This window comes from Roseivivax sp. GX 12232 (genome assembly GCF_021272185.1).
Taxonomy (GTDB): domain Bacteria; phylum Pseudomonadota; class Alphaproteobacteria; order Rhodobacterales; family Rhodobacteraceae; genus Roseivivax.
The window spans coordinates 334419-389762 of the sequence record NZ_JAJSEC010000002.1 but is presented as its reverse complement, the minus strand read 5'-3'; the positions used below and the strand labels follow the sequence as shown (position 1 = coordinate 389762).

General features: G+C 69.2%; 54 protein-coding genes and 1 riboswitch (2 of these 55 running past the window's edge). Of the genes, 24 read left to right on the top strand and 30 right to left on the bottom strand.

All coding sequences use genetic code 11. The features are described from left to right. Both LR948_RS05800 and der read left to right on the top strand, forming a co-directional pair. A protein-coding gene (locus LR948_RS05800) for a PQQ-like beta-propeller repeat protein (protein WP_232753032.1) crosses the window boundary here: on the top strand, positions 1–1092 show its 3' portion. The gene continues 249 nt to the left of window position 1, outside the view; the window shows 1092 of its 1341 coding nt (coding positions 250–1341); its start codon lies off the left edge, out of view; it ends in the stop codon at positions 1090–1092. Positions 1093–1164: 72 nt separating this feature from the next. Further along, positions 1165–2625, top strand: coding sequence for a ribosome biogenesis GTPase Der (gene der, locus LR948_RS05795; protein ID WP_232753031.1), 1461 nt, complete (start codon positions 1165–1167; stop codon positions 2623–2625). Between the two features lie 67 nt (positions 2626–2692). Here the strand turns inward: der and LR948_RS05790 are convergent, their stop codons facing one another. From LR948_RS05790 to guaA, 10 genes are all read right to left on the bottom strand, one after another. Beyond that, positions 2693–3310, bottom strand: coding sequence for a TetR/AcrR family transcriptional regulator (locus LR948_RS05790; RefSeq protein ID WP_232753030.1), 618 nt, complete (start codon positions 3308–3310; stop codon positions 2693–2695). Beyond that, entirely contained in the window at positions 3303–4172 is an 870-nt protein-coding gene (ppk2, locus tag LR948_RS05785) for a polyphosphate kinase 2 (protein ID WP_232753029.1), read from the bottom strand. Before ppk2 ends, LR948_RS05790 begins: the two co-directional genes overlap by 8 nt. A 65-nt stretch (positions 4173–4237) precedes the next feature. Further along, positions 4238–5209, bottom strand: a complete 972-nt coding sequence (locus tag LR948_RS05780; protein WP_232753181.1) for an alpha/beta fold hydrolase — start codon at positions 5207–5209, stop codon at positions 4238–4240. Between the two features lie 7 nt (positions 5210–5216). Further along, complete coding sequence (gene metA, locus LR948_RS05775) at positions 5217–6167, bottom strand: homoserine O-succinyltransferase (RefSeq protein WP_232753028.1); 951 nt, start codon at positions 6165–6167, stop codon at positions 5217–5219. 101 nt (positions 6168–6268) lie between these two features. Then, entirely contained in the window at positions 6269–7147 is an 879-nt protein-coding gene (locus LR948_RS05770) for an ATPase (protein ID WP_232753027.1), read from the bottom strand. 50 nt (positions 7148–7197) lie between these two features. Beyond that, the gene (locus LR948_RS05765; protein WP_232753026.1) at positions 7198–8121 is read right to left on the bottom strand and encodes a DMT family transporter; all 924 of its coding nucleotides are present in this window, start codon (positions 8119–8121) and stop codon (positions 7198–7200) included. A gap of 282 nt (positions 8122–8403) precedes the next feature. Then, entirely contained in the window at positions 8404–9522 is a 1119-nt protein-coding gene (locus tag LR948_RS05760) for an OmpP1/FadL family transporter (protein ID WP_232753025.1), read from the bottom strand. A 105-nt stretch (positions 9523–9627) separates the two neighbouring features. Then, positions 9628–10485 carry a DMT family transporter gene (locus tag LR948_RS05755; protein ID WP_232753180.1) on the bottom strand — a complete coding sequence of 286 codons (858 nt, stop codon included), beginning with the start codon at positions 10483–10485 and terminating at the stop codon, positions 9628–9630. Between the two features lie 58 nt (positions 10486–10543). Further along, entirely contained in the window at positions 10544–11203 is a 660-nt protein-coding gene (locus tag LR948_RS05750; protein ID WP_232753024.1) for a YrbL family protein, read from the bottom strand. A gap of 7 nt (positions 11204–11210) precedes the next feature. Next, positions 11211–12785: a glutamine-hydrolyzing GMP synthase gene (guaA, locus tag LR948_RS05745; protein ID WP_232753023.1), complete on the bottom strand. Its 1575-nt coding sequence runs from the start codon at positions 12783–12785 to the stop codon at positions 11211–11213. A gap of 240 nt (positions 12786–13025) precedes the next feature. On the opposite strand from guaA, the gene LR948_RS05740 reads away from it, so the two are divergent. Further along, on the top strand, positions 13026–14573 hold the full coding sequence (locus LR948_RS05740) for a trimethylamine methyltransferase family protein (RefSeq protein WP_232753022.1): 1548 nt from the start codon (positions 13026–13028) through the stop codon (positions 14571–14573). Here the strand turns inward: LR948_RS05740 and LR948_RS05735 are convergent. Then, positions 14564–14881, bottom strand: a complete 318-nt coding sequence (locus tag LR948_RS05735; RefSeq protein WP_232753021.1) for a DUF6477 family protein — start codon at positions 14879–14881, stop codon at positions 14564–14566. The genes LR948_RS05740 and LR948_RS05735 overlap by 10 nt on opposite strands. Positions 14882–15096: 215 nt before the next feature. Between LR948_RS05735 and LR948_RS05730 the strand changes: the two genes are divergently transcribed. Continuing rightward, a complete protein-coding gene (locus LR948_RS05730) occupies positions 15097–16098 on the top strand; it encodes a DUF6456 domain-containing protein (RefSeq protein WP_232753020.1) in 1002 nt (333 codons plus the stop codon). A 233-nt stretch (positions 16099–16331) separates the two neighbouring features. Then, positions 16332–17282 (top strand): lipoyl synthase, encoded by a 951-nt coding sequence (gene lipA, locus LR948_RS05725; RefSeq protein WP_232753019.1) that lies wholly within the window; start codon positions 16332–16334, stop codon positions 17280–17282. Positions 17283–17352: 70 nt separating this feature from the next. On the opposite strand, the gene LR948_RS05720 is transcribed toward lipA, so the two are convergent. The 6 genes from LR948_RS05720 to LR948_RS05695 all read right to left on the bottom strand — a co-directional run bounded on the left by LR948_RS05720 (position 17353) and on the right by LR948_RS05695 (position 23659). After that, positions 17353–18243: a cytochrome c gene (locus LR948_RS05720; RefSeq protein WP_232753018.1), complete on the bottom strand. Its 891-nt coding sequence runs from the start codon at positions 18241–18243 to the stop codon at positions 17353–17355. Positions 18244–18253: 10 nt separating this feature from the next. Continuing rightward, on the bottom strand, positions 18254–18706 hold the full coding sequence (locus LR948_RS05715) for a cytochrome c (RefSeq protein WP_232753017.1): 453 nt from the start codon (positions 18704–18706) through the stop codon (positions 18254–18256). A 180-nt stretch (positions 18707–18886) separates the two neighbouring features. Then, positions 18887–19765, bottom strand: coding sequence for a 3-hydroxyisobutyrate dehydrogenase (gene mmsB, locus LR948_RS05710; protein WP_232753016.1), 879 nt, complete (start codon positions 19763–19765; stop codon positions 18887–18889). Next, positions 19762–20820 carry an enoyl-CoA hydratase/isomerase family protein gene (locus LR948_RS05705; RefSeq protein WP_232753015.1) on the bottom strand — a complete coding sequence of 353 codons (1059 nt, stop codon included), beginning with the start codon at positions 20818–20820 and terminating at the stop codon, positions 19762–19764. Before LR948_RS05705 ends, mmsB begins: the two co-directional genes overlap by 4 nt. Further along, positions 20817–21962, bottom strand: a complete 1146-nt coding sequence (locus LR948_RS05700) for an acyl-CoA dehydrogenase family protein (RefSeq protein ID WP_232753014.1) — start codon at positions 21960–21962, stop codon at positions 20817–20819. Before LR948_RS05700 ends, LR948_RS05705 begins: the two co-directional genes overlap by 4 nt. Before the next feature lie 194 nt (positions 21963–22156). Next, positions 22157–23659, bottom strand: coding sequence for a CoA-acylating methylmalonate-semialdehyde dehydrogenase (locus tag LR948_RS05695; RefSeq protein WP_232753013.1), 1503 nt, complete (start codon positions 23657–23659; stop codon positions 22157–22159). 123 nt (positions 23660–23782) lie between these two features. Here LR948_RS05695 and LR948_RS05690 point away from each other — a divergent pair, with 123 nt between their 5' ends. From LR948_RS05690 to coaD, 3 genes are all read left to right on the top strand, one after another. Then, a complete protein-coding gene (locus tag LR948_RS05690) occupies positions 23783–24676 on the top strand; it encodes a LysR family transcriptional regulator (RefSeq protein ID WP_232753012.1) in 894 nt (297 codons plus the stop codon). 60 nt (positions 24677–24736) lie between these two features. Beyond that, positions 24737–25171: a CBS domain-containing protein gene (locus LR948_RS05685; protein WP_232753011.1), complete on the top strand. Its 435-nt coding sequence runs from the start codon at positions 24737–24739 to the stop codon at positions 25169–25171. Positions 25172–25263: 92 nt separating this feature from the next. Then, positions 25264–25758, top strand: a complete 495-nt coding sequence (gene coaD, locus LR948_RS05680) for a pantetheine-phosphate adenylyltransferase (protein WP_232753179.1) — start codon at positions 25264–25266, stop codon at positions 25756–25758. Here the strand turns inward: coaD and LR948_RS05675 are convergent. The 4 genes from LR948_RS05675 to gap (LR948_RS05660) all read right to left on the bottom strand — a co-directional run bounded on the left by LR948_RS05675 (position 25755) and on the right by gap (LR948_RS05660) (position 29347). Continuing rightward, positions 25755–25910: a hypothetical protein gene (locus LR948_RS05675; RefSeq protein WP_232753010.1), complete on the bottom strand. Its 156-nt coding sequence runs from the start codon at positions 25908–25910 to the stop codon at positions 25755–25757. The two genes, coaD and LR948_RS05675, sit on opposite strands and share 4 nt — an antisense overlap. Before the next feature lie 840 nt (positions 25911–26750). Next, positions 26751–27755, bottom strand: coding sequence for a type I glyceraldehyde-3-phosphate dehydrogenase (gene gap / locus LR948_RS05670; protein WP_232753009.1), 1005 nt, complete (start codon positions 27753–27755; stop codon positions 26751–26753). A gap of 122 nt (positions 27756–27877) precedes the next feature. Further along, a complete protein-coding gene (locus LR948_RS05665; RefSeq protein ID WP_232753008.1) occupies positions 27878–28021 on the bottom strand; it encodes a hypothetical protein in 144 nt (47 codons plus the stop codon). A 321-nt stretch (positions 28022–28342) separates the two neighbouring features. Then, on the bottom strand, positions 28343–29347 hold the full coding sequence (gap, locus tag LR948_RS05660) for a type I glyceraldehyde-3-phosphate dehydrogenase (RefSeq protein WP_232753007.1): 1005 nt from the start codon (positions 29345–29347) through the stop codon (positions 28343–28345). Positions 29348–29521: 174 nt separating this feature from the next. Here gap (LR948_RS05660) and LR948_RS05655 point away from each other — a divergent pair, with 174 nt between their 5' ends. Both LR948_RS05655 and LR948_RS05650 read left to right on the top strand, forming a co-directional pair. Next, on the top strand, positions 29522–29896 hold the full coding sequence (locus LR948_RS05655; protein WP_232753006.1) for a DoxX family protein: 375 nt from the start codon (positions 29522–29524) through the stop codon (positions 29894–29896). Positions 29897–29942: 46 nt separating this feature from the next. Further along, positions 29943–30920 (top strand): DUF808 domain-containing protein, encoded by a 978-nt coding sequence (locus LR948_RS05650; RefSeq protein WP_232753005.1) that lies wholly within the window; start codon positions 29943–29945, stop codon positions 30918–30920. A 52-nt stretch (positions 30921–30972) separates the two neighbouring features. Here LR948_RS05650 and LR948_RS05645 read toward each other — a convergent pair whose 3' ends face one another. Both LR948_RS05645 and tkt read right to left on the bottom strand, forming a co-directional pair. Next, positions 30973–32181 (bottom strand): PQQ-dependent sugar dehydrogenase, encoded by a 1209-nt coding sequence (locus LR948_RS05645; protein WP_232753004.1) that lies wholly within the window; start codon positions 32179–32181, stop codon positions 30973–30975. A gap of 874 nt (positions 32182–33055) precedes the next feature. Beyond that, positions 33056–35071 (bottom strand): transketolase, encoded by a 2016-nt coding sequence (gene tkt, locus LR948_RS05640; RefSeq protein WP_232753003.1) that lies wholly within the window; start codon positions 35069–35071, stop codon positions 33056–33058. 201 nt (positions 35072–35272) lie between these two features. Here tkt and LR948_RS05635 point away from each other — a divergent pair, with 201 nt between their 5' ends. Together LR948_RS05635 and LR948_RS05630 are read left to right on the top strand one after the other, a co-directional pair. After that, entirely contained in the window at positions 35273–35800 is a 528-nt protein-coding gene (locus LR948_RS05635) for a hypothetical protein (RefSeq protein ID WP_232753002.1), read from the top strand. After that, complete coding sequence (locus tag LR948_RS05630; RefSeq protein ID WP_232753001.1) at positions 35800–36195, top strand: cell division protein ZapA; 396 nt, start codon at positions 35800–35802, stop codon at positions 36193–36195. Before LR948_RS05635 ends, LR948_RS05630 begins: the two co-directional genes overlap by 1 nt. A 213-nt stretch (positions 36196–36408) precedes the next feature. Here the strand turns inward: LR948_RS05630 and grxD are convergent, their stop codons facing one another. From grxD to LR948_RS05610, 4 genes are all read right to left on the bottom strand, one after another. Then, positions 36409–36777, bottom strand: coding sequence for a Grx4 family monothiol glutaredoxin (gene grxD / locus LR948_RS05625; RefSeq protein ID WP_232753000.1), 369 nt, complete (start codon positions 36775–36777; stop codon positions 36409–36411). A gap of 52 nt (positions 36778–36829) precedes the next feature. Beyond that, positions 36830–37072 (bottom strand): BolA/IbaG family iron-sulfur metabolism protein, encoded by a 243-nt coding sequence (locus tag LR948_RS05620; RefSeq protein ID WP_232752999.1) that lies wholly within the window; start codon positions 37070–37072, stop codon positions 36830–36832. 67 nt (positions 37073–37139) lie between these two features. Further along, positions 37140–37922: an exodeoxyribonuclease III gene (gene xth, locus LR948_RS05615; RefSeq protein WP_232752998.1), complete on the bottom strand. Its 783-nt coding sequence runs from the start codon at positions 37920–37922 to the stop codon at positions 37140–37142. A gap of 707 nt (positions 37923–38629) precedes the next feature. Next, on the bottom strand, positions 38630–38953 hold the full coding sequence (locus tag LR948_RS05610) for an iron-sulfur cluster assembly accessory protein (RefSeq protein WP_232752997.1): 324 nt from the start codon (positions 38951–38953) through the stop codon (positions 38630–38632). 106 nt (positions 38954–39059) lie between these two features. Between LR948_RS05610 and LR948_RS05605 the strand changes: the two genes are divergently transcribed. The 7 genes from LR948_RS05605 (at position 39060) to scpB (ending at position 47833) form a co-directional block, all read left to right on the top strand. Further along, on the top strand, positions 39060–40220 hold the full coding sequence (locus LR948_RS05605) for a deoxyguanosinetriphosphate triphosphohydrolase (protein WP_232752996.1): 1161 nt from the start codon (positions 39060–39062) through the stop codon (positions 40218–40220). 185 nt (positions 40221–40405) lie between these two features. Next, positions 40406–42223, top strand: coding sequence for a sodium:proton antiporter (locus tag LR948_RS05600; protein WP_232752995.1), 1818 nt, complete (start codon positions 40406–40408; stop codon positions 42221–42223). Positions 42224–42340: 117 nt separating this feature from the next. Further along, positions 42341–44086 (top strand): arginine--tRNA ligase, encoded by a 1746-nt coding sequence (gene argS / locus LR948_RS05595; protein ID WP_232752994.1) that lies wholly within the window; start codon positions 42341–42343, stop codon positions 44084–44086. Positions 44087–44155: 69 nt separating this feature from the next. After that, positions 44156–45133, top strand: a complete 978-nt coding sequence (locus tag LR948_RS05590) for an SPOR domain-containing protein (protein WP_232752993.1) — start codon at positions 44156–44158, stop codon at positions 45131–45133. Then, a complete protein-coding gene (locus tag LR948_RS05585) occupies positions 45130–46137 on the top strand; it encodes a glycoside hydrolase family 3 N-terminal domain-containing protein (RefSeq protein ID WP_232752992.1) in 1008 nt (335 codons plus the stop codon). The genes LR948_RS05590 and LR948_RS05585 overlap by 4 nt, the downstream gene beginning before the upstream one ends. Then, positions 46134–46934 carry a ScpA family protein gene (locus LR948_RS05580; RefSeq protein ID WP_232752991.1) on the top strand — a complete coding sequence of 267 codons (801 nt, stop codon included), beginning with the start codon at positions 46134–46136 and terminating at the stop codon, positions 46932–46934. Before LR948_RS05585 ends, LR948_RS05580 begins: the two co-directional genes overlap by 4 nt. A 305-nt stretch (positions 46935–47239) precedes the next feature. Then, positions 47240–47833 carry an SMC-Scp complex subunit ScpB gene (gene scpB / locus LR948_RS05575; protein WP_232753178.1) on the top strand — a complete coding sequence of 198 codons (594 nt, stop codon included), beginning with the start codon at positions 47240–47242 and terminating at the stop codon, positions 47831–47833. 188 nt (positions 47834–48021) lie between these two features. On the opposite strand, the gene LR948_RS05570 is transcribed toward scpB, so the two are convergent. The 3 genes from LR948_RS05570 to LR948_RS05560 all read right to left on the bottom strand — a co-directional run bounded on the left by LR948_RS05570 (position 48022) and on the right by LR948_RS05560 (position 51110). Then, a complete protein-coding gene (locus LR948_RS05570) occupies positions 48022–49560 on the bottom strand; it encodes a tripartite tricarboxylate transporter permease (RefSeq protein WP_232752990.1) in 1539 nt (512 codons plus the stop codon). Between the two features lie 9 nt (positions 49561–49569). Beyond that, positions 49570–50001, bottom strand: a complete 432-nt coding sequence (locus LR948_RS05565) for a tripartite tricarboxylate transporter TctB family protein (protein ID WP_232752989.1) — start codon at positions 49999–50001, stop codon at positions 49570–49572. 119 nt (positions 50002–50120) lie between these two features. Continuing rightward, positions 50121–51110: a tripartite tricarboxylate transporter substrate binding protein gene (locus LR948_RS05560; RefSeq protein WP_232752988.1), complete on the bottom strand. Its 990-nt coding sequence runs from the start codon at positions 51108–51110 to the stop codon at positions 50121–50123. A gap of 175 nt (positions 51111–51285) precedes the next feature. Between LR948_RS05560 and LR948_RS05555 the strand changes: the two genes are divergently transcribed. The 5 genes from LR948_RS05555 to LR948_RS05535 form a co-directional block, all read left to right on the top strand. After that, a complete protein-coding gene (locus tag LR948_RS05555) occupies positions 51286–51963 on the top strand; it encodes a response regulator transcription factor (protein WP_232752987.1) in 678 nt (225 codons plus the stop codon). After that, positions 51956–53356: a sensor histidine kinase gene (locus LR948_RS05550; protein WP_232752986.1), complete on the top strand. Its 1401-nt coding sequence runs from the start codon at positions 51956–51958 to the stop codon at positions 53354–53356. The genes LR948_RS05555 and LR948_RS05550 overlap by 8 nt, the downstream gene beginning before the upstream one ends. Beyond that, positions 53353–54399, top strand: a complete 1047-nt coding sequence (locus LR948_RS05545) for an ABC transporter substrate-binding protein (RefSeq protein WP_232752985.1) — start codon at positions 53353–53355, stop codon at positions 54397–54399. The genes LR948_RS05550 and LR948_RS05545 overlap by 4 nt, the downstream gene beginning before the upstream one ends. Positions 54400–54459: 60 nt before the next feature. After that, a riboswitch (cobalamin riboswitch) is annotated at positions 54460–54662 on the top strand. 35 nt (positions 54663–54697) lie between these two features. Beyond that, complete coding sequence (locus LR948_RS05540) at positions 54698–54871, top strand: CbtB domain-containing protein (RefSeq protein WP_232752984.1); 174 nt, start codon at positions 54698–54700, stop codon at positions 54869–54871. Between the two features lie 4 nt (positions 54872–54875). Further along, on the top strand, positions 54876–55344 hold the 5' portion of the coding sequence (locus LR948_RS05535) for a CbtA family protein (RefSeq protein WP_232752983.1). The gene runs 236 nt beyond the window's last position; the window shows 469 of its 705 coding nt (coding positions 1–469); the start codon lies at positions 54876–54878; the stop codon falls past the right edge of the window.

The window sequence follows — 55344 nt, the reverse complement described above, 5'->3', positions numbered from 1 at the left end:
GACCTGTCGCTGCCGGTCGCGCCGCTCTGGTCGGCGAACATCGGCGACGGCGACGGCCGCAAGGTCCGGCTGAACGTCGACCCGGTGACCGATGGCCGGGCGATCTACACGATGTCCTCGGATTTCACCGTCACCGCCACCACGCCCGACGGCGCGCAGGCCTGGAGCCATTCGGTCGTGCCGCCGCGCGACGGCGCGCGCCAGGCGCAGGGCGGCGGGCTCGCGGTGGCCGACGGGGTGCTTTACGTCTCCTCGGGCTTCGGCGTGCTGACCGCGCTTGATGCCTCGAGCGGTGCGCCGATCTGGCGCCAGGAGCTCGACGCCACGGCGACCGGGGCGCCCACCGTCTCGGGCGGGCTGGTCTATGTGACCTCGGGCGACAATATCGCCTGGGCCATCGAGACCGGCAACGGCCGCGTGCGCTGGCAGTTCGACGGGGCCGCGGGCGACGTGAACAACGTCGCGGGCGCGCCGGCCCCGGCGCTTGGCGGCGACCGGGTGATCTTCTCCTTCGGCGCGGGCACCATGCAGTCGACCTTCCAGCAGGGCGGGCTGTCGCTCTGGTCGGCGGATCTCGCCGGGCGGCGCACGGGCCGGGCGCTCTCGACCGTGGACGACATCTCGGGCGATCCGCTGATCGCGGGCGAGACCGTCTACGCGGGCAGCCACTCGGGGCGCTTCGCGGCCTTCGATCTCTATTCCGGCGAACGCCGCTGGACCGTGCCCATGGGCGCCTTCGACATGCCCTGGGCCGCTGGCGGCTCGGTCTATGTGGTCTCCGACCTGCACGAACTGGTGCGCATCGACGCCGAGACCGGCGAGCGCATCTGGGCGGTGGAACTGCCCGGCTGGGTCGAGAGCCGCCGCCCCATGCGGCGCCGCGACCGGGCCTATGCCAACCACGGGCCGATCCTCGTGGGCGGCCACCTGGCGGTGGCCTCCTCGGATGGGCTGATCCGCTTCTTCCGGCCCTCGGACGGGGCGCTGGCGGGCTCGGTGGAGGTGCCGGGCGGGGCGACCACGCGGCCGATCGTGGCCAATGGCACGCTTTACGTGGTCTCCAAGCGGGGCCGGCTGCACGCCTTCCGCTGAGGCCCCTTTTCACGGCAGGACAAATCGATTAGGTCGCGTGGCTCTGACGCGATCCGAAAGGCCGGTGCGCCCATGTCCTTCAAACTAGCCATTGTCGGCCGCCCCAACGTGGGCAAGTCCACGCTGTTCAACCGCCTGGTGGGCAAGCGGCTGGCGCTTGTCGACGACCAGCCGGGCGTGACCCGCGACCTGCGCGAGGGCGAGGCGCGGCTGGGCGACCTGAACTTCACCGTGGTCGATACCGCGGGCCTCGAGGATGCCACCGACGACTCGCTCGAGGGGCGGATGCGGCGGCTGACCGAACGCGCCGTGGACGAGGCCGACGTCTGCCTGTTCATGGTCGACGCGCGGACCGGAATCACCCCCACCGACGAGATCTTCGCCGACATCCTGCGCAAGCGCGCGGGCGAGGTGATCCTGGTCGCCAACAAGGCCGAGGGCCGCGCCGCCGAGGCCGGCGTGATCGAGGCCTGGAACCTCGGGCTCGGCGAGCCGCTGGCGCTGTCCTCGGAACACGGCGAAGGCATGCCGGACCTCTATTCCGCGCTGCTGCCGATCTCGGACCGCTTCGCCGAGGTCGAGGCCGAAGCCGAGGCGGCCATGCCCGAGCTGAGCCTGCCGGTCTCCGAGGAGGCCGACGAGGCCATGCCGGTGCCGACCGAGGACAAGCCCCTGCAGGTCGCCGTGGTGGGCCGCCCGAACGCCGGCAAGTCGACACTGATCAACGCGCTTCTGGGCGAGGACCGGCTGCTCACCGGCCCCGAGGCGGGCATCACCCGCGACGCGATCTCGCTCAGCCTCGACTGGGGTGGCACGCCGACGCGGATCTTCGACACCGCAGGCATGCGCAAGAAGTCCAAGGTGCAGGACAAGCTCGAGCGCATGTCGGTCTCCGACGGGCTGCGCGCGGTCAAGTTCGCCGAGGTCGTGGTGGTCCTGCTCGACGCCGCGATCCCCTTCGAGCAGCAGGACCTGCGCATCGCCGACCTGGCCGAGCGCGAGGGCCGTGCGGTGGTCGTGGCGGTGAACAAATGGGACCTCGAGCCCGAGAAAAACGCCAAGCTGTCCTCGCTGCGCGAGGCCTTCGAGCGGCTCCTGCCGCAGCTCAGGGGCGCGCCCCTGGTGACCGTCTCGGCCAAGACCGGGCGCGGGCTCGACCGGCTGCAGGCAGCGGTGATCCGCGCCCATGAGGTCTGGAACCGCCGGGTGCCGACGGCGCAGCTCAACCGCTGGCTCGGCGCCATGGTCGAGGCGCATCCGCCGCCCGCGCCGCAGGGCCGCCGGATCAAGCTGCGCTACATGACCCAGGCCAAGACCCGGCCGCCGCATTTCGTGGTGATGTGCTCGCATCCCGACCGCATCCCCGACAGCTACACCCGCTACCTGGTGAACGGGCTGCGCGCGGATTTCGACATGCCCGGCACGCCGATCCGGCTCGTGATGCGCGGACAGGGCGACAAGAACCCCTACCGGGCGCGGCGCCAGAAGAACGCCGGCGCGCTGAAGAAGCACCTGAAGAAGAACACCGGCTAGGCGCTTTGCGCCGCGCCGGGAAAGCGCGGCGGAACAAGGGGCTGGCGCGCGTTCCTCGCGTGATGGCTCAATTGTCCGGCGGGATCAGCCCGAGGCCGCGCAGGTAGACGCCGATGCCGGTCTCGAGCAGCTGATCGGCCGGAAAGGGCGACTTGTTGCCCGGCGAGTTCCGCGCGAACAGCTCCACCACCCCGTGGCACATCGCCCAGATATGGGCCGAGAACATCTGCGCCGGCGGGCGCCGGTCCTCGGGGATGTGCTTGGAGAGATCCGCCGCCGCGCGCTCCAGCACCGACCAGGCGCGGTTGGCGACGCTGGCGAGCGCAGGACTGTGGTTCACCGAGACCCCGGATTCGAACATCGCGATGTAATGGCCCGGGTAGCGCCGCGCGAAGGCGAGGTATGCCTCGCCGGTGGCTTCAAAGGCCGCCAGCGCCGAGGGCTGGCGCGACTCGTAGGCGTATTCCATGACGTCGACGAAGATCTCGTAGCCCTGCCGGGCGGCCTCGGCGATCAGCGCTTCGCGGCCGTCGAAATGCCGGTAGATCGCCGCCGGGGTCACGCCCGCGCGCTTGGCTGCCTCGGACAGGGTGAAGCCGGTGGGGCCGCGCTCCTCGATCAGCTCGAGCGCCGCGTCGATCAGCGCCTGCTTGAGGTTGCCGTGATGATAGCCGCGTTTAGACATGCCAGATGTCGCGCCCTCCGCAGATCGCGCCGTCGGGCGTGCCCAGGGCGGCGGGGTCCTTCTGATCGTAGTCGAGCCCGGTCAGCACGTGCCGGATCGCGGCGAGCCGCGCGCGGCGCTTGTCGTCGCTGCGGATCACCGTCCAGGGCGCATGCGGGCTGTCGGAACGCTCCAGCGTCTCGCTGATGGCGGCGCCATAGGCGTCCCATTTCTTCAGCCCTTCGACGTCGATCCAGGACAGCTTCCAGTGTTTCAACGGATCGCCCTCGCGGGCGAGGAAACGGCGCAGCTGCTCGGCCCGGCCGACGTTCAGCCAGAACTTGGTGAGCCGGATGCCGTCGTTGACCAACATCCGTTCGAAATCCGCGACCTGGGCAAAGAAGAGCTCGCGCTCCTCTGGCGTGCAGAAGCCGAAGACATGTTCGACCACGCCGCGATTGTACCAGGAGCGGTCGAAGAAGACGATCTCTCCGGCGGCCGGTAGATGCTGGATGTAGCGCTGGAAATACCACTGCGAGGCCTCGGTGTCCGAGGGTTTGGGCAGGGCCGCCACCCGCGCGCCGCGGGGGTTCAGGTTCTCGCGGAAGCGCTTGATCGTGCCGCCTTTTCCCGCCGCGTCCCGGCCCTCGAAGACCACCACGACCCGCGCGCCCGTTACTTTCACCCAGGCCTGCATCTTGACCAGCTCGATCTGCAGCGCGGCGAGCTGGTCCTCGTAGGTGTCGCGACCCAGTCGGCGGGCGTGCGGATAGTCGGGATCGAGCATGTCCTTGCGGTCGGCCCCGGCGATGGCGCGGCGGATCTCTTCGGGGGCGCCGTCTTGGTAGAAGGCGCTGATGGCGCCGTCGAAGGGCTTGGACATGGCGGGTTCCTCGCGGGCCTCGGGGTCTCGCGAATATGGGATGTGAAAAGGATTAACGCAAACGCTCAGCGCAGCCCGGCGCGCGCCGCGGCGCGGTCGATGGCGGCGCGGACCGCGCCCGGGGCCCAGTGGTGCGGCATGTGTCCGATGCCCTCGACCAGGGTCAGATTGCCGTTGGGAACCAGGGACATGAGCGGTTCGGCATGGACCTGCGGGGGGACCACCTCGTCCTCGGCGCCATGCAGGATCTCGATCGGGACGGTGACCTCGCGGTAGCGCGGCGCCATCTCCGAGACGGCGGCATGCAGGGTGTTCACCTGCCGCGCGTTGGCCCGGATCGCGCCCAGCTCCAGCGTCAGGCCCGGGCCCACGTAGTCGAGGTAGCCCTCGGGGATCGGCTGCGGCTCGAAGATCGCCTCGGTCACGGTCTCGATGCGCCCGCGCGTGGCGAAGGGCCGGGCGATGTAAGGCACGATGGCCCCGCCGACCGCCGAGCCCAGCACCCGGTATTGCGGACCAAGCCCGCCCGACCAGGGGATCGTCGCCCCCGAGACCACCACCAGGGCCGCCGGATCGTGATTGAGCCCCCAGGCCATGGCCACCGCGCCGCCGTAGGAATGGCCCAGCACGACCGGGCGTTCGACCCCGAGCTTGTCGGCGGCTTCCTTCAGCATGGCGGCCTGCTCGAAGGGCGTCTCGGCCTCGGTGGTGAAGGCGCCCGCGACCTCGGGGCTGGCGCGGTCGGTATAGCCCAGCCCGGGCCGGTCGAAGATGATCACGCGGTAGTCGTCCTTCACCTCCTCGAGGAAGGAGAAGGTGAAATCCCGCACGTTGCCGCTGGCGCCGTGGATCAGCACGAGGTCCGGGCCCTCGCCGGTCACGAAGGCATGCACCCGCCGCCCGTCGTCGAGCGTCACGAAGCGCCCGATCGGCGGCCAGGTCTCTTGCGTCTTGGCCGACCGCGCGGTGCCGAGCCCGCCCGCCGCGCAGCCCGCCAGCGCCACCAGCCCAAACGCCAGTGCCAGTTTTCCCATCATCGCCACGTCAGAGACCCTTTTTCCGCAGGTCGGTCGAGGAGCGGCCGATCTCGGCCATGTCATACGGCGTGGTCAGGTAAATCTCGGAGATCCAGTTTCCATAAAGAAGATGCGCGTGGCTGCGCCAGCGGTTCTGCGGCGGCTCGGCCGGGTCGTCGCCGGGGTAGTAATTGGCCGGCACGTTGATCGGCTGGCCCGCGGCGACGTCGCGGTCGTATTCCTCTTTCAGGGTGTGGCTGTCGTATTCCAGGTGGTTGAAGATGTAGACCGCACGGTGATCGATGTCCTCGACGAGGCAGGGGCCGGTCTCGGAGCTGTCGATCAGGATGCGCAGGCCCACGTCCTCGATCTCCTCGCGCTTGAGCTCGGTCCAGCGCGACACCGGGATCACCATGTCGTCGGAGAAGCCGCGCAGGTAGGGCGAGGCCGGCGCGCAGTTGCGGTGCCGGATGCAGCCGAAGGCCTTTTGGTTCAGGAGGTGCTTCGGCACCCCGTGGAAGTGGTTGATCATCGCCATGCCGCCCCAGCAGACGCCGAAGGTCGAGTGCACATGGCTCTGGGTCCAGTCGAAGACGCGCTGCAGCTCGTCCCAATAGGTGACCTCGGGAAACTCCAGGTGCTCGATCGGGGCGCCGGTGATGATCAGCCCGTCGAACTTCTCGCCCGAGGCTTCGACCTCGGCGAAGGGGCGATAGAAGCTCTCCATGTGGTCGGCGGCGGTGTTGCGCGTCTGGTGCTCGGTCATGCGGATCAGCGACAGCTCGATCTGCAGCGGCGTCGCGCCGATCAGCCGGGCAAACTGGTTCTCGGTGGCGATCTTCTTCGGCATCAGGTTCAGAAGCCCGATGCGCAAGGGCCGGATGTCCTGCTGGTCCGCCGCATCCTCGCCCATGACCATGACGCCCTCGCGGTCGAGAACCTCGTAGGCGGGCAGGGTGCGGGGCAGCTTGATCGGCATGGGATCACCTTCAGGGGGGATGCGGGCGAGGGCCAGAGATAGGCCATGGCCGGACCGGTCTCAAGCCGCCCGGGCGGGCGGCTCATGCGACTGTGTTCGCCTCAGCCCGAGGGTGCCGCGCGGTCGAGCGCCGCGGCGATGACCTCGGTGAAGCCCGCCTCGCTGGTGACGCTGGCCATCTCCTCGGCGGTGACGGTGACGCCCCAGTTCCGCGCCATGGCCGCATAGAGCGGCTGGCGGTGCGCCAGGGCGCGGGCATAGGTCCAGCGGATGAAGGCGTCGGGGTTCACCTTGTCGGGCGCGATCTGCATCTCGGCGAGATAGTCGGCCCAGACCGTCTCGAGAAACTCCGGCTGGTAGGCCATGGGCTTCGGCGCCCGGTCGAAGCGGCGGACCAGCTCTTCGGTATGGGCCTCGCTGCCCTCGATCCAGACCATCAGGCAGCGCCGCGACAGCGCCGAGAGGATCGGGTCCTCGGGATCTTCCGGGTCGACCCATTCGCAGATCGATCCGCCGGTATCGCAGAGGAAATGCGGGTAGCCGTAAAGGTCCTGCGCCCGATCGATGAAATAGCCGGTGTCGAGCAGCGCCTGCATCTCGGCGCGGCGGAACTGCTTCTGGCGCTGGCGGTAGGTGGCGATCTCCATGCCGCCCTGCTCGGGATCGCCGGGCTTGCCGAGGTAGGTGGAGACCGGCGCGAGGTTGTCGAAGGTGATGTTCGAGCCGATGTAGATCGAGTCGGACAGCAGCAGGTCGCGCAGGAAGGGGTTCTTCATCGCCTCGCGCTTGGCGTTGTCGGCGATGTATTCGCCCATGTAGCGGGTGCCGATGCGGTAATCGATCGAGTAGTGGAACCAGCCGCCGCCGGCCCGCAGCATGTTGCCCACATGGGTCTTGCCCAGGCCCGACATGGCAAAGAGCAGCACCCGCTTCTCAGGCGCCTGGCGCCAGTCTTCCGCTGTCTCGTAGATCCGTCGCATCTGCCTCGCCCCCTTGCGTTCCGGAGGCCTAGCCAGAGCGCGCATCGGCGTCAAACCCTTGTGACGCCCCGCCGCGCGAGCCGGGCCCAGACGCGACCGTCGAGCACCAGCAGCCCCAGCGCCAGGAGCCCGAAACCGGCCCAGGCGTTGGGCGGCAGCGTCTCGCCACGGACCAGCGCGCCAAGCGCAATGGCAATGGGCGGGATCATCAGCGTGACCAGCATCAGGTTCGAGGCGCCCGCCATGGCGAGGATGCGGTAATAGAGCAGATAGGCAAAGGCCGTGGCGATCACCGCGTAGTAGAGGACCGCCGTCAGGGTGATGGGGGCGAGTTGCAGCGGCGGCAGGCCCTCGACAGCCAGCATCAAGGGCAGGATCAGCGCGCTGGCGCCGGTGAGCATCAAGGCGGCCGCCACCTCGGGGCGCAGGTTCGACAGGTGCCGCCGCCCCCAGACGCCCGCCAGCGCGTAGGAGAGCGTCCCCGCGATCACCGCGAACTGCCCGAGGTTGGCCAGCTCCAACCCGCCAAGCGCCGCTGGCCCGATCGCCATGGCGACGCCTCCGAAGCCCAGGGCGATGCCCAGGGCCCGGCGCGGGGTCAGCCGCTCGTCGGCGAAGGCGAGGCTCGCCACCAGCGCGCCCCAGATCGCCGTGGTGGCGTTCAAGATCGAGGTCAGCCCGGTGGTGATATGCAGCTGCCCCCAGGCCATGAGCGTGAAGGGCAGGACGTTGTTCAGAAGTCCCATGACCAGCCCCGCCCGCCAGAGCGCGGCCCCCTTGGGCAGCGGCAGGCCGCGCAGCCAGATCCAGCCCCAGAGGACCACGGCCGCGATGCCGACGCGGAAGAAGACGACGGTCAGCGGCCCGATCTCGTCAAGCGCGGTGCGGATCGCCAGGAAGGAGGCGCCCCAGATGATCGCGAGCAGCGTGAGCTCGATCCAGGCGCGGGCGGAGATGCTGGTTTGCGGTGCCATGGCACAGGCTTAGCCGAGGGCGCGGGGGCGCGCGATCCGAATCCTGCGGGTTGGTGGGGGTGGGCGTGGTGAGGGTGGCGGCTTGTGGGCGGGCCCTGGGGCTGCGGAGCCGTTGTGGCTGGCTTCCGGGGGTGTGGCCGAAGCTGCGAAGAAACGCGGTCGCGCTCCGCCCACCTCAGGCAGAGCCCCTCGGTCCGCTCTACCCCGCGCAAAACCAAAGAAAACGGCCCGGTCACCACCAAGGCAACCGGGCCGTCTAAATCTCGCAAGACCCGCGTCGGATCAGAAGGTCACGCCGACCTTCACACCCACGCCAAGGGCGTTGTTGTCCTCGAACTCGGCGGCGGGGTTCGCCACGGCGTTCTGGGTCTCGGCGTCGCCGATCCAGACGTAGCGCATGCCGGCCGAGATCTCGACGCCCTCGTAGGTATAGGCGCCGCCCAGGCCGAGCGACCAGTAACCGTCGGTCGGGCCGAGGTTGGAGGCGATGCCGCCCTGCTGCTCTTCGTAGCCAACCGAGATGGACCCGGCCCAGGCTTCCGAGAAGCGGCGGCCGACGCCCAGCGTGTAGCTGTAGGTGTCGTCGTCATAGGAGACGAGCGAGGCACCGGTCGCGTTCTGGTAGCCGATGGGCGTGATGTCGAACTCGCTCCAGTCGACCCAGCGCACACCGCCGAAGACCAGCGTGTCCTTGGCCACGCCCGACTGGAAGGTCAGGTTGACCGACTGCGGGGTGGTGATCTCGGTCGAGGAGCTCACCGCCGCGCCGTTCACGTTCTCCGGCGACTCGTGGTCGGTGGTGATCTCGGAGTTGTAGGTCAGCGCCAGGCGCAGGGCGATGTCGGGGATCTCGTAGGCCGCGCCCACCGAGTAGCCGAAGGCCCCGTCCTTCTCGAGGTCGCCCTCGTAGTTCAGGACCTGTGCCGGGCCGACGAAGTTGTCGATCTCGACCTTGCCCGCGAGCGTCTGGTAGCGCACGCCGCCGTGCACGCTGAAGTTCTCGTTCAGCATGTAGCGGCCGATCAGCGACATCGCGTGCGAGTTCAGCTCGGCGTTCGAGCCGGCGGCGTAGTAGCCGGTGCCGGTCGGGTAATCGACGTCCGCGCCGAAGGGCTGGTCGTAGATCAGGCTGAGCGAGAAATCCTCGGTGATCTGGCGCTTGTAGGCCAGGCCGAGCTGGAGATAGCCGGTGGCCATGTCGTCCGAGCCGGAGCCGCCCTGGCCGAGGCCAGGCAGTTCCGAACCCGAAACGCTCGGGTTCACCGAGCCGAAGCTCAGTTCGACGTAGTTTCCGTCTTCGAAGATCGGATCGAGGCTTTGGCCCGAGCGATCAACACCGCCGGCCTGCGCCGATGCGGCGGCCATGGCGAGAGCCGAGGCGCCGAGTAGTGCGTATTTCATGGTGTCCCTCTTCCCTGGGTAACTCCTCCTGGCGCCTCAATACCGCCAGGGGGTGCGTCGCAGCAATTTTGACCCGGCGTCAGCTACCGGGGGAGGGTCGTAACGTCACTTTTCTGTCACAGCTTTTGCGCGAGCGCCGCCGCGGGTCTCGGACCAGATGTTGAAGTAATTGGCCGCGAAGATCACCGCCGCCCCCAGAAGCACGAAGGGATCGAGCGGTTCGGCGTAAAGCAGCATGCCGACCACGGCGATCAGCGGCAGGCGGGTGAAATCGATCGGCATGACCACGGTCGCGGGCGCGAGGCTGAGCGCGGTCGTCAGGCAGAAATGCGCCACGAGTCCCGCGAAAGCGATCAATGCCACCCAGGGCCAGCTCGCCGCCGAGGGCAGCGCGATGTCGAGGTCGGCGCCCGCGCAGATCAGCCCGAGGCCCGCCTGCATGACCGTCAGCCAGAACAGGATCGAGACGATGCTCTCGCTGCGCGTCAGCCGCCGGGTGAAGACCGCCGAGCCCGCGAAGCCCAGAGCCGCCAGCGCCGCGGCGATCAACCCAAAGTGGAACGTCTCGGGCGAGGGGCGGGTCACTACCAGCACCCCGATGAAGCCCGCGAAGGCCGCGATGCCGCGCGTCTTGGTGAGCCTTTCGCCCAGGATCAGCGGCGAGAGCAGCATCACCCAGATCGGCGAGGTGAACTCCAGCGCGAAGACCTGCGCGAGCGGGATCACCGTGATCGCGTAGAACCAGAAGTTCTGGCCCGCGAAATGGCTGATGTTGCGCACCAGGTGCAGCCCCATGCGGGCCCGGCGGATCTCGTGGGCGCGGCCGAAGAGACCCGCCAGAGCCCAGACGATGAAAATGCCGATCAGGCTGCGGAAAAGCATGATCTCGAAGGTGTCGAGCTCGATGCTGACCGCGCGTCCGGCGATCGCCATGGAGATGAAGGACACGATCGCCCCGATCATCCAGATCGCCGCGCGGATCGTGTCGCTCCGGGGCTGGGCGGGCAGGGGGCGGCTCTGGTCAGTCACGCGCGAAGGCCCGCTTCTCGCGCATCCAGGTCAGCCCAGACTTCTCGCCCATCTCCTTGAAGGCGCGGTCGAGGCGGCGGTTGTTCAGGCGCCGGTTCCAGGATTTGAGCGGCAGGAGTGCGCGGTCGCCGAAGCCGTCGACCAGCACGTAACGCGCCTGCGGGCCGTTCCAGACGATGTTCTTGGGGCTGAGGTCATGGGCCACGACGTGCCAGTCGTAGAGCTGCGCCACGAAGGTATTGAGCGCTCCGATCTGCGCCTCGGTCACCCTGCCGTCCTGCAGCTGGTCGTGCAGGCTCGGGGCGACGCCGCCGTTTTCGTCTGCGATCATCTCGACAATCTGGCCCAGGCCCTTTTCGGTCAGGATGTAGCCGCGGAACCCCATGACCGGCGGCATCTCCTCGCGGATGGCGGCGCGCAGCATCACGTCGCCCAGCGCCTTCTGCTCGCGCCGGAAAAGCGCATAGGCGCGGCGCACCTTCAGCCAGCCCAGCAGCGTCCGGTCGTCGGCCATGCGCAGGCTGCGCAGGTATTTCGACCGCATGACCTTGACCACCACGTCGGTCCGCCCCTCGATGCGGAAGACGTGGCGCTCCGACCCGCCGGCCAGGCGCTGGGTGTCCCTGAGATTGAGCAAAAGCGCGTGCGGCATGGCGCCCTCACTCCCACTCGATGGTGCCCGGAGGTTTCGAGGTCACGTCGTAGGTGACGCGGTTGATGCCCTTCACCTCGTTGATGATCCGCGTGGCGGTCTCGCCCAGGAAATCGTGGCTGAAGGGGTAGTAATCCGCCGTCATACCGTCGACCGAGGTCACCGCGCGCAGGGCGCAGGCGTAGTCGTAGGTCCGGCCGTCGCCCATGACGCCCACGGTGCGCACCGGCAGGATCGCCACGAAGGCCTGCCAGATCTCGTCATAAAGGCCGTGCTTGCGGATCTGGTCGATATAGACCGCGTCGGCCTTGCGCAGGATCTCGAGCTTGTCGGTGCTGATCTCGCCGGGGCAGCGGATCGCGAGGCCGGGCCCGGGGAAGGGATGGCGGCCGATGAAGCTGTCGGGCAGGCCCAGCTCGCGGCCGAGCGCGCGGACCTCGTCCTTGAAGAGCTCGCGCAGCGGCTCCACCAGCTTCAGGCCCATCTTCTCGGGCAGGCCGCCGACGTTGTGGTGCGACTTGATCGTGACCGAGGGGCCGCCCGAGAAGCTGACGCTTTCGATCACGTCGGGATAAAGCGTGCCCTGGGCCAGGAACTCGGCGCCGCCGACCTCGCCCGCGTGCTTCTGGAAGACGTCGATGAAGAGCCGCCCGATGGTCTTGCGCTTCTCCTCGGGGTCGCTGACGCCTTCGAGCTCGCCCAGGAACAGGTCGCTCTCGTCGGCGTGGATCAGCGGGATGTTGTAGTGGTCGCGGAACATCGAGACCACCTCGTCGGCCTCGTTCAGGCGCAGCAGCCCGTGGTCGACGAAGACACAGGTCAGCTGGTCGCCGATGGCCTCGTGGATGAGGATCGCCGCGACCGAACTGTCGACCCCGCCCGAGAGCCCGCAGATCACCTTGGCGTCGCCGACCTGTTCGCGGATCTTGCGGATCGCCTCTTCGCGGTAGGCGCCCATGGTCCAGTCGCCCGAGAAGCCCGCGTCGCGCACGAAGTTCTCGTAGAGCGTCCGGCCGTTCGGGGTGTGGTGCACCTCGGGGTGGAACTGCACCGCGTAGAAGCGCCGCTCGAGGTCGGCGGTCACCGCGAAGGGCGCGCCGGGCGAGGTGCCGTAAGGCTTGAAGCCGGGCGCGATGGCCGCGACGTGGTCGCCGTGGCTCATCCAGACCTGCTCGCGGTGTGAGCCGTCGAGGAACCAGCCGTTCAGAAGGTCGATGCGCTCTTCGGTGGGCTCCACGAAGGCGCGCCCGAACTCCGAAGTGCCCTCGCCGCCTTTTACCGCGCCGCCGAGGTCCTGCATCATCACCTGCTGGCCGTAGCAGATGCCAAGGATCGGCACGCCGAGGTCGTAGACCCGGGCCGGCGGGCGCGGAGAGCCCTCGCGGGTCACCGAGTCGGGCCCGCCCGAGAAGATCACCGCCTTGGGCGCGAAGTCCTCGAGAAAGGCATCGGTCACCTTCTGGTAGGGGTGGATCTCGCAATAGACCTTCAGCTCGCGCAGGCGGCGCGCGATGAGCTGCGTGACCTGGCTGCCGAAGTCGACGATGAGCAGGCGCTCGTGGTGGCGGGCATGTTCTTCCATGTCTGTCGCTTAAGCCCGACAATCCCGCTCCGCAAGGGCCGCTCTGTGCCGCGGTGCGCTGCTGTGGCCCTTCCCGGGGCGGCGCGGCGCGATCCGATCCCTTAAGGCGGCCCGGGACGCTGAATGTCGCTTTTCCACCTGGAGCGGCGCAATCGGGACAGGGCAGGGCGCTCCGGCTGGGCTAGACAGCAGCAAAACGGGCGGGACGACCGCCCCGGGACAGATCGGAGAGCTGGGGTCATGAGCGAAGCAGCGGCACGCAGGCGCGGACGGGGAGGCGGCGGTGGCGCGGCGCGCCGGGCGGAACGGACCGCCACCACCATCGAGACCGCCCGCTACATCGAGCGCAACATCCCCAATTTCGAGGTGCTGAACGAAGAAGCCCTCGCCGTCATCGAGGAGAACGCCGAAACGGTCCTGCAGGAGATCGGCGTCAACTTCGTGAACAACCCCGCCGCGCTGGAGCGTTGGCGCGCCGCGGGCGCCGATGTCACAGGTGAACGGGTGCGCATCCCGCGCGGGCTGGCGCGCCAGCTTTGCGCCACAGCACCCAGCCAGTTCACCCAGCACGCCCGCAACCCCGAGAAGAACGTCGAGATCGGCGGCCGCAACCTGGTGCTGGCCCCGGTCTACGGCCCGCCCTTCGTGCATGACCTCGAAGGCGGGCGGCGCTACGCCACCATCGAGGATTTCCGCAACTTCGTGAAGCTCGGCCATATGTCGAAATGGCTGCACCATTCCGGCGGCACGGTCTGCGAGCCGACCGACGTGCCGGTGAACAAGCGCCACCTCGACATGCTGCACGCCCACATGACGCTGACCGACAAGCCCTTCATGGGCTCGGTCACCGACCCCGGTCGCGCCGCCGACTCGGTCGAGATGTGCAAGCTGCTCTTCGGGGCGGATTTCATCGCCGAGAACACGGTGATGACCAGCCTGATCAACATCAACTCGCCCCTGACCTTCGACGACGTGATGATGGGCGCGCTCGAGACCTATGCCGCGGCGAACCAGGCGGCGATCATCTCGCCCTTCATCGTCGGCGGGGCCATGGCGCCGGTCTCGGTCGCAGGCACGCTGACCCAGGTGCTGGCCGAGGTGCTGGCGGGCGTCGCCTATTCGCAGCTCGTGCGCCCCGGCGCGCCGGTGATCATGGGCGCCTTCGTGACCTCGATCGACATGAACTCCGGGGCGCCGACCTTCGGCACGCCCGAGGCCGCGCATATCACCTATGGTGCGGGGCAGCTCGCCCGGCGGCTGGGGCTGCCCTACCGCTCCTCGGGCAGTTTCTGCGGCTCGAAGATCCCCGACGCCCAGGCCGCCTATGAGACGGCGAATTCGCTCAACATGGGGCTCTTGTCGGGGGTGAACTTCATGCTGCACGCCTGCGGCTGGCTCGAGGGCGGGCTGGTGTCCTCCTACGAGAAATTCGTGCTCGACGCCGATCAGCTGGGCGCGCTGCACCAGCTCGCCAAGGGCGTGATGATCGACGAGGAGCACCAGGCGATGGACGCCATCCGCGAGGTCGGGCCCGGCGGGCACTACCTGGGCTGCGCGCATACCCAGCGCAACTTCAAGACCGCCTTCTGGCGCTCCGAGGTGCTGGACTACAAACCCTTCGAGACCTGGTCCGAGGAAGGCGCCCGCGACAGCGCGAGCCTGGCGCAGATCAAGGTGCGCCAGAAGCTCGACGCCTATGTGACGCCGACGCTCGATCCCGGCATCGCAGAGGCGCTGTCGGACTTCGTCGCGCGCCGCAAATCCGAGATGTCCGACGCCTATTCCTGACCCCCGGGCGCGCGGGGCGCCTCCTGCGCCGCGCGCCGCATCTCGCCGAGAAGCGCGCCCAGAAGTGCGACGTGCCGGGTGGCGCGGTAGCCCGCCGCGCCGGCGCGGCGGCTGGTCTCCTCGGCCTCTTCGAGCGCGCGCAGGACGCCCAGCGGGGCGGTATCCTCGGCGCTCTCTCCGCCCAGAAGCCCGCGCAGGTGCCGCTCGCGCCGGTAGCGCGCGGCGCTGATCCGCGCCGTCTCTACCAGGAGCCGCGGGCGCTTCAGCCCTGTGCCTTCCGCCGTGCCCGGCCCCATGTCCTGTCCCATCTTCACCTCCCGATCCGCCGCTGCATCCCGGAAAGTCTAGTCAACCCAAGCGGGTGTTGCGTTGCGCGCATCCCGCAGCGCGCGGTTGGTTAAGAATTGTTTACGATCAGGAAACAAACACTTTTTCGAATGTGGCATCCTTGCCGCGTGGGTGGAGAAACGCGCCTGGGTTGAGCGGCTTTCGCGGTCCGGGCCTTTTGAGCGAGGGGAATTGGATGCCGGTCACAGAACAGACGCGCGGGACGCGCTTTCCGGGCGGGGTGCCCGCGGCGGCGCTGCACTACCTGGAACACACCGAGGGCGGGATCTCGCTCCGGGCCCTGGCGCGGCGCTCGGGCGTGCATGCCTCGACGATCCTGCGGCAGATCCGGCGGCTCGAGATGCGCCGCGACGACCCGCTGGTCGATGCCGCGCTGACCCGGCTCGGAGAGATGCCGGCGCTCGAGACGAAAAGCGCGGGCGGCGGCGGTGAGGCGGCGGAACAGGCCATGATCGGCGCGCTGGCGCGGCTGGCCGAACCGGGCGCGGTCCTGGCCGTGGCGCGCGACATGGACAAGGCGGTGGTGGTCCGCGACGAGGCGGGCGGCGGTAGCGCGCGGCTCGCGGTCCTGCGCGCCGAGGAGGCCGAGGCCATGGCGCTGCGCGACTGGATCGCCTGCGCGAGCCCCGGGCGGATCTCGCGCTACCGGATCACCGCCGCGGGCCGGCAGGCGCTGGCGCGGCAGGTGCCGGAGGCGCCGGGCGCGCCCTGTCGACCTTGTGCGCAGGACGACCCCGCGCCGGGCCCGCGGTTCTGCGCCGCCGAGGCGCCGCTGACGCTTCTGGCGCGGCGGCGCAGCCCGGACGGGCGGCCGTTCCTGCAGGAACGCCATGTCACGGCCGGGCGGCTCCTGCGCGAGGATTTCGAGCTTTCGGGCGTGCCGCCGCGCGCGGCCCTGGCGATCCTGCGCGGCACCCCGGCCGAGCGCGCGCTGGCCCAGGCCGGGCCCGGCCACGGCCCGGCGCGGGCGCGGTTCCTCGCGGTGCTGGAGCGGCTCGGCCCGGGGCTCGGCGACGTGGCGCTGCGCTGCTGCTGCCTGCTCGAGGGGATCGAGACCATCGAGAAGCGGCTCGGCTGGTCGGCGCGCTCGGGCAAGGTGGTGCTGCGCATCGCGCTGGAGCGGCTGGCGCAGTTCTACCGGTCGGACGAAGGGCAGGCGGCGGAGATGATCGGCTGAGCCGGGGCAGGGCGCGCGGCCCGCCCGGCGGCGCGCGGCGCGGAAGTGACGCAGGGGCCGTCCAGAGCCGCGCGAGGCCCGCAAGCGCCGCGAAACCGCCTGAGGCGCGAGCCGAACTCGTCACGGCGCTCGGGTGCGTCGCATGTCCGTTATGCGGCCGGCAGCACTGGCAAATCGGCCCGCTGGGCTTTATGTTGCGCCACAACCATTAAGAAATTGCGTGGACCCTCAAGATGCGCGACCTCAAGATCCCCGGAGAGCGTCACCCGGAAAAGGCCCATCGCCCCGACAATCCCCAGCCGAAGAAACCGGACTGGATCCGCGTGCGCGCGCCCGGCGGCAAGGGCTATGCCGACACCCGCAAGATCATGCGCGACAACAACCTCACCACGGTCTGCGAAGAGGCGGGCTGCCCCAACGTGGGCGAATGCTGGTCGGCGGGCCATGCCACCATGATGATCATGGGCGAGGTCTGCACCCGCGGCTGCACCTTCTGCAACGTCGCCACCGGCCGGCCCGATGCGCTCGATGTCTTCGAGCCGGGCCGGGTCGCCGACGCGGTGCAGAAGCTGGGGCTGAACCACGTGGTCATCACCTCGGTCGACCGCGACGACCTCGACGACGGCGGGGCCGAGCATTTCGCCCAGACCATCCGCGCCGTGCGCCACCGCGCGCCGGGCACCACCATCGAGATCCTGACCCCGGACTTCCTGAAATGCGGCCCCGAGGCGCTGGAAGTGGTGGTCCGTGCCAAGCCGGATGTCTTCAACCACAACCTCGAGACGGTGCCGGCGCTTTATCCCTCAGTGCGTCCGGGCGCGCGCTATTTCCACTCGCTGCGGCTTCTGCAGCGGGTGAAGGAAATCGACCCTTCGGTCTTCACCAAGTCGGGCATCATGGCGGGCCTCGGCGAGGGCCGCGCCGAGGTGCACCAGGTCATGGACGACATGCGTTCGGCCAATGTCGATTTCCTGACCATCGGCCAATACCTGCAGCCGACCCGCAAGCACCACGCGGTCGACCGCTTCGTGACCCCGGAAGAGTTCCAGAGCTACGAAAAGGCGGCCTGGGGCAAGGGCTTCCTGATGGTCTCCGCGACGCCGCTGACGCGGTCGTCCTACCACGCGGGCGAGGATTTCGCCCGGCTGCGCGCCGCCCGGGAGGCGCAGCTGGCCCGCGCCTGAGCGCGCCTGTCCGAGAGTAACGCGAAAACGCCCGGGGCCGCTTGGTCCCGGGCGTTTTTCGTCTCGGCCTTTACGATCCGTCCGGCAGCGCCTTGAGATAGGCCGCCACCGCCTCGCGGTCCGAAGCGGGCAGCTTGGCGAAGTTTTCGATCACCGCGACCATATGACCCCCGGCGCTGTCGTAATCCGGCGTGAAGCCGGTCTCGAGGTAATAGGCGATGTCGGTCGCGGACCAGTCCAGCGTGCCGGGCGTGATCCCCGGGATCCGCCCCTCGCCCGAGGGGTTCGGCGCGCCGGTCAGCCAGGCCGAAAGATCGAGCCCGCCCAGGGCGTTTCTTGGCGTGTGGCATTCGCCGCAATGGGCCAGCGCCTCGACCAGGTAACGCCCGCGCGTCTCGGCCCCCTCGGCGAGGTCGGTGACCACCCAGTCGTCCGAGAGATAAAGCATCTTCCAGCCGCCGAGGCTCGCCCGGATCGAGAAGGGAAAGCCCAGATCGTGCGGCGCGGAGGTTTCCGCGCTTTCCGGCAGCTCCTGCATGTAGGCCCAGAGGTCGGCCACGTCCTGGGGCGCCATCCGCGCATAGGCGGCATAGGGGAAGGCGGGATAATAATGGCTGCCCCCGGGCGTGGTGCCCCGGGTCACGGCGCCGGCGAAGTCCTCGAGCGTCCAGGCGCCGATCCCCGCCTCGGGATGCGGCGAGATATTGGGCGCGCGGAAGGTGCCGAACTCGGTCTCGAAGCTCTGCCCGCCGGCCAGGACCAGCTTGTCCGCGCCCTCGGCCTTGGGCGCATGGTGGCAGGAGGCGCAGCCGGCGGCGGTGAAGACCGCCTCTCCGGCCGTGGCATCCGGGGTCAGATCGGCGTAGCGCGCGGGCTCCACCGCGCGCGGCTGGGTGACCCAGAGGCCCACCCCGGCCAGCACGATGAGCGTCGCGCCCGCGGCCAGCGCCTTGCGCAGCATCGCCGGCCGATCAGTTGGGCGAGGCGCGGTAGCTGTCGTGGCAGGCCTTGCAGGCGCCGCCCAGCTCGCGGAGCCCCGCGCCCACCGCCTCGCGGCCATCGCCGGCGCTGGCCTGAAGCGCCGTGGCCTGTTCGCCGAGCGCCGCCCATTTGGAGGTGAAATCGTCGAAATCGCCCCAGATCTCGGCCTTGGCGCGGGTGCCGTCGCGGGAATCCGCGCCCGAGCCCTCGGGCCAGAGCGGCGGCTGGTTCACCATGGAGATCGCCTGGATCGAATCCGCCGCGTCCTGGGCGGCCTCGGCGCTGTAGTCGACCTCGCCCTTGGCCATGTCGCCGAGGATGCCGAGGTTGATCGCGAGGATCCGGAACTGGCCCTGGCGCGCCTTGAGCTGCGCGTCGAAGTCCTGGGCGACGGCGGGCATAGCCAGCCCGGCGATCGCGGCGGCAAGAACAAAGGTCTTCATGGAAAATCTCCCGAAAGCGGCAAGCGGTGCGGGAAGCCTAGGGCGGAGCTTCCGTTTCAGGAAAGCAACGCTTTCGTGATGACGCCGGGTCAGGCGGGGGCGCGCCACGCGCCCGGGCCACTGCGGGACAAGTGGCCCGGCCCGGCACCGCGCGTAGCGGTCCCGGGCCGAGGCAGTGGGTCAGCCCTTGTCGTGCCCGCGCTTCTCGAAGCGCGGCAGCATGGCCGAGAAGTCCCGGCCCGCGCCGTCCTCACCCTCGACGAAGGTGGCGTAAAGCGCCATGGCGGCGGCCCCGAGCGGCGTGTCCGCATCGGCGGAGCTGGCCGCGTCCTGGGCGAGCCGCAGGTCCTTCAGCATGAGGTCGGCGGCGAAGCCCGGCTTGTAGTCGTTGTCGGCGGGGGACTTGGGCCCCACGCCGGGCGCCGGGCAATAGGTGTTCATCGACCAGCTCGAGCCGCTCGAGGTCGAGACCACGTCGAACATCGCCTGCCGGTCGAGGCCCAGCTTGTCGGCCAGCGCGAAGGCCTCGCAGGTGCCGATCATGGTGATCCCGAGGATCATGTTGTTGCAGATCTTCGCCGCCTGGCCGTTGCCCGAGGCGCCGCAATGCACCGCCTTCTGGCCCATGATGTCGAAAAGCGGCTTGGCCTTCTCGAAGCCCTGCTCATCGCCGCCGACCATGAAGGTCAGCGTGCCGCCCTGGGCGCCGCCGACCCCGCCCGAGACCGGCGCGTCGAGCGGCAGGAGCCCCGCGGCGCTGGCCTTCTCGGCCACGGCCCGGGCGCTGTCCACGTCGACGGTGGAGCAGTCGAGGAAGACCGCGCCCGCGGCCATGGCCGGGATCGCCTCGTCGGCGACGCGGCGCAGAATGTCGCCGTTGGGCAGCATGGTGATGACCACCTCGGCGCCCGCGACCGCCTCGGTGGCGCTGGTCGCGGTGGTGATCCCCTGGAGCGAGACCGTGGCGGTGTCGAAGCCGGTCACCTCGTGGCCCGCGCGGGCCAGGTTCTGGGCCATCGGCCCGCCCATGTTGCCGAGCCCGATGAATGCGATCTTCATGTTCCTGCCTCCTCAGTGAGCGCGTGAAAGTCGAGCGCCACCCCCGGCACCGGCGCCAGCATGGCGCGGGCCTCCTCGAACGGCAGCGCCGCGAGGTCGTGCTGCCAGTTCGGGCTGCGGTCCTTGTCGATGACCTGGGCGCGGACGCCCTCGAGGAAATCGCCCTGGTCCATGGCCCGATGCGTGGCGCGGTATTCCAGCGCCAGAGCGGCGCGGATGTCCTGCGCCTCGGCGCGGTGGCGGCGGATCAGCTCGAGCGTGACGGCCAGCGACAGGGGCGAGCCCCGCGACAGGCCCTTGAGCGCCTTGGCCGAGGTCTCCGAGCCATCGGCGCGCAGGGTCTCGAGGATGCCCGCCAGATCGCCCGATCCGAAGAGCGTGTCGAGCCGGTCCTGCTCGGCGGCCAGCGGGCTCTCGGGCGCGGGCGCCGTCGCGGCCTCGAGCGCGGCCAGGTCGCCGGTCTCGGACAGCGAGGTCTTCAGCGCCTCCCAGCGGGCCTCGGGCACGAAACGGTCGGCAAAGCCGCAATGGATCGCGTCGCCCGCGCCCATGCGCGCGCCGGTCAGCCCGAGGTATTCCCCCAGCCGCCCCGGCGCCCGGGACAGGAGCAGCGAGCCGCCCACGTCGGGCACCAGCCCGATGCCGCATTCCGGCATGGCGACCTGGGTGCTTTCGCCGACGATCCGGTGCGAGACATGGCCGCCCAGGCCCACGCCGCCGCCCATGACGAAGCCCTGCGCGAAGGAGAGGATCGGCTTGGGATATTCCGCCAGAAGCGCGTTCATCCGGTATTCGTCGCGCCAAAAGGCGCGGGCGGCGTCGTAATTGCCCTTGATGCCCTCGTGATACATCGCGGCGATGTCACCACCGGCGCAGAAGGCCTTTTCGCCCGCCGCATCCAGGATCACCAGGGACACCGCCTCGTCGGCGAGCCAGTCCAGAAGCGCCGCCTCGATCTGCAGGCACATCTTGTGGCTCAGCGCGTTCAGCGACTTCTCGCGGGTCAGCGTGATGCGGCCCGCGCGGCCTTCCTTGCGGATCGAAACCTCGCTCATCCCCGAGCCTCCAGCATCTTGCGCGCCACGATCAGGCGCATGATTTCGTTGGTGCCTTCCAGGATCTGGTGCACCCGCAGGTCGCGGACGATCTTCTCGATCCCGTAATCGGCCAGGTAGCCGTAGCCGCCGTGCAGCTGCAGGCATTGGTCGGCGATGCGCGAGCCCGCTTCGGTGACGAATTTCTTCGCCATGGCGCAGCGCTTGGTCGCCTCGGGGTGCTTCTGGTCGAGCGACCAGGCGGCCTGGCGCAGGAAGACCCGCGCGGCCTCGAGCTCGATCTCCATATCGGCGAGGCGGAACTGCAGCGCCTGGAACTGGTCGATGGTCTGCCCGAAGGCCTTGCGCTCGCCCATGTAGGAGAGCGTCGCGTCCAGCGCCGCCTGCGCGGCCCCCAGCGAACAGGCGGCGATGTTGAGCCGCCCGCCGTCGAGCCCGGCCATGGCGTATTTGAAGCCCTGGCCCTCTTCGCCCAGAAGGTTCTCGGCACCAATCTTGCAGCCGTCCATCTGCACCTGGCGGGTGGGCTGCGAGCGCCAGCCCATCTTGTCCTCGAGCGCGCCGAAGCTCAGCCCCTCGGTGCCGTCCTCGACCAGGAAGGCCGAGACGCCGCGCGGGCCGTCCTCGCCCGAGCGCGCCATGACGATATAGGCGTCGGAATAGCCGCCGCCCGAGATGAAGGCCTTGGTGCCGGTCAGGCTGTAGCCTTCATTTGTGCGCTCGGCCTTGGACTTCATCGCCGCCGCGTCCGAGCCCGAGCCCGGTTCGGTCAGGCAGTAGGAGAGCACGGTCTTCATCGCCACCGCGTCGGGCAGGACGCGGGCCTTCATCTCGTCCGAGCCGTAGCGGTCGATCATCGCCGCGCACATGTTGTGGATCGACAGGAAGGCCGCGACCGAGGCGCAGGACTGGCTCAGCGCCTCGAAGACCAGCGTGGCGTCGAGCCGCGAGAGCCCCGCGCCGCCGGCCTCCTCGGAGACATAGAGCCCGCCCAGGCCCAGCTCGCCCAGTTCGGGCCAGAGCTCCTTGGGGATGGTGCCGTCCTTCTCCCAGGCCAGGGCATTGGGGGCGATGCGGTCGGCGCCGAAGCTCTGGGCCATGTCGAAGATGGCCTGCGCTTCCTCGGAGAGCGTGAAGTCCATTATCGGCCTCCCTTCCGGTAAATGAACAAGTGTTTAATTGTTGTGGCAGCCCGCCCCGAAGGGCGCAAGCGGCATTCTGGGCCGCCGCCGGACCACGGCTGGGCCGCCACCCGGCCCTCCGGGCGCGGCGGGTGCTCCGCGCCCGGGCGGCCGAGAGACGACGCCCGGACAAGCCGGGCGCCGCACCCTCAGGCTCAGTCCATGGCCTTGAAGTTGAACTCGCCGCCTTCCTTGATGCCCGAGAACCACCGCGAGGTGACGGTCTTGGTCTTGGTGTAGAAGCGGAAGGCGTCGGGGCCGTACTGGTTGAGGTCGCCGAAGGCCGATTTCTTCCAGCCGCCGAAGGTGTGGTAGCTCAGCGGCACCGGGATCGGGAAGTTGATGCCGACCATGCCGACGTTGACCCGGTGCGCGAAGTCGCGCGCGGTGTCGCCGTCGGCGGTGAAGATCGCGCAGCCGTTGCCATAGGGGTTGTCCATGGTGATCTTCAGCGCCTCCTCGTAGGAGCCGGCGCGGACCTGGCTCAGGACCGGGCCGAAGATCTCTTCCTTGTAAATCTCCATCTCCGGGGTGACGTGGTCGAAGTAGGAGGGGCCGACGAAGAAGCCGTCCTCGTAGCCCTGCAGCTTGAAGCCGCGCCCGTCGACCACAAGGTCGGCGCCCGCGTCCACGCCCGAGCCGATCAGCTTCTCGATGCGCTCCTTGGCGGCGGCGGTGATCACCGGGCCGTAGTCGACCTCGTCCTCGGAGGTATAGGGGCCGACGCGCAGCTTCTCGATGCGCGGCACCAGCCGCTCGCGCAGCGCCTCGGCGGTCTCCTCGCCGACCGGGACGGCGACCGAGATCGCCATGCAGCGTTCGCCCGCCGCGCCGAAGCCCGCGCCGACCAGCGCGTCGGCGGCCTTGTCCATGTCGGCATCCGGCATGACGATCATGTGGTTCTTGGCGCCGCCGAAGCACTGGGCGCGCTTGCCGTTGTTCGCGGCGCGGCCGTAGATGTACTGCGCGATCGGGGTCGAGCCGACGAAGCCCACCGCCTGCACGGTCTCGTTGTCGAGGATGGCGTCGACCACCTCCTTGTCGCCGTTGACCACCTGCAAGACGCCGTCGGGCAGGCCCGCTTCCTTCAGCAGCTCGGCCAGACGCAGCGAGGTCGAGGGGCAGCGCTCGGAGGGCTTGAGGATCATCGCGTTGCCCGCGACCAGCGCCGGGGCCATCTTCCAGAGCGGGATCATCGCCGGGAAGTTGAAGGGCGTGATGCCGGCCACGACGCCCAGCGGCTGGCGCATGGAATAAAGGTCGATGCCGGGGCCGCCGTCGTTGGTGTATTCACCCTTGAGCATATGCGGCGCGCCCATGCAGACCTCGACCACTTCGAGCCCGCGCTGCACGTCGCCGCGCCCGTCGGGCAGGGTCTTGCCGTGTTCCTTGGAGACCAGCTCGGCCAGCTCGTCCATATGCTCGTTGATGAGCTGGGCGAACTTCATCATCACCCGCGCGCGGCGCTGCGGGTTGGTGGCACCCCAGCCCTTCTGGGCCTCGGCGGCGCGGGCCACGGCGTCGTCCAGCTCGGCCTTGGTGGCCAGCGGCGTGCGGCCCGAGACCTCGCCGGTGGCGGGGTTCATCACGTCCGAGAAGCGGCCCGAGCCGCCTTTGACATGCGCGCCGTCGATGTAATGGGTCAGTTCTGCGCTCATCTTCCGTCCTCCGGGATTCGTTTGGCGGGAGATTAGCCTTGCAAATTTGCGGGCAGAAGGGGCATCTCATCAAAAAGGATTTGCGAAAATGCAGGGGCGGGCGCCCCGGCGCGCGGAGGCACGATGTTCAGCTGGGACGACATGCGGATATTCCTCGCCACCGCGCGGGGCGAGAGCCTCTCGGCCGCCGGGCGCAGCCTGCGCATGGACCCCGCGACCGTCGGGCGGCGGATCGGCCGGCTCGAGGAAGACCTGGGCGCGCCGCTGTTTGCCAAGAGCCCGCAGGGCTACGCGCTGACCGAGGCGGGCACCCGGCTTCTGGCCCATGCCGAGGAGGCCGAACAGGCCATGCAGGCCGCCGTCGAGACCGTCGCGGGCCGCTCCGAGGGCATGTCGGGCCAGATCCGCATCGGCGCGCCGGACGGCTGCGCGAACTACCTCCTGCCGCAGGTCTGCGCGCGCATCGTCGAGGAGAATCCCGACCTCGAGGTGCAGATCGTGGCGCTGCCGCGGGTGGTGAACCTCTCCAAGCGCGAGGCCGACATGGCGATCACCGTCTCGGCCCCCTCGGCGGGGCGGCTGACGGTGCAGAAGATCTGCGACTACCGCCTGCACCTCGCGGCGACGCGGGGCTACCTGGCCGAGGCGCCTGCCATCGCGGCGCTCTCGGACCTGCGCGGGCATCGGGTGGTCGGCTATATCCCCGACATGATCTTCGACAAGGAGCTGGACTACCTCGGCGCGCTCGGGGTCGAGCAGGTGGCGCTGGCCTCGAACTCGGCCTCGGTGCAGTTCCAATGGGTGGCGCAGGGCGCGGGCCTGGGCATCGTGCACGACTTCGCCATGCCCACGGCGCCGGGGATGACGCGCATCCTGCCCGAGACGCTGAGCCTCACGCGGTCCTTCTACCTGGTGCGCCACGCCGACGACCGGCGGCTGGAACGGCTGAACCGCTTCGCCCGGATCCTCAGCGAGGGGATTCGCGCCGAGGTCGCCCGGTTGGAAAGTCTGACTTGACAGCCGGGGGGCGCCGCGTGGACGCTCAAGGTCCAACTTACCCGGAGAGGGAGGTCTCCCATGCAGGTCCAGCAGATCCTCAAACTCAAGGCCGATGACGGCGTCGTCACCCTCGGGCCCGATCGCCCGGTGCAGGACGTGGCGAAGATCCTGTCCGAGCGGCGCATCGGCACGGTGGTCATCTCGGAGGACGGCGAGACCGCGCTCGGCATCCTGTCCGAGCGCGACATCGTCCGCGAGCTGGGCGTTCAGGGCCCCGGCTGCATGGAGGAGCCGGTGGAGCGTTACATGACCCGCAAGCTCGAGACCTGCAGCCGCGGCGACAGCGCCCGCGAGGTGCTGGGCCGGATGACCGAGGGCCGCTTCCGCCACATGCCGGTGATCGAGAACGGCAAGATGGTCGGGCTGATCACCCTCGGCGACGTGGTCAAGGCGCTGCTCTCCGAGCTGGAAATGGAGAAAAACGCCCTCGAGGGCATGATCATGGGCTACTGAAAGGGGCGCCCGGGCGCGACCTGCTTGCAATGCGCGGCGCAATATTGTTGCGTGCGCGGAACAACTGACAGGCGCGAGGGAATGCCATGGCCATGCGGACGGCGCTCTATCCCGGGACTTTCGATCCGATCACGCTCGGGCATATCGACATCATCCGCCGCGCGGCGCGGCTCTGCGACAAGCTGGTGATCGGCGTGGCGATCAACCGCGACAAGGGCCCGCTCTTCGATCTCGAGGAGCGGGTCGCGATGATCCACGCCGAATGCGGCCCGCTGTCGGAGGAGACCGGCACCGAGATCGTCGTGCATCCCTTCGAAAACCTGCTGATCGACTGCGCCAACGACGTGGGCGCGGGGATCATCGTGCGCGGTCTGCGCGCGGTGGCGGATTTCGAATACGAATATCAGATGGTGGGGATGAACCGGGCGCTCGATTCGAGCGTCGAGACCGTGTTCCTCATGGCCGAGGCCCGGCACCAGGCCATCGCCTCGAAGCTGGTGAAGGAAATCGCGCGTCTCGGGGGCGACGTCACCAAGTTCGTCACCCCCGAGGTCCGAACCGCCCTGGTGGGCAAGTTCGGCGCTTAGCCGTAGACGGCGCTGCGCGCGACGTCGCGTTCGCGACCGTTGATGTTGAGGTCAACGCGGGTCTCCAGCGGCAGGCCCTCCAGCTCGTGGCGGGTGCGGCGGAAAGCGGCGCGCTTGCGCAGGCGGTCGTTCAGCGTTTCGAAAAATGCCATCTCGCATCTCCTTCGAAGTCTTCGTCTCTGTTGGCGCTAACTTATGCGTGCTGCGTCGCAGCACAACTTCGCTGAGGCGGAAGCCGCCATGCAAAAAGTGCATGGCGGGGAAAGGGCGTAGGGTGTTGGTTTTGTTGGGTTAATTTATGCGGGCTGGTGGGGCGGGAGGGATTTGGGCGGTGCTCCGGGGCCTTGAAAGGCGGGATTGGCTGACAGTGAGCCGCGACCTGCCCCCGGCTTCGGGGTTAACTTGAATCGCCTTGGCCCCGGCCTGACTCGCCCAGCCAAAGCCCCCCCGCAGCCACCGACGCACCACTCTCAAACCCCGCTCACCTTGCGCCCGAATAGCATCGAAGATGCCGGGCGCGCGCCGGACCGGCCCCTTGGGCCGGCGCTCCTGTGGGCGAAGCGCGTAAATCGCCGCTAGCCCTGACATTGCTGGGATAAAGCGCCCCGCTCGGAGGTCGGCAGCGCCGGCCCCCGGTCCGGCGCGCGCCCTCTGTTGCGAGGGCTGTGAGGGGGGCAGACGCCTTTGGTGAGGGGTTGCCCGGAGCGTCAGGCGTGGGGCTTTTTGCGCGGGCGCAGCAGCGGCGTGGTGCCTGGTGCTGTTCTGGGCTTGAGGGCCTTTGCGGCTTCTCAGGCTTTCAGGGGTCACGCGCTCGGTGCACCCGAGCCTAGGCCTGAGCCTGAGCCTGAGCCTGAGCCTGAGCCTGAGCCTGAGAAAGCCCAGCAAACCCAGCCCACCAAACCACCACCCCACACACAAAAAAACGCCGGACCGATCCCTCGGCCCGGCGTCCCGGCGCGCACCCTCAAAGGCACGCCCCAAATCAAACCACCTCAGACGAACTTGCCCAGTTCCACCGCGGTGTCGACCATGCGGCTCGAGAAGCCCCATTCGTTGTCATACCAGCTCAGCACCCGCACGAAGTTGCCGTCCATGACCTTGGTCTGGTCGGTCGCGAAGATCGAGGAATGCGAGTCGTGGTTGAAGTCCTGGCTCACCAGCTTGTGGTCGGTCACGCCGAGGATGCCCTCCAAGGGACCGCTGGCGGCGGCCTTGCGGATCGCCTCGTTGACCTCCTCGGCGGTGGTGTCGCGGCCGGCCTCGAAGGTCAGGTCGACAACCGAGACGTTGGGCGTCGGCACCCGGATCGCCACGCCGTCGAGCTTGCCGGCGAGGTCGGGCAGCACCAGGCCCACGGCCTTGGCCGCACCGGTCGAGGTCGGAATCATGTTCAGCGCCGCGGCGCGGGCGCGGTAGAGATCCTTGTGCATCGTGTCCAGCGTCGGCTGGTCGCCGGTGTAGGAGTGGATGGTGGTCATGAAGCCGCGGGTGATGCCCATGGTGTCGTTCAGCACCTTGGCCACCGGCGACAGGCAGTTGGTGGTGCAGGAGGCGTTGGAGACCACCAGGTCGTCGGCGGTCAGCGTCTCGTGGTTCACGCCGTAGACGATGGTCTTATGCGCCTCGGAGCAGGGCGCCGAGACCAGCACGCGCTTGGAGCCGTTCTCGAGGTGCAGCGCGGCCTTCTCGCGGCTGGTGAAGATGCCGGTGCATTCCAGCACCACGTCCACGTCCGACCAGGGCAGCTCCTTGGGGTCGCGGATCGCGGTCACGCGGATCTTGCCGCGGCCCACGTCGATCCAGTCGTCTCCAGTGGTGACCGCGACCGGGAAGCGGCCGTGCACGCTGTCGTACTGCAGAAGATGCGCGTTGGTCTCGACCGGGCCGAGATCGTTGATCGCGACGACCTCGATGTCGGTGCGGTTCTGCTCGATGATCGCGCGCAGCACGTTGCGGCCGATCCGTCCGAAGCCATTGATCGCGACTTTGGTGGTCATGGAGGTTCTCCTTTGCGCCTGGGGCGGAGTGGTCTGGATCCAATTCGTTACCGCTAACAAGCAAAGCGGCCCGCGCCTGTCAAGGTGACGGAGCCCGCGGTCGGGTCAAGAGCGAAGAGAGATCAGCGCCAGAAGGCCAGCCATTCCAGGAGTTCGAAGAACTTCTGCCCGAGGAAGACCAGGTGCTCAGGGCCGAAGAGCGCGAGGTCCAGGACCACGGCGCCCAGGATCAGGAGGCCGAGGGACAGCGCGACAGAATTGGTCATGGTGTGCGCTCCTGGGGGTGAATGCGCGGCGGGCGCGCGGCATCGGGCGGGCCCAGCCTAGCAGGCTGCGGGGCGGGGATCACGCCCGCGCCGCGTCGCGGAGGTCATGGCGGGGCGGGGCTGTGGCTTTCCGATCCTCGGTGGGCGCGGGGCAGGGGCCCAGGGGCCAAAAGGCCGCCGGATGCCGCTCCGCGGCAACGATCGCTGCTTAGACAGAAAAAAATGCCCGGACCGCACGATCCGGGCGTTTCTACTCTCTGCCTGCAGGACGCCTCAGCGCGCGCAGAAAGGCTCCGCCAAGCTCCCGGCCAGCGCCACCCCTCAGTGCAGCATCCGCCCCATGGCGGCGGCCACATCGGCCATGCGCGCCGAGAAGCCCCATTCGTTGTCATACCAGGCCAGCACCCGCACCAGCCGCTTGCCGGTCACCTTGGTCTGGTCCGGCGCGAAGATCGAGCTTTGCGTGGTGTGGTTGAAATCCACCGAGACCTTGGGCTCGGGGTCATAGGCCAGGACCGAGCCCATGCGGCCCGCGGCGGCCTCGGAGACCACCTCGTTCACATCCGCGACCGTCACGTCGCGGCCCGCCACGAAGGTCAGGTCCACCGCCGAGACATTGGGCGTCGGCACCCGGATCGCCGAGCCGTCGAGCTTGCCGCGCAGGTTCGGCAACACCTCGCCCAGGGCCTTGGCCGCGCCGGTCGAGGTCGGGATCATCGCCATGGCCGCCGCGCGGGCGCGGTAAAGGTCGTCGTGCCGCCGGTCGAGCGTCGGCTGGTCGCCGGTGTAGGAATGGATTGTGGTCATGATGCCCGACTCGATGCCGATGGCCTCGTCCAGCACCTTGGCGAGGGGCGCGAGGCAATTCGTCGTGCAGGAGCCGTTCGAGATCAGCGTCTCGCCTTCGGCCAGGTCGCGGTGGTTCACCCCGTAGACCACGGTGCGCTCGACGTTCTTGGCGGGCGCCGAGATCAGCACCGACTTGGCGCCGCGCGCCTTGTGGACCTGCGCCTTCAGCCCGTCGTTGTATTTGCCGGTGCACTCCAGGACGACGTCGCAGCCCTCCCAGTCAAGCTCCTCGGGGTCATAGGTCGAGAACATCTTCATCGGCCCGCGCCCGAGGTCCATGGTGTCCCCCGAGACCCGGACCTCGCCGGGGTAGCGGCCGTGCACGCTGTCGTAGCGCAGAAGATGCGCCGAGGTCTCGATCGGGCCGGTGGCGTTGATCTTGACCACCTGCACATCGTTGCGCGCGCTTTCCGCGATATGGGCGAGCGTCGACCGCCCGATCCGTCCGAACCCGTTGATCCCGACCGTCACCGTCATGAAATGCCTCCGTCACAGCGTTTGTGAACCTTCGTATACGGAGGGGAGCGGGGGCGCCGCAATCCGGAAAACCGTGTTTTTCCAATATGTTGGCGTTAACATCTGGTCGCGGACCCATGGTTGCGCTAACCCTTCTGGCATGGTCGCGCTAACACAATGGGCCGGGGGCTCCAGATGATCCTTTCCGATCTTGCCGCGCTTGTCGGGCGGCTGCTGATCGCGGCGCTCTTCGCCGCGGGCACCGTGCAGAAACTGGCCGATCCGGGGCCCGCCATGGCGCTGCTGACCGATCGCGGCTGGCCCGAATTGCTGATCTGGCCCGCGACGCTCTTCAACGGGGCGGCGGCGCTGGCGCTGATCCTGGGGCTCTGGACCCGGCCCGTGGCGGCGGCGCTCGCGGCCTATTGCATGGTCACCAGCTACTTCCACTTCCTGCCCGAGGACCCCTGGCAGATGTCGATCTTCGTGAAGAACTGGGCCGTGGCCGGCGGCTGCCTGGTGCTTTCCGCCCATGGTCCCGGCCGTTTCGCGCTTGCGCCCTTGCGTTGAGGGCACGCGGGCTTACCTTGGCGCTCGGTTCAGGCAGAGGTGAGACATGAGCGGTCTTCTGGCGCTTCTCGACGACGTGGCGGGCATCGCCAAGGTGGCGGCGGCCTCGGTCGACGACATCGCGGGGCAGGCGGCCAAGGCCGGCTCCAAGGCCGCGGGGGCGGTGATCGACGACGCGGCGGTGACCCCGAAATACGTGCAGGGCTTCGAGCCCGCCCGCGAGCTGCCGATCATCTGGAAGATCGCGCGGGGCTCTTTGTTCAACAAGCTGGTGTTCCTGTTGCCGGCGGGGCTCTTGCTGTCGGCCTTCGCGCCCTGGGCCATCGCGCCGCTCCTGATGCTGGGCGGGGGCTACCTCTGTTTCGAGGGCGCCGAGAAGATCGCCCATGCGCTGGGGCATCATGACGTCCAGGAAGAGGCCGGCCGCACCAAGGTCATCGACGACCCCCAGCACCTCGAAGAGGAAAAGGTCGAAGGCGCGATCAAGACCGATTTCATCCTTTCCGCCGAGATCATGACCATCGCGCTGGCGGCGATTCCGGCCAGCACCTTCTGGATGGAGGCCGCGACGCTGGCAACCGTGGCGGTGATGATCACGCTCGCGGTCTATGGCTCGGTGGCGCTGATCGTGAAGATGGACGACATCGGGCTCTGGATGACCCAGACCGCGCGGACCGGGCTTGGCCGGGGGCTCGGGCGCGGCATCGTGAAGTTCATGCCGTTCCTGATGAAGGCCCTGGCGGTGATCGGCACCGGCGCGATGCTCTGGGTCGGCGGCTCGATCATCGTGCACGGGCTGGGCCAGATGGGCTGGCACGGGCCGGAAGAGGTGATCCACGCGGTGGCGGTCGCCGTGGCGGGCGTGACGCCCGAGGGGCTGCACGGCGCGGTGGAATGGATCGTCACGGCGGGGATCGACGGCGTTTTGGGCCTGGCGCTTGGTCTGGCGCTGATCCCGGTGGGGCAGCGCTTCATCACGCCGCTCTGGCGGGCGACCTTCGGGGCCAAGAAAAAGGCCGCCTGAGCGGGCAGGCGGCCTTTCGCGGTTCTTTCGGGCTTTAGGGCGCCCCCGCGCTTCAGCTCGAGCCCTGCGGGGTAATCCGCACGATCCGCCCGTTGTCCGCATCGGTGATCGCCAGCAGGCTGCCGTCGGCATCCACGGTCACGTCGCGCACCCGGCCGAGCTGCATCAGCATCCGCTCTTCCTCGCCGACCCGGTCGCCCTCGAGCCCCAGCCGCACGATGCCGCCGGGATTGAGCGAGCCGATGAACATGTCGCCCTGCCACTCGGGGAAGAGATCGCCTTCGTAGATCGTCAGGTCGCCCGGCGCGATCACCGGGTCCCAGAAATAGACCGGCTGCTCCATGCCCTCGGCCTGGGCTTCGCCCGAGCCGATCGGGCTGCCGCCGTAGGTCTCGCCGTAGGAGATCACCGGCCAGCCGTAGTTCTTGCCGGGTTCCGGCAGGTTCAGCTCGTCGCCGCCCCGGGGCCCGTGTTCGATGGTCCAGAGCTGGCCGTCGCGGACGTGCGCGCCCTGCACGTTGCGGTGGCCGTAAGACCAGATCGAGGGCACCGCCTCGGGGTCGTCCACGAAGGGATTGTCCTCGGGCACGGCACCGTCCTCGGTGAAGCGCACGATCTTTCCGTAGGTCTTGTCGAGGTCCTGGGCAAAGACGCGCTCTTCCTCGGTAGAATGCTCGCCGGTGGTGACGAAGACATGGCCCGCGCCGTCGAAGACCACCCGGCTGCCGAAATGCGCGGGCGAGAAGGAGGAAGGCTCCTGCACGAAGAACTCGGTCACATCCTCGAGGCGCGAGAGGTCGTCGGAGAGCCTGCCATAGGCCGCCGCCGTGGCGTTCTTCCGCAGCCCGATGGGTTTTGCATAGGTCAGGTAGACCCGCCGGCTTTCGGCGAAATCGGGCGCGAGCGCCACGTCGAGAAGCCCGCCCTGGCCCTGGGCGCGGACCTTGGGCACGTTGCCGATGGGCTCGGAGATCGCCCCCTCGGGATCGACGAAGCGGAGCGCCCCGGGCCGTTCGCTCACCAGGTAGCCCGCGCCCTCGGGCAGGACCGCGATGCCCCAGGGATGGGTGAGCCCCTCGGCGAGGGTTTCGGTGGCGAGCGTGACCTCGCTTTGCACGAGCGGCGCGCGGAACTGGTCCTCTCGGGCGGGCGGGAAATCGGTGTTGCGCGGGCCGCGCTCGAAGCCCTGGCCGAAGGCCGGGGCGGCGAGGGTCAGCGCGAGGGCCGAGAGGCCGAGCGCGCGGAGCGGGGTCTGGGTCATGGAGCTCTCCCTTTGGACGGTTGTTCGGGATGCTACGCGCAGGGGTGGGGAAAGTTGCATCACAGGGGCGTGGGGGGAGGTGGTTGGGTGAGGTGAGTGGGGCAGAAAGGCAGAGAGGCGGGGCAGCGGGGACGACAGCGGGCGTTGGCAGGCTGGTTTGCCGAGCTTGGGGCAGGGACTGGTGACACCCGAAGAACGCTTGGAGTTCTGCGCAAATCGTTCGAACCTCGACGAACCACGCCACCAACGGGCCCGCCAAGCCCAGCAAACCGCACCACGCCCCCCTTAAGGCCCCTGCAACATCACACCCCAAACCCACCCCAGCGGGCAGAGGGCGCGCGCCGGACCGGGGGCCGGCGCTGCTGTGCTCTGAGCGAGGCACTTTATCCCAACAAGGTCAGGGCTAGCGATGATCTAAGCACGCCACCCACAAGAGCGCCGGCCCAAGGGGCCGGTCCGGCGCGCGCCCGGCGCCTGCGGCGCTATTCGGGCGCAAGGAGGGCGCGGGGTCGAACGGGCGGCGCTGGTGCAAAGGTGGATTTGGGAGGTGGATTGTGGGCTTGGGCAGGGAGGGCTTGCCCTTGCGGCCCGGGATCTGCCGAGCCTTTACATGAGAACCGGCCCAAGGGAGCCGAGCCGGTCCTTTCCTTCATGGAAAATCCCTCATGCAAAACCACATCCGCACAGGCCCGTAGAAACCGACACCCGCACAAGCTGGGCGCCTCCCGGAACCCGCACAGGCCGGGCGCAACCCGGACCCGGCTCCATCCGGGCGCGCCACCACCCGGTCGCGCCATCGGGTATCGCCCCCCCAAACAAAAAAGCGCCCCGCGTCACCAGCGGAGCGCCTTCTCTCAAATCAAACCCGCAAGCCTTACAGCAGCGACTTCACCTTCTCGACCACGGCCTCGGCGGTGATGCCGAAGTGCTCGTAAAGCTCGCCCGCCGGCGCCGAGGCGCCGAAGCCGGACATCCCCACGAAGCCGGCCTTCTTCTCGCGGCCGCGCTCGCCGATCAGCCAGCGGTCCCAGCCCAGCTCGACCGCCGCCTCGACGCCGACCCGCACCGGGCCCGCGGGCAGCACGCGCTTGCGGTAGCTCTCGTCCTGCTCGGCAAACAGCTCCCAGGACGGCATGGAGACCACCCGGGTGCCGATGCCCTCGGCCTGCAGCGCCTCGCGCGCGGCCATGGCCACCGAGACCTCCGAGCCGGTCGCCAGCAGGATCGCCTGGCGCTTGCCCTCGGCCTCGGCCAGCACATAGGCGCCCTGCGAGACGAGGTTCTTGGTCTTCACCTCCTTGCGCACCGCCGGCAGGCCCTGGCGCGACAGCACCATGACCGAGGGGCGGTCGCTCTGGGTCAGCGCCAGTTCCCAGGCCTCGGCGGTCTCCACCGTGTCGGCGGGCCGGAAGGTCAGGGTGTTGGGCGTGGCCCGGCAGATCGCCAGGTGCTCGACCGGCTGGTGCGTCGGGCCGTCCTCGCCGAGACCGATGCTGTCATGGGTCATCACGAAGACCGTCGGCACCTTCTGCAGCGCCGCGAGCCGCATCGCGGGGCGGGCGTAATCGGTGAAGCAGAAGAAGGTCCCGCCGTAGGGCCGCACGCCGCCGTGTAGCGCCATGCCGTTCATCGCCGCGGCCATGCCGTGCTCGCGGATACCGTAGTAGACGTAGCGGCCCTCGCGGCTCTCGACGTCGAAGACGCCCAGATCGGCGGTCTTGGTGTTGTTCGAACCGGTCAGGTCCGCCGACCCGCCGAGCGTCTCGGGCATGATCGGGTTCACCACCTCGAGCACCATCTCGGAGGATTTCCGCGTGGCGACCTTGGGCTGGGTCTCGACCAGCTGCTTCTTCAGCGCCTTGATAGTGGCCGAGAGCTTCTTCGGCGCCTCGCCGGCGAGCGTGCGGTCGAACTCGCGGCGCTTGGCGGCGGAGAGCTTCTCGGCGCGGGCCTCCCAGGCCTCGCGGTCAGCACCGCCGCGGCGGCCGGCCTCTTCCCACCAGCTCTTGATCTCGGCGGGAATGTCGAAGGGCGCGGCCTCCCAGCCCCAGACCGCGCGGGCGGCGGTGTTCTGGTCTGCATCGGTCAGCGCACCATGGCCCTTGGCGGTGTCCTGCGCGGCATGGCCCAGCGCGATATGCGTCTTGCAGGCGATCATCGAGGGCCGCTTGTCGGCCTTGGCGGCGCGGATCGCGGCGTCGATGGCCTCGGGGTCGTGGCCGTCGATCTCCTGGACGTGCCAGCCGGAGGCGGCGAAGCGCTGCGGCTGGTCGGTCTTGTCGGCGATCGAGACCGCGCCGTCGATGGTGATGGCGTTGTTGTCCCAGAAGACGACCAGGTGGCCCAGCTCCTGCCGGCCGGCCAGCGCGATGGCCTCCTGGCTGACGCCCTCCATCAGGCAGCCGTCACCGGCGATGACATAGGTGTGGTGGTCGATCAGCTTCTTGCCGAAGCGCGCGCGCAGCGATTCCTCGGCGATGGCGAAGCCCACGGACATGGCGATGCCCTGGCCGAGCGGGCCGGTGGTGGTCTCGATGGCGCTGGCCAGGAAGTTCTCGGGGTGGCCCGCGGTCCGGGCGCCGAGCTGGCGGAAGTTGCGCAGCTGGTCGAGCGTGATCTCGCTGTCGCCGGCAAGGTAGAGCAGCGCATAAAGCAGCATCGAGCCGTGACCGGCGGAAAGGATGAAGCGGTCGCGGTCGGCCCAGTTCGGGGCGCTGGCGTCATATTTCAGGTGCTGGCCCCAGAGCACGGTGGCAACATCCGCCATGCCGATCGGCATGCCCGAATGCCCGGAGTTCGCTCCCGCCACGGCGTCGAGTGCCAGGGCGCGGATCGCCGCCGCCCGCTGCCAGTGTTCGGGGTGTTTCGCCTTGAGCGCGTCGATGTCCACGGGTCACTGTCCTGTCTGAGCAAAAAGGGATCAACCTGCGTCTAATCAGCGCCTGCGGCAAGATCAAGCTCGGGCGCCAAGGCCTTGACATCAAACGGGGGGCGCTTTCCCCTTTGACTTGTTAAATTCATCTGACACGACGCCAAAGACACGATTCGGGCCGCCCGCGGCCCGTGGCGGACCGGGCAAGAGGCAGACAGAATGAGCGATCTATCGGAGCTTGAGCGGCGCATCGCCGCCGCATTGGACCGCATCTCGCGCGGGGTCGAAGGGCTGGGCCATGAGGCGCCCGCGGCCGGGGACGACGCCGAGGCGGGCGCGGCCCGCGCCGAGATCGCCCGGCTCGAGGCCGCGCTCGAGGACGAGCGCACCGCCAATGCCCAGCTCGAGGCGCGGGTGCGCGCCATCCGCGACAAGCAGGACGGCGAGGTCTCGGGCCTGCGCGGCGAGGCCGAGACCACCCGCCAGGCGCTGGCCGATCTCGACGCCGAGCTGCAGCGCCTGCGCCACGCCAACGACATGCTGACCCGCACCAATGCCGAGATGCGCGAGGCGCTGCAGGACAACCTCGGCGAGCCGCATCTGATCAACCAGGCCATGCTGGCCGAGCTCGAGGCCCTGCGCGCCGCGCGCAGCGCCGAGGGCGCCGAGAGCCGCGCGGTCCTCTCCGCGCTCACCCCGCTTCTGGCCGAGGCCGAGGCGCGCGCCAGCGAAGAGGAGGTCTCCTGATGCCCGAGATCGACATTTCCATCGGCAACCGCTCTTTCGCCGTCGCCTGCCAGGACGGCGAGGAGCAGTTCCTGATCACCGCCGCCGAGATGCTCGACCAGGAGGCGCAATCGCTGGTCAGCCAGATCGGGCGGCTGCCCGAGACGCGGATGCTGCTGATGGCCGGGCTGATGCTGGCCGACAAGACCGCGGGTCTCGAGGACAAGCTGGCGGTGGCCGAGGCCCGGGTGGCCGAGCTCGAGACGCGGATCAAGCAGGAGGCGCAGCGGCCCCAGCCCAGCCCGCAGAAGGTCGAGGTGCCGGTGCTGCCCGAGGGCGTGCTGGAAAGCATGGCCGAGCTGGCCGCCCGCGCCGAGGCGGTGGCCGAGGAGGTCGAGGAGAAGGCCGAGGGGTGATCTAAGCCGTCCAGGCCAGTCAGTGCTGAGCAAAAAGGCCGGCGCCCACCTGGGGCACCGGCCTTTTCTGTGTGATGCGGCCCGCGCGCGCTCTGGTGTCGCGGCGCGCCTGCCAATCAGTCCAACAGCGCCTGTGACGGTCAGCTTGCGTGGCAGGTCCAGCGACTTGCCGCTTGGACCCGCCGCTGGCTCACCTCACCGGCGCGCCCGGCCTCAGCCGTTGGCTTCGCGGATCTTCTCGGCGGCGTCCTTGTCGTAGCTCACGCCGTTGTCGGAGAAGAGCTGGTCCAGCTCGCCCGAGAGGGTCATCTCGGTGATGATGTCGCAGCCGCCGACGAACTCGCCCTTCACGTAGAGCTGCGGGATGGTCGGCCAGTCGGAGTAATCCTTGATGCCCTGGCGGATCGCCTCGTCGGAGAGGACGTTCACGTCGGTGTAGTCCACGCCCATGTAGTTCAGGACGCCGGCCACGCGGCTCGAGAAGCCGCATTGGGGCATCGACTTGGTGCCCTTCATGTACAGGACCACGTCGTGGGATTTGACCGTCTCGTCGATCTGGGTCTGCGCGTCGGTGGTGCTCATGTCCGTTCCCTTCGGAAGTTCGTGTTTGCCGGAGGTGCCCGCCTTGGGGCCGTCAGTCCGGCACCTTGGTGGTCAGCGCCAGGGCGTGCAGCTCGCCCTGGCTGCCGTCCATCTTGCCTTTCAGCGCCGAGTAGACCGCGCGTTGCTGCTGCACGCGGTTCTTGCCCCGGAAGCTCTCGTCGATGACCTCGGCGGCATAGTGGTTCCCGTCGCCAGCCAGATCGGTGATCGTGACCTTGGCGTCGGGAAACTCTGCGCGGATCAGCGCTTCGATTTCGTGGGCCTGCATAGCCATGAATAGGGGCTCCGATGTGTCGTATTGGTCCAGATGTAAGGGGGGCTTGCGGGCCACGCAAGCGGGCTCAGGCCGCGATCTCGGCCCAGACCGGCACGTGGTCCGAAGGTTTTTCGCGTCCGCGCTGCTCCCGGTCGATGCCCGCTTCGACCAGGAGGTCGGCGCAGGCGGGGGTCAGGAGCAGGTGGTCGATGCGGATGCCGTTGTTCCGGTTCCAGGCCCCGGCCTGGTAGTCCCAGAAGGAGTAGTGCCCGGGCCCGGGGTGGCGGGCGCGGAAGGCCTCTGTGAAGCCCAGGTTCAGGATCCGCCGGAAGGCCGCGCGGCTCTCAGGCAGGAAAAGCGCGTCCTCGCGCCAGCTCTCTGGCTTGGCGGCGTCCTCGGCCTGGGGGATGATGTTGTAATCGCCCGCCATGAGCGCGGGTTCCTCGCTCGCGATGAGTTCCTCGGCGCGGGCCTTGAGGCGCTCCATCCAGGCCAGCTTGTAGTCGTATTTCGGCCCCGGCGCGGGGTTGCCGTTGGGCAGATAGAGCCCGCAGATCCGCAAGGGCAGGCTGTCGCCCATGACCGTGGCCTCGATCCAGCGCGCCTGTTCGTCGCTGTCGTCCCCGGGCAGGCCTCGGCGCACGTCCTCGAGCGGGCGCTTGGAGAGGATCGCAACCCCGTTGAAGCTTTTCTGGCCGTGGGTCTCGACGTTGTAGCCCATGTCCTCGAAGTGCTCGCGGGGGAAGTTCTCGTCGACCGACTTGATCTCCTGGAGCAGCGCGACGTCGGGCTGGGCCTCGGAGAGCCAGGCCGAGAGCGCCTCGAACCGGGCCTTGATGCCGTTGATGTTGAAGGTCGCGATCTTCATGGGGCAGGGGCCTCCGGTGGCGTTGCGCTGCGCCGTTTCTGGGCGAGGCCGCGACGCATTGCAAGCGGTGGGGGGGTGAGGTGCGGCTGGAGACGGATTGTGGGGCTGGAGGGTGGCTCGGGCACAAGGCGTGGAAGTCGTATTGGGCCATCCACTGCACTTACAGCAATCACAGGCCAGCCAGCCCGCGTCCGAGCCCCTGCTTGATCTACCGACCACACCCAACACTCAGCGCAGCCCCTTTGCGCCCGGACCGCGCCGCAGGCGCAGGGCGCGCGCCGGACCGGCCCCTTGGGCCGGCGCTTCTTGGGATGGTGCGCCTGGTTCGTCGTTCGTCCTGACCTTGTTGGGATAAAGTGCACCGCTCAAAGGTAAGAAGCGCCGGCCCCCGGTCCGGCGCGCGCCCTTTGCCCGCTGGGGTGTGCTGGGTGGTGAGGGGGGGGAGACGCGGGAGTGCCGAGAGGTGGTTCGTGGTTAATCTCACGGTGTATCCACGGAGACCTTGCCGGGCGTCTAGCCGTCGAGCCTTGTGAAACGATCCGCCTGCCAAGCCAAATAGCGGTCCAGCCGAGCCAAACACCTGCGCGGCCGACCACACGACTATCCCCCCCCTCAACCAAACCAAAAACGCCCGCGTCATCCGACACGGGCGCTCTCCATACGAACAACACCGGCGCCCACCAATCAGGCCACCCGGCGCACCACAATCACATCGCGAAACTCGTCCCGCAGCCGCAGGAGCTCGCCACATTCGGGTTCTCGATCACGAATCGCGCGCCGATCAGCTCGTCGGAAAAGTCGATCACGGCGTTCTCAAGGAACTGCAGCGACACCTGGTCGACCACCACCTTCTGGCCCTGGCCCTCGAGCACCAGGTCCTCGTCCTCGGGCGCATCGAGCTTGATGTCGTATTGGAACCCCGAGCAGCCGCCGCCCTCGACGGCCACGCGCAGGGCCTGTCCCTGGTCGCCCGCGCCGATCTCGGCCAGGCGGGCAAAGGCGCGCTCGGTCACTTTCGGGGGCAGTTGCATCGATAATCCTCGCAAAACAGGGGGGTTGAGCTGTCTCTGGGCGTTTTCATCCCGCGCAGACCCCAATATATGAAGGTCCGGGACAGCCGACAAGGACAGGACCGGAATGACTGCCGCCTATGCATGCTCGCCCGCCTTCGCGCGCGGGCGGCTCCACCCCGAGGAGGAAAGCGCCTTCCGCTCCTGCTTCCAGCGGGACCGGGACCGCATCATCCATGCCTCGGCCTTTCGCCGCCTGAAGCACAAGACCCAGGTCTTCGTGGAACACGAGGGCGATTTCTACCGCACCAGGCTCACCCATTCGATCGAGGTGGCGCAGGTGGCGCGGACGATCTCCAACGCCATCGGGCTCGACATCGACCTGACCGAGGCGGTGGCGCTGGCCCATGACCTCGGCCACACGCCCTTCGGCCATACCGGCGAGGATGCGCTCGACGCGCTGATGCAGCCCTACGGCGGCTTCGACCACAACGCCCAGACCCTGCGCATCGTGACCACGCTGGAACGCCATTACGCCGAGTTCGACGGGCTGAACCTGACCTGGGACACGCTCGAGGGCATCGCCAAGCACAACGGCCCGGTGACCGGCGAATTGCCTCACGCGCTGGCCGAATACGACGCGGTGCAGGACCTCGAGCTGCACACCCATGCCAGCGCCGAGGCGCAGGTGGCGGCACTCTCGGACGACATCGCCTACAACAACCACGACCTGCACGACGGGCTCCGGGCGGGGCTCTTCACCGAGGCGGACATCGCCGAGCTGCCGCTGGTGCGCGAGGCCTATGCCGAGGTCGACTGCGCCTATCCCGCGACCGACGCCACGCGGCGGCGGCACGAGGCGCTGCGGCGGGTCTTCGGCTACATGGTGGGCGACCTGATCGACACCTCGCGGGCGGCGCTGCTGGCCTCGGGGGCAAACCACCCGCAGGAGATCCGCGAGCTCGGCCGGCCGGTCATCTCCTTCTCCGACGGGCTCTGGGCCGACCTGAAAGAGATCCGCGCCTTCCTCTTCACGCGGATGTATCGCGCGCCCTCGGTCATGGCGCAGCGCGCCAAGGTCACCCGCGCGGTGCACGAGCTGTTTCCGATCTACCTCGGCGATCCGGCGCTGCTGCCGCGCCGCTGGCAGGGCGACATCGAGAGCGCCGCCGACGAGGCCGCGCTGGCGCGGCTGGTGGCCGATTACATCGCGGGCATGACCGACCGCTTCGCGCTGCAGGAACACGCGCGGCTGACCGGCGAACACGTGCTGGCCGACCAGACCTGAGCGTGGCAGGGGGCTTGACCGCGCCGGGCTGACCGTGGCGCGACACCCCTTTTGCCCGGTTTCGAGGCAGCCCCAGCGGCGCCTGCGCATCTGTGCCGCAAGCCTCTGCGCAGACAGCGCGAATTTCCCTCGAAACCCCGCGTGACCCCGCTACACTCGGGCGGGTCACGGGCAGAGAGGGCAGCATGGCGACAGCAGAGACCGCGGGGCTCGCCCCGGTCATGGCCTTCGCGCTGGTGGGCGCGCTTGGCGTGGGCTCGCAATGGATCGCCTGGCGGCTGAGGATGCCGGCCATCGTGCTGATGCTGGTCGCGGGCCTCGCCGTGGGGCCGGGGCTGGGCATTCTCGATCCCGGGCGCGATTTCGGTGCGCTTCTCCAGCCCATGGTGGCCATCGCCGTGGCGATCATCCTTTTCGAGGGCGGGCTGACGCTGAACCTCGGGGGGCTGCGCGACGCGGCGACCGGGGTGAAGCGGCTGGTGGTGCTGGGCGCGCCGCTGGGATGGATCGCCTCGGCGGCGGCGCTGCACTACGTGGCGGGGCTGAGCTGGGCGACCTCGGCGGTCTTCGGCGGCATCATGATCGTCACCGGTCCGACGGTGATCGCGCCGCTCCTGCGGCAGGCGCGGCTCAGGCGGCGGCCCGCCGCACTCCTACAATGGGAAGCCATCGTCAACGATCCCGTCGGCGCGCTGGCGGCGGTCCTCGCCTTCGAAGTGGTGGTCGTCACCCAAAGCGCGGGCAGCGCCGGCCATGCGGCGCTCGACGTGGCAAGCGGCATCGCGCTCGCGGCCTTCCTGGGGCTTTCCGCGGGCTGGGGCATGGCGCGGGCCTTCGCACGCGGCATGGTGCCGGAATACATGAAGGTGCCCGTCCTGTTCGTGCTCGTCCTCGGCGTCTTCGGCGTCTCGGACTGGGTGCTGCACGAGGCGGGGCTCCTGGCGGTGACGCTCATGGGGCTGGTGATCGCCAATGTCGAGCTGCCCTCCTACACCGAGTTGCGGCGCTTCAAGGAACAGGCGACCGTCATGCTGGTCTCGGGCGTCTTCATCCTGCTGGCCGCCAATATGGACCGCGCGACGCTGGCGGCGCTCGACATCCGCGCGCTTCTCTTCGTGCTGGCGGTGATCCTGCTGGCGCGCCCCGCGGCGGTGCTTCTGTCGCTGGCGTTTTCGGATGTGCCATGGGCCGAGCGGCTCCTGATCGCGCTGACCGGCCCGCGCGGGGTGGTGCTGGTCGCGGTGGCGGGGCTTTTCGGCGAACGGCTCGCGGGGATCGGCATCGAGGACGGTGCGCAGATCGCGCCCCTGGCCTTCGCGCTGGTGGCCGCGACGGTGGTGCTGCACGGCTTCACCCTCTCGCCGCTGGCGCGGCTCCTGGGGCTGACCGCGGCGGAGAGGCCGGGGGTGATGATCGTCGGCGGCTCGCCCTGGTCGGTGGCGCTGGCGCGCGCGCTCAAGGGGCTGGACCTGCCGGTCATCGTGGTCGATCCGAACTACATGCGGCTGCGCGGTGCGCGCGAGGCCGAGATTGAGACCTATTTCGGGGATCTTCTCTCCGAGGACGCCGAGCATAGGCTCGACCTCGTGCGCTATGAACATGTCATCGCGGCCACCGATAACGATGCCTACAACACGCTTGTGACCACCGACCTCGGGCCGGAGTTCGGCCGCGAGAAGGTCTTCCAGCTCAAGCGCTCGCGCGAGACCTCGGCGCGGCACACGCTGCCCGCGACGCTGGGCGGGCGGCCCGTGGCCCCGAACGAGACCTACCTCGAGGCCAACCGCCGCATCTCCGAGGGCTGGGAGTTCCGCACCACGCGCCTGACCGAGGAGTTCGACCTCGAGGATTGGCGCAGCCGCAACCCCGAGGCGGTTCTGGTGGCCGATCTCGACGCGGCAGGCACGCTGCGCTTCCTCGGTCCCGAGGAGAGCCCGCGCGAGCAGCCCGGCACCTGCATCCTGGTGCTGGCGCCGAAGCGGGCCGAGCGCAAGGAGGCCTGAGCGCGGGGAGGGCCAAGCGTAAGGCGGCCCAAGCGTAAGAAGACGCGGGCCCGGCGGCTGCATTGACGCCCCTTGCCGGCATGGTAGACGGAGCCCCGAAGTCAGGAGCACGCCGTCATGAACCTCTTTTCCGAGATCGGAACCCTTGTCACCGACGCCATCGGCAAGCTGCAGACCGAAGGCCGCCTGCCGGGCGAGCTGAACCTCGGCCCGGTCACCGTCGAGCCGCCGCGCGACCCCGCGCATGGCGACATGGCGACCAATGCGGCCATGGTTCTGGCCAAGCCCGCCGGGCAGAAGCCGCGCGACATCGCCGAGGCGCTGGTGCCGCATCTCTCCGCCGATCCGCGCGTGGCCGAGGCCAGCGTGGCGGGCCCGGGCTTCATCAACCTGCGGCTCTCGGGCGCCGTCTGGCAGGCGCTGCCCGCCGCCGTCCTGAAGGCCGGCGAGGCCTATGGCCGCTCGGCCATGGGGCAGGGCCAGCGGGTCAACGTGGAATATGTCTCGGCCAATCCCACCGGCCCGCTGCACGTCGGCCACACCCGCGGCGCGGTCTTCGGCGACGCGCTGGCGGCGCTTCTGGATTATGCGGGCTACGAGGTCACGCGGGAATATTACATCAACGACGGCGGCGCCCAGGTCGACGTGCTCGCACGGTCGGTCTACCTGCGCTACCTCGAGGCGCATGGCCACGAGGTGGAGTTCGCCGAGGGCACCTATCCCGGCGACTACCTGATCGCGGTCGGCGCGGCGCTGAAGGAAGAGGTCGGCGAGGCTTATCTCGATCAGCCCGAGGAGGTCTGGCTCGAGAAGGTGCGCCTCTTCGCGACCGAGCGGATGCTCGACCTGATCCGCGAGGACCTCGCGCTTCTGGGCGTGAAGATGGATGTCTTCTTCTCGGAGAAGTCGCTCTACGGCACCGGCCGGATCGAGGCGGCGATCGAGAGCCTGCGCGACAAGGGCCTGATCTACAAGGGCGTGCTGGAGCCGCCGAAGGGCAAGACCCCCGAGGACTGGGAGCCGCGCGAACAGACGCTCTTCAAGTCGACCGAATACGGCGATGACGTCGACCGGCCGATCATGAAATCGGACGGCGCCTGGACCTATTTCGCCCCCGACATCGCCTATCACTACGACAAGGTGGAACGCGGCTTCGACCTGCTGATCGACGTCTTCGGCGCCGATCACGGCGGCTACGTGAAGCGGATGAAGGCGGCGGTCGCGGCGCTCTCGCAGGAGAAGACGCCGCTCGACATCAAGCTGACGCAGCTGGTGAAGCTCTACAAGAACGGCGAACCCTTCAAGATGTCGAAGCGCGCCGGCACCTTCGTCACCCTGCGCGACGTGGTCGAAGAGGTGGGCTCCGATGTGACCCGCTTCGTCATGCTGACCCGCAAGAACGACGCGCCGCTGGACTTCGACTTCGACAAGGTGCTGGAGCAGTCCAAGGACAACCCGGTCTTCTACGTGCAATACGCCCATGCGCGGATTTCCTCGGTGCTGCGCAAGGCCCAGGCCGCGGGCATCGACGTGAGCGACGCCACGCTGGCGGGCATCGACGCCACCGACGCGGCGCATCCCTCCGAGCTGGCGCTGGCCAAGAAGCTGGCCGAATGGCCGCGCCTCGTGGAGATCGCCGCGCGCACATCCGAGCCGCATCGGGTGGCCTTCTACCTCTACGAGCTGGCCTCGGAACTGCACGCGCTCTGGAACCGCGGCAACGACGAGCCCGAGCTGCGCTTCCTGCAGGAAGACAACCCCGCAACAAGCCAGTCGAAAATCGCCCTGGCGCGGGCTGTCTCGGTTGTTTTGGCAGCGGGATTGGGTATCTTGGGCGTCGAACCGGCAGAAGAAATGCGCTGATACAAAACGCGCCCGCCGGACTGGCAGAGCAGCAGACCGGCGGGATGTCCGCCGGAACGAGAGGCAGGCATGGCGGAGACCTATCGCTCCGGTCCCGACGAGGGGGGCCATCCCAAGAATCCATTTGCGACCCTGACGCATCTGACCGGCGCCGCGGTATCGCTTGCGCTGATCGTCGGCGTCGGCGTCTGGGGCACGAAGCTGGTGATGCGCGACGTCTCGGGCATCCCGGTGGTGCGCGCGGCCGAAGGGCCGATGCGCGTTCAGCCCGAGAACCCCGGCGGCCAGCCCGCCGATCACCAGGGGCTCGCGGTCAACGACGTGGCCGGGCAGGGCGTGGCCCCGCCGCCGCCCGAGACCCTGACGCTCGCCCCCGAGGACGCGCGCCTCTCGGATGAGGACACCCCGCAGGAGGTGGCCGCCGCCGATCCGGTGGTGCCGCAGCCGAAACCCGAGGCCGGCGCGGCCGAGGCGGATGGCGAGGAAGAGCTGACGCTCGCCGCGCTGGTCGAAGAGGTCACCGCCGGGGCCAAGCCCCTGTCGCCGCTCGCCCCCGGTGAGGCGGGCGAGGGGGCCGCCGATCAGGTCGAGGCCGAGCGCCCCGCCTCCGGCAAGGAGGAGATGGAGCGCGCCGCCATCGACGCGACCATCGCCATGGCGCTTGGCGGCGAGGACGGCATGGCCCGCTCGCTGAAGCCGCGCGCCCGGCCCGGCGGGCTGCGCACCGCCGCACTGAGCCCGGTCACCCCCGAAGAGGCCGAGGCCGCCCGCGAGATCGCCCCCGAAGACCTCGCCTCCGGCACCCGGCTGGTGCAGCTCGGCGCCTTCGACAGCGCCGAGACCGCGCGGCAGGAATGGGCCAAGCTCTCGACCCGCTTCGAGGATTACCTCGGCCCGAAGTCGCGGGTGATCCAGCAGGCGCAATCCGGCGGCAAGACCTTCTACCGGCTGCGCGCCCATGGCTTCACCGATCTCTCCGACGCGCGGCGCTTCTGCGCGGCGCTGGTGGCCGAGGGCAGCGACTGCATCCCGGTGGTGGCCCGGTGAGCCGGTTCGGGGCGGCGATCCTCGCCCCCCTGGGGCCGCGGATCACCGAGGAGGAGCGGCGGCTGTTCGCCCGCAGCAACCCCTTCGGCTTCATCCTCTTCGCGCGCAACCTCGAGACGCCGGACCAGATCCGCGCGCTGACCGCCGAGCTGCGCGACGCCGTGGGCCGCGACGCACCGGTCTTCATCGACCAGGAGGGCGGCCGCGTCCAGCGCCTGCGCCCGCCGCTGGCGCGCGACTGGGCCCCGCCGCTCGATTTCGCCGGGGCGCATGGCGATGTCGCGGCCAAGGCGCTTTACCTGCGCTACCGGATCATCGCCGCGGAGCTGCGCAGCTACGGCATCGACGGCAATTGCGCGCCGACCCTCGACGTGGCGCGCCCGGGCACCCATGCGATCCTGCGCGACCGCTGCCTCGGCAACGGCGTCACCGAGGTGACCGAGCGGGGCCGCGCCGTGGCGCAGGCGCATTTCGACGGCGGCGTCCTGCCGGTGATGAAGCACATGCCGGGCCACGGGCTCGCGCAGCTCGACAGCCACCTGGCGCTGCCGCGCATCTCCGAGGCGCCGGATGTGCTCATGGGCACCGATTTCGCGGTTTTCCGGGCCTTCGCGGACCTGCCGCTCGGCATGTCGGCGCATCTGGTCTTCGAGGCCTTCGACCCCGCGAACCCGGCCACCGTCTCGCCGCGCATGATCGAGCTGATCCGCGCCGAACTGGGCTTCCGCGGCTTCCTGATGACCGACGACATCTCCATGGAGGCGCTTTCGGGCAGCGTGCCCGAGCGCGGCGCCGCGGCCATGGCGGCGGGCTGCGACTGCGTCTTGCACTGCAACGGCGATTACGAGGAAATGGCCCCGCTGATGGAAGAGGTCGGCGAGATGAGCGCCGAAAGCCACGTCCGCGCGGTTGCCGCGCTGACCGCCCGCCGCGACCCCGGCGAGGTTGACATCGAAGCTCTCACCGCCAAGCTGGAGGCGCTTGGCTCCGGGCGCGCGGGATGACAGACGACCAACCCGAATTCGACATCCAGCCGATCTCTGTCGCCGACCGCCTCGAAGCGGAGGCGCTGATCGTCGACGTGGACGGCTTCGAGGGGCCGCTCGACCTGCTTCTGACGCTGTCGCGGACGCAGAAGGTCGACCTGCGCAAGATCTCGGTCCTGCAGCTCTCGCGGCAATACCTGGCCTTCGTCGAAAAGGCCCGCGCGCTGCGCATAGAGTTGGCGGCGGACTACCTGGTGATGGCGGCCTGGCTGGCCTTCCTGAAGTCGCGGCTCCTCTTGCCGCCCGATCCCACCGAGGAAGGCCCCTCGGGCGAGGAACTGGCCGCGCATCTGGCCTTCCAGCTCGAACGGCTGCAGGCCATGCGCGAGGTCGCCGCCCGGCTCATGGGCCGCGACCAGCTCGGCCGCGATTTCTTCGTGCGCGGCATCCCCGAAAAAATGGAGCGCGTGCGCCGGGTGCGCTATTCGGCCTCGATCCTCGACCTGATGCAGGCCTATGCGCGGATCCGCACCCGCGACGATTTCCGCCCCTTCGTGATGGACCGCGACCATGTCTTCACGCTGGAGATGGCGCTGGACCGGATGCGCGGCATGATCGGCTTCGCGGGCACCTGGACGGATATTTCCTCCTATCTGCCCGAGGGCTGGGACCGTGACCCGATGCGGTTGCGCTCGGCCACCGCGGCGACCTTTGCCGCCTCGCTGGAACTGGTGAAGGAGGGCCGGGCGGAATTGCGCCAATCCGAGATGTTCGCCCCGATCGAGTTGCGCCGCCGCGACGGGCGCGAGACATGAGCGCCATGGCCGACGATCCGATTCCCGAAGACGAGACCCCGATGCCCGAGACGCCGGAGGGCGGCGAGACGCCGCTGCGCCGCGCGGAGGCGGATGCGATGCAGGATGCGCAGGCCGAGGGGTCCGAGGGAGCTTCGGGTGAGGCGGCCGGTCCGCTCGGGGCGGGCGCAGAGAGCGGGGACGCCTCTGCCGCGCCTGTTGGCGCGGGCGATGCGCAAGCCCCCGAAGCCGACGCCGAGCCCCCCGAGGACGAGGCCCCGCAAGAGACCCTCTTCGAGGCCCCGCCCATCGGCGAGCAGGAGCGCATGGTCGAGGCCATCCTCTTCGCCTCGGCCGAACCCGTCACCGTGCGCGAGCTCGACGACCGGATGCCGCATGGGGCTGATGCCGCCGAGGCGCTGGTGCACCTGCAAAAGCGCTACGAGGGCCGGGGCGTGCGCGTCACCCGCGTCGGCGACGCCTGGGCGATCCGCACCGCGCCGGACCTCGGCTTCCTGATGCAGAAGGAAACCGTCGAGACCCGCAAGCTCTCGCGCGCGGCGATCGAGACCCTGGCCATCGTCGCCTATCACCAGCCCGTCACCCGCGCCGAGATCGAGGAGATCCGCGGCGTCTCGGTCAGCCGGGGCACCGTCGACCAGCTGCTCGAGATGGAGTGGATCCGCTTCGGCCGCCGCCGCATGACGCCGGGCCGCCCGGTGACCTTCGTGGTGACGCAGGAGTTCCTCGACCACTTCGGCCTCGAAAGCGCGCGGGACCTGCCGGGCCTGAAGGAGCTGCGCGCCGCGGGGCTTCTGGAGAGCCGCCCGCCGCCGGGCACGCTGCCACAGTCGGGCGAGGGCGACCTCGACGCCGAGGAAGAGACCGACGAGGGGCAGAGCGAGCTGTTCGAGGACTGAGGCGGGGCCGCCTGCGGCCTAGCCGGGAAGCGCACCTTCCGCGTTTTCGGTTGTGGCGACCACCCGCTGAGAACAGGCGCGGCCCGCCCGCGCCACGGCCCAAGGCCCCCCCAAACACGTCACACCAAAAGAAAACGCCGCACCCCGGTCGGGGCGCGGCGCTTCCGCCGTCCGAAGGCTCCGCCCGCTCAGTCGCGGAGCGCGCCTTCCTCGTCCCGGCGCTGCTGCATCTTGGCCTTCACCCGGCGGCCGACGATCACCGGCAGCACGAAGCCCACGATGGCGACGGCCCAGAGCCCGATCGACAGCGGGCTGTCGACCAGCGTCCACCAGTTGCCGTTGTCGATGGTGATCGCCCGGCGCAGGTTGCTCTCCATCGCGTTGCCCAGAAGCGTGCCGAGGATGATCGGCACCAGCGGCACGTCGAGCTTGCGCAGCCCCCAGCCCATGACCCCGAAGCCGATCATCACCATCAGATCGAAGCTCGAGCCCGAGATCCCGTAGATGCCCACGAAGCTCACCATGGCCACGATCGGCATGAGGATCCGCGAGGGCACCATGAGCACCCGGGTAAAGAGCCCCACCATCGGGATGTTCATCGCCAGCAGCATGAAGTTGGCGATGAAGAGCGCCGCGATCAGGCCCCAGACCACGTCGGGGTTCTGCGTGAACAGAAGCGGCCCCGGCGTGATGTTCAGCGCCAGAAGCACCGCCAGCAGTACCGCCGTGGTGCCCGAACCCGGCACGCCGAGCGCCAGCATCGGCACCAGCGCGCCCCCGGCGGCGGCGTTGTTGCCGGTCTCGGGGGCCGCGACGCCGCGCGGATCGCCGGTGCCGAAGGTGTTCTCGCGGTCGACCAGGCGCTTCTCCATCGAGTAGGAGATGAAGGAGCCGAGCGAGGCCCCCGCGCCGGGCAGGACGCCCGCGATGAAGCCCAAGACGCTGGTCCGCAGCATGGTCGGCGTGCAGCGCTTGATCATCGAGAGCGGCGGGTAGAGCCGGCCGATCTCCATCTTCTTGCCCGAGGCGTCCGAGCCGCCGTGGCGATGCTCGAGGAAGATCAAGACCTCGGAGAGCGCGAAGAGCCCGACGATGGCGACCAGGAAGTCGATGCCGTCGTAGAGGTGCACCTCCCCGAAGGTGAAGCGCGGCACGCCGGTCTGGGTGTCGACGCCGATCATGGCGAGCCCGATGCCCAGTGCGGCGGCAAAGGCCGATTTCGCCTGGTTGGTCGAGGAGACCCCGCCGAGCGTCATGAAGGCCAGCGCGAAGAGCGCGAAATATTCCGCCGGACCAAAGAGCAGCGCGATCTTCACCAGCTGCGGGGCCAGGAAGATCAGCCCCCAGGTGGCGAAGAAGGCGCCGACGAAGCTCGCGATGCCCGAAAGCGACAGCGCCTCGCCGGCGAGCCCCTTCTTGGCCATCGGATGGCCGTCGAGACAGGTCATCATCGCGGGCTCGTCACCGGGAATGTTCAGAAGGATCGACGAGATCCGCCCGCCGTACATGGCCCCGTAATAGACCGAGGTCAGCAGGATCAGCGACGGCGTTGCGCCGAGGCCCATGGTGAAGGCCAGCGGGATCAGGATCGCCACGCCGTTCGAGGGGCCGAGCCCCGGCATGGCGCCCATGACGGTGCCGAGAAAGCAGCCGAGCAGCGCCAGCGCCAGGTTCTGCCAGGTGAGCGCGATGGCAAAGCCGTCGCCGAGGGATGCGAAGATATCCATGGTGCCCCCTCAGAAGCCCCAGGGGCCGCGGGCCAGCGAAAGCCCGAGCACCAGGTGAAAGATGACGTAGATGCCGACCGAGGTGCCGACGCCGGTGGCCACGGCCTCGAGCGGGCGCGAGCCCAGGCGCCAGGCCAGGTAGCCGGCGGCGAAGGCGGTGGCGATGACAAAGCCTGCCTCGGGCAGAAGCTGCGCATAGGCGATCATCACGATCACCGCGGCGGCGATTTCCGCGAGCCGCCCGAGCGCGGGCCAGCGCGGTTCCGCGTCGGGCTTGAGGATGATGGCCAGCGAGGACAGGCCGAGGATGGCGGCCAGGATCAGCGGAAAGGCCTTCGGTCCGACGGCATCGGAGAGGAAGCTTTCCTCGATCGCCAGCGCCGCCATGGCGTAGGCGAAAGCCAGAAGGATGCCGAAGACCCCGAAGATACGATCGCTCATGGGGGATCTCCTGAGTGAAAGGGTGAGGGGAAAGGGGGGCCGCCACGCGCGGGAGGGCGGGCGGCGGCCCCGGGGAGGCCGGGGCGGGGCGGCTGCCTCAAGCCACCCCGCGCGGAGCCTCACTTGATGATGCCGATCTCTTTCGAGATGCCCTCGATGCGGGCCACCGATTCCGAGACGAAGGTCTCGAACTCTTCGCCCTGTAGGTCGAGCGGCGCGAGGCCGTTGGCGTCCATGACGGCTTTCCACTCGTCGGTGGCGTAAAGCTCGGAGAGCTTCGAGACCCAGGTGTCATAGGCCGCGTCCGACATGTCGCCCGGCGCGTAGAAGCCGCGCCAGTTGGCGCCGATGGCGTCCACGCCCTGCTCCTTGGCGGTCGGGAAGTCGGCAAACTCGCCCGGCAGGCGCTCGGGTGCGAGCACCGCGATCACCTTGATGTCGCCCGAATCGACGAAGCCCTTGGCCTCGGAGATGTCGCCGGTGAAGGCCTGGACCGAGCCCGCGAGAAGCTGGGTCACCGCCTCGCCGCCGCCGTCGAAGGCGATGTATTTCACCGAACGGACGTCATCGATGCCATAGGCATTGGCCGCGATCAGCACCTTGAGGTGGTCCCAACCGCCCACGGCGGAACCGCCCGCGACCGACACGCTGGTCGGATCGGCCTTGATCTGGTCCAGCAGTTCGGGAAGCGTCTCGACCTCGCTGTCGGCGGCCACGGCGATCACGCCGTAATCCGCGCCGATGGTGGCGAGCCAGCGCACCTGGTCCATGGAATTGCCCGGGTAGGCGCCCTGCGCCAACCGCGTCGCGGTGGCCGAGGAGGCCGCGACGATCAGGTCGTTGTCGTCGCCGCGCTTGTTCACGACCTCCGCGAAGGCCACGCCGCCGCCGCCGCCGGCGAGGTTCACGACCTGCATGGTCTTGTCGATGAGGCCCTGGTCCTGCAGCGATTTGCCGACCTGGCGGCAGGTGAAGTCCCAGCCGCCGCCCGGGTTGGCCGGGGCGATGCACTCGGGGTTTTCCGGGGTGTAGTCCTGCGCCTGCGCCGCAACGGCGGACAGGCCGAGGATCGCGGCCGTCATCAGGCCGCGGGTTGCCGATTTGATCATGGTTTCCTCCACTTGGTGGCCGCCTGGCGCCCTCCGCGCCGCGACCGAAAGTCCCCCGCGGGGTCCAAGGCGGCTTTTCAGCCTCCCGGGTTGCGGGTTACGAGAGGGGATAGCCGATAAAGCTGTCGTGAACCTGTCACTGGGCCGCGCCGGCGCTTTGGGAGGAGATTCGGCGATGCGGGTTCTGATGGTCGAGGATGCCACCGACCTGGCCGAGGGCGTGGTCGCGCGCTTCGCCCGGGTGGGAATCACCTGCGACCTGGCCGCCAGCCTCGAAGAGGCGCGCGACTGCCGGGCGGTGCAGGGATTCGACGCGATGATCGTCGACATCAACCTGCCCGACGGCTCGGGCATCGACTTTTTGCGCGAGGTGCGCGCCGCGGGCGATGCCACGCCGGTCCTGATGCTGACGGCGCTGGCCTCGATCGACGACCGGGTCGGCGCGCTCGATCGGGGTGCGGACGACTACCTGGGCAAACCCTTCGACCAGCGCGAGCTTGAGGCGCGGCTGCGGGCGCTCGTGCGCCGCAACGCCGCCCAGCCACAGAAGGGCGAGGCGATCACCCTCGGACCCCTTTGCTACCTGCCGGCCGAGCGCAGCGCCACGCTGCAGGGCCGCCACCTGGAGCTGACCCGCCGCGAGGCGGCGCTTCTCGACGTGCTCCTGCGGCAGGAAGGGCACTTCCTGACCAAGCAGCGGCTCTACGATTCGCTCTTCGGCTTTGACGACACCGACGTCGGCGTGAACGCCATCGAGCTTTACATCGCGCGGCTGCGCAAGAAGCTCGCGGGCACCCCGGTGGTGATCGAGACCCGGCGCGGCGTCGGCTACCGGATTGGGCTGCATGCCTAGGCCCGCGCCCGCGGCCCCGAGCCTGGCCTACCGCGTCCTGGGCGCGGTCCTGGTGATCCTACTCGCGGGCGGGCTCCTGGTCGCGGGCTCGACCTGGTTCAACGGGCGGCAGGCGGCGCGGCAGGCCTACGACCGGATCCTGGTGGGGGCCGCCAACGACATCGCCGAATCGATCCGCATCCAGGACGGCGGGCCTTTCGTGGACCTGCCGGTCTCGGCCTTCGAGCTTCTGGCCCAGGCCCCCGACGACCGCATCCACTACGCGGTGACCGGGCCTGGCGGCGAGCCGGTGACCGGTTTCGGCGTCCTGCCCGGCCATCCCGAACACGCCCCCGGCCGCATCGCGCCGGAGTTCTTCGACGCCGACCTGCAGGGCGAGGCCGCGCGCTTCGTCACCGTGACCCGGCGCTTCGCCGAGCGGGATTTCTCGGGCGAGGTCACGGTGACCGTGGGCCAGACCCTGCGCGCGCGGCGCGCCATGGCGTTGGCGCTCATGGTCGATGCGCTGCTGCCCATGGTGCTGGCGGGGATCGCGCTCATGGGTATTTCCTGGGTGGTGATCCGGGGCGCGGTGCGCCCGCTCGGCGCGCTCTCGCAGGATCTCGCGTTCCGCGACCCCTACGACCTCACGCCCATGCCGACCGAAGGCGTGCCGCAGGAGCTGCGGGTCATGCTCGACGCGATGAACCGCTTCATGGGGCGGCTCGACCGGCAGATGGGCTCGATGCGCAACCTGATCTCGGACACCGCCCACCAGCTTAGGACCCCGGTTGCGGCGATAAGGGTGCAGGCCGAGACGCTCCTGGAGGAGGACAGCCCGCCCGGCCGCGCGCGGGCGGGCGAGCGGCTCCTGGCGCGGACCCGGTCTCTGGGGCGGCTTCTCGACCAGCTCCTCAGCCGGGCGCTGGTGATCCACCGGACCGACAGCGCGCCCCGGGTGCCCGTCGACCTGCGCGAGATCGCTCTCGAGATCGTCGAGCGGCGCGACCACGAGCTTCTGGCCCCCGGTGCCGAGATGCGGCTCGAGATCGGGCCCGAGCCGGTCATGGTCATGGCCGAGGTCTTCTCGCTCGAGGAGGCGGCGAAGAACCTTCTGGCCAATGCGCTGCGCCACGGCGTGCCGCCGGTGGTGCTGGGCGCCGAGGAGCGCGACGGGCAGGCCGCACTCTGGGTCGCCGACGCGGGGCCGGGGCCGGCGCCGGAGCTGCTGGCGCGGCTCGGCGGGCGCTTCGAGCGCACCGCCCAGAGCCAGGAGCAAAGCGCGGGCCTCGGCCTCGCCATCGTGAAATCCGTGGCCGAAGCCTTCGGCGGGCGGGTTGAGATGACCCAGGAGGCGACGGGCTTCCGGGTGGCGCTGATCCTGCCCGCCGCCCCCGGCGAGGAGGCCCCATGACCCTGCTGCGCTACGCCCTCGCCACCCTTCTGGCGCTGCTTCCCGTCCCCGGCGCGGCGCAGGAGGACATCGCCGAGTTCGGCAGCGGGGCGACCGAGATGACGCTCATGTCGACCACCGACATCGCCATCATCGCGCCGGTCATGCAGCGCTTCGCCGATCTCAACCCCGACCTGCTCCTGCGCTACGAGCAATGGGGCTCGAACGCGCTCTTCGCCCGCAGCCGTGCCGCCTGCGAGGGCGGAGGGCAGGGCGCGCCCGCCGATGCGATCCTCTCTTCGGCGGTGCATCACATGGTCTGGCTGGTGAACGCCGCCTGCGCGCATCGCTACGTCTCACCGCGCACCTCGGCGCTGCCGCCGGTGCGGCGCTGGCGCGACGAGGTCTGGGGCCTGACCGAGGAACCGGCCGTCATCATCTACAACAAGCGCGCGCTTGGCGGGGCCGAGGTGCCGCGCAGCCGTTTCGCGCTGCTCGACCTGATGCGCGAGGCCCCCGAGGCGCTGCGCGGCCGGATCGCCACCTATGACATCGCGGCCTCGGGGCTGGGCTATCTCTTCGCCCATAGCGACAGCCTCGAGGCCAGCACCTTCGGCGCCATGCTCGAAGGTTTCGCCCGGGTCGACGCGGTGGCCACCTGCTGCTCGACCGAGATCATCCGCGGCGTGGCCGATGGGCAGTACGATTTCGCCTACAACGTGCTGGGCTCTTACGTGGCCAGCGTCGCGGAGCCCGACGTGGGCGTCATCCTGCCCGAGGATTACACGCTGATCCTCTCGCGCAGCTACATGATCCCGCGCGGCGCCCGCCAGAAGGAGGGTGCGACGCGGCTGCTGGATTTCCTCCTGTCGGCGGAAGCGCAGGGCATGCTGGCCGAGATCGGCCTCGTAATGAGTGCGGATGCCGACGAACACGGGCTGGTGCCGAGCGCCCGGCGGCTGATCGCGCTCTCGCCGTCGCTTCTGGTGGCACTCGATGCCAACACCCGCGAGGGGCTGTTCTCGATCTGGAACAATGCCTTCAGCCTGGGCGGCTCGCCCTGAGGGGGCCACACCGCGTCAGATCGCCAAGCATTGCGATTGACCGAGGGTGCGGCCTTCTGTAGCGAGGAAGATGTGATCGGTTCCGGCAGCCCGCCGGAGGAAAGAGGGAATGCAGTGCGGCGCGCCCCAAGCGTCAAACCTGCAGCTGCCCCCGCAACTGTGAGCGGCGAGCGCAGGCCGGGATACCACTGGAGCAATCCGGGAAGGTCGGCCGAAGCAAAGACCCGCGAGCCAGGAGACCTGCCTGTCACGGGCGACACCACGAACCCCCTCGGGTGAGAGGGAAAGGAGAACGACCATGACCACCACGACCCTCACGGCAGGCCAGAGCGGTTCGCGCAGCATCCTCGCGGCGCTGTCGGCGGCAGTCCTCGGGCTCGGCATCCTGTGGATGGCCGGCCACGCGCAGGCGGGTGCCCTGCATGACGCGGCGCATGACGTGCGCCACGCCACCGGCTTCCCCTGCCACTGACCCCATGTTCACCCGGATTCTGACCAGCGCGCTGTTCGCTGGGGCTGCCGCGGGGCTGATTGCCGCCCTGCTGCAGCTTGTTTTCGTGCAGCCGGTGCTGCTGCACGCGGAGCTCTACGAGGGCGGGGACCTGGTGCATTTCGGCCCCGGCGGCGAGGCCAATTCGGCCACGCCCGCGCTTGGCGGCTTCGACGCACTGCGCGACGGCCTGAGCATCATCTTCACCATGCTGATCTACGCGGGCTACGCGCTGGTGCTGATCCCGCTCATGGCGCTGGCGCAGGAGCGCGGCGCCACGATCAACGCGCGGACCGGCCTTCTCTGGGGCGCGGCGGGCTTCGTGACCGTGCACATGGCGCCGGCCTTCGGCCTGCCGCCCGAGGTGCCGGGCGTCGCCGCCGCGGACCTTATGGCGCGGCAGCTTTGGTGGGGCGCGACGGTGCTGGCGACCGGCATCGGCCTCTGGCTCGCGG

What these genes read in the sequence shown, in the direction of transcription:
- der (WP_232753031.1), top strand. Translation starts at nt 1,165, where the DNA reads ATGTCCTTCAAACTAGCCATTGTCGGCCGCCCCAACGTGGGCAAGTCC.
- LR948_RS05790 (WP_232753030.1), bottom strand. Translation starts at nt 3,310, where the DNA reads ATGTCTAAACGCGGCTATCATCACGGCAACCTCAAGCAGGCGCTGATC.
- ppk2 (WP_232753029.1), bottom strand. Translation starts at nt 4,172, where the DNA reads ATGTCCAAGCCCTTCGACGGCGCCATCAGCGCCTTCTACCAAGACGGC.
- LR948_RS05780 (WP_232753181.1), bottom strand. Translation starts at nt 5,209, where the DNA reads ATGATGGGAAAACTGGCACTGGCGTTTGGGCTGGTGGCGCTGGCGGGC.
- metA (WP_232753028.1), bottom strand. Translation starts at nt 6,167, where the DNA reads ATGCCGATCAAGCTGCCCCGCACCCTGCCCGCCTACGAGGTTCTCGAC.
- LR948_RS05770 (WP_232753027.1), bottom strand. Translation starts at nt 7,147, where the DNA reads ATGCGACGGATCTACGAGACAGCGGAAGACTGGCGCCAGGCGCCTGAG.
- LR948_RS05765 (WP_232753026.1), bottom strand. Translation starts at nt 8,121, where the DNA reads ATGGCACCGCAAACCAGCATCTCCGCCCGCGCCTGGATCGAGCTCACG.
- LR948_RS05760 (WP_232753025.1), bottom strand. Translation starts at nt 9,522, where the DNA reads ATGAAATACGCACTACTCGGCGCCTCGGCTCTCGCCATGGCCGCCGCA.
- LR948_RS05755 (WP_232753180.1), bottom strand. Translation starts at nt 10,485, where the DNA reads ATGATCGGGGCGATCGTGTCCTTCATCTCCATGGCGATCGCCGGACGC.
- LR948_RS05750 (WP_232753024.1), bottom strand. Translation starts at nt 11,203, where the DNA reads ATGCCGCACGCGCTTTTGCTCAATCTCAGGGACACCCAGCGCCTGGCC.
- guaA (WP_232753023.1), bottom strand. Translation starts at nt 12,785, where the DNA reads ATGGAAGAACATGCCCGCCACCACGAGCGCCTGCTCATCGTCGACTTC.
- LR948_RS05740 (WP_232753022.1), top strand. Translation starts at nt 13,026, where the DNA reads ATGAGCGAAGCAGCGGCACGCAGGCGCGGACGGGGAGGCGGCGGTGGC.
- LR948_RS05735 (WP_232753021.1), bottom strand. Translation starts at nt 14,881, where the DNA reads ATGGGACAGGACATGGGGCCGGGCACGGCGGAAGGCACAGGGCTGAAG.
- LR948_RS05730 (WP_232753020.1), top strand. Translation starts at nt 15,097, where the DNA reads ATGCCGGTCACAGAACAGACGCGCGGGACGCGCTTTCCGGGCGGGGTG.
- lipA (WP_232753019.1), top strand. Translation starts at nt 16,332, where the DNA reads ATGCGCGACCTCAAGATCCCCGGAGAGCGTCACCCGGAAAAGGCCCAT.
- LR948_RS05720 (WP_232753018.1), bottom strand. Translation starts at nt 18,243, where the DNA reads ATGCTGCGCAAGGCGCTGGCCGCGGGCGCGACGCTCATCGTGCTGGCC.
- LR948_RS05715 (WP_232753017.1), bottom strand. Translation starts at nt 18,706, where the DNA reads ATGAAGACCTTTGTTCTTGCCGCCGCGATCGCCGGGCTGGCTATGCCC.
- mmsB (WP_232753016.1), bottom strand. Translation starts at nt 19,765, where the DNA reads ATGAAGATCGCATTCATCGGGCTCGGCAACATGGGCGGGCCGATGGCC.
- LR948_RS05705 (WP_232753015.1), bottom strand. Translation starts at nt 20,820, where the DNA reads ATGAGCGAGGTTTCGATCCGCAAGGAAGGCCGCGCGGGCCGCATCACG.
- LR948_RS05700 (WP_232753014.1), bottom strand. Translation starts at nt 21,962, where the DNA reads ATGGACTTCACGCTCTCCGAGGAAGCGCAGGCCATCTTCGACATGGCC.
- LR948_RS05695 (WP_232753013.1), bottom strand. Translation starts at nt 23,659, where the DNA reads ATGAGCGCAGAACTGACCCATTACATCGACGGCGCGCATGTCAAAGGC.
- LR948_RS05690 (WP_232753012.1), top strand. Translation starts at nt 23,783, where the DNA reads ATGTTCAGCTGGGACGACATGCGGATATTCCTCGCCACCGCGCGGGGC.
- LR948_RS05685 (WP_232753011.1), top strand. Translation starts at nt 24,737, where the DNA reads ATGCAGGTCCAGCAGATCCTCAAACTCAAGGCCGATGACGGCGTCGTC.
- coaD (WP_232753179.1), top strand. Translation starts at nt 25,264, where the DNA reads ATGCGGACGGCGCTCTATCCCGGGACTTTCGATCCGATCACGCTCGGG.
- LR948_RS05675 (WP_232753010.1), bottom strand. Translation starts at nt 25,910, where the DNA reads ATGGCATTTTTCGAAACGCTGAACGACCGCCTGCGCAAGCGCGCCGCT.
- gap (WP_232753009.1), bottom strand. Translation starts at nt 27,755, where the DNA reads ATGACCACCAAAGTCGCGATCAATGGCTTCGGACGGATCGGCCGCAAC.
- LR948_RS05665 (WP_232753008.1), bottom strand. Translation starts at nt 28,021, where the DNA reads ATGACCAATTCTGTCGCGCTGTCCCTCGGCCTCCTGATCCTGGGCGCC.
- gap (WP_232753007.1), bottom strand. Translation starts at nt 29,347, where the DNA reads ATGACGGTGACGGTCGGGATCAACGGGTTCGGACGGATCGGGCGGTCG.
- LR948_RS05655 (WP_232753006.1), top strand. Translation starts at nt 29,522, where the DNA reads ATGATCCTTTCCGATCTTGCCGCGCTTGTCGGGCGGCTGCTGATCGCG.
- LR948_RS05650 (WP_232753005.1), top strand. Translation starts at nt 29,943, where the DNA reads ATGAGCGGTCTTCTGGCGCTTCTCGACGACGTGGCGGGCATCGCCAAG.
- LR948_RS05645 (WP_232753004.1), bottom strand. Translation starts at nt 32,181, where the DNA reads ATGACCCAGACCCCGCTCCGCGCGCTCGGCCTCTCGGCCCTCGCGCTG.
- LR948_RS05635 (WP_232753002.1), top strand. Translation starts at nt 35,273, where the DNA reads ATGAGCGATCTATCGGAGCTTGAGCGGCGCATCGCCGCCGCATTGGAC.
- LR948_RS05630 (WP_232753001.1), top strand. Translation starts at nt 35,800, where the DNA reads ATGCCCGAGATCGACATTTCCATCGGCAACCGCTCTTTCGCCGTCGCC.
- grxD (WP_232753000.1), bottom strand. Translation starts at nt 36,777, where the DNA reads ATGAGCACCACCGACGCGCAGACCCAGATCGACGAGACGGTCAAATCC.
- LR948_RS05620 (WP_232752999.1), bottom strand. Translation starts at nt 37,072, where the DNA reads ATGGCTATGCAGGCCCACGAAATCGAAGCGCTGATCCGCGCAGAGTTT.
- xth (WP_232752998.1), bottom strand. Translation starts at nt 37,922, where the DNA reads ATGAAGATCGCGACCTTCAACATCAACGGCATCAAGGCCCGGTTCGAG.
- LR948_RS05610 (WP_232752997.1), bottom strand. Translation starts at nt 38,953, where the DNA reads ATGCAACTGCCCCCGAAAGTGACCGAGCGCGCCTTTGCCCGCCTGGCC.
- LR948_RS05605 (WP_232752996.1), top strand. Translation starts at nt 39,060, where the DNA reads ATGACTGCCGCCTATGCATGCTCGCCCGCCTTCGCGCGCGGGCGGCTC.
- LR948_RS05600 (WP_232752995.1), top strand. Translation starts at nt 40,406, where the DNA reads ATGGCGACAGCAGAGACCGCGGGGCTCGCCCCGGTCATGGCCTTCGCG.
- argS (WP_232752994.1), top strand. Translation starts at nt 42,341, where the DNA reads ATGAACCTCTTTTCCGAGATCGGAACCCTTGTCACCGACGCCATCGGC.
- LR948_RS05590 (WP_232752993.1), top strand. Translation starts at nt 44,156, where the DNA reads ATGGCGGAGACCTATCGCTCCGGTCCCGACGAGGGGGGCCATCCCAAG.
- LR948_RS05580 (WP_232752991.1), top strand. Translation starts at nt 46,134, where the DNA reads ATGACAGACGACCAACCCGAATTCGACATCCAGCCGATCTCTGTCGCC.
- scpB (WP_232753178.1), top strand. Translation starts at nt 47,240, where the DNA reads ATGGTCGAGGCCATCCTCTTCGCCTCGGCCGAACCCGTCACCGTGCGC.
- LR948_RS05570 (WP_232752990.1), bottom strand. Translation starts at nt 49,560, where the DNA reads ATGGATATCTTCGCATCCCTCGGCGACGGCTTTGCCATCGCGCTCACC.
- LR948_RS05565 (WP_232752989.1), bottom strand. Translation starts at nt 50,001, where the DNA reads ATGAGCGATCGTATCTTCGGGGTCTTCGGCATCCTTCTGGCTTTCGCC.
- LR948_RS05560 (WP_232752988.1), bottom strand. Translation starts at nt 51,110, where the DNA reads ATGATCAAATCGGCAACCCGCGGCCTGATGACGGCCGCGATCCTCGGC.
- LR948_RS05555 (WP_232752987.1), top strand. Translation starts at nt 51,286, where the DNA reads ATGCGGGTTCTGATGGTCGAGGATGCCACCGACCTGGCCGAGGGCGTG.
- LR948_RS05550 (WP_232752986.1), top strand. Translation starts at nt 51,956, where the DNA reads ATGCCTAGGCCCGCGCCCGCGGCCCCGAGCCTGGCCTACCGCGTCCTG.
- LR948_RS05545 (WP_232752985.1), top strand. Translation starts at nt 53,353, where the DNA reads ATGACCCTGCTGCGCTACGCCCTCGCCACCCTTCTGGCGCTGCTTCCC.
- LR948_RS05540 (WP_232752984.1), top strand. Translation starts at nt 54,698, where the DNA reads ATGACCACCACGACCCTCACGGCAGGCCAGAGCGGTTCGCGCAGCATC.